General features: G+C 64.7%; 55 protein-coding genes, 1 pseudogene and 1 riboswitch (2 of these 57 cut by a window edge). Of the genes and pseudogenes, 29 read left to right on the forward strand and 27 right to left on the reverse strand.

Features of this window, described 5'->3' with window-relative positions:
- Positions 1-302, forward strand: partial view of an NAD(P)/FAD-dependent oxidoreductase gene (locus E3T39_RS05720; RefSeq protein WP_134513749.1) — the 3' end only. Its footprint begins 928 nt before the window's first position; only the last 302 of its 1,230 coding nucleotides appear in the window; the start codon falls outside the window, past its left edge; its stop codon occupies positions 300-302.
- Between the two features lie 103 nt (positions 303-405).
- Here E3T39_RS05720 and E3T39_RS05725 read toward each other — a convergent pair whose 3' ends face one another.
- The 7 genes from E3T39_RS05725 to E3T39_RS05755 all read right to left on the reverse strand — a co-directional run bounded on the left by E3T39_RS05725 (position 406) and on the right by E3T39_RS05755 (position 10,030).
- Complete coding sequence (locus E3T39_RS05725) at positions 406-1,827, reverse strand: dicarboxylate/amino acid:cation symporter (RefSeq protein WP_134513750.1); 1,422 nt, start codon at positions 1,825-1,827, stop codon at positions 406-408.
- A 135-nt stretch (positions 1,828-1,962) separates the two neighbouring features.
- Positions 1,963-2,316 carry a DUF488 domain-containing protein gene (locus E3T39_RS05730; RefSeq protein WP_134513751.1) on the reverse strand — a complete coding sequence of 118 codons (354 nt, stop codon included), beginning with the start codon at positions 2,314-2,316 and terminating at the stop codon, positions 1,963-1,965.
- A gap of 9 nt (positions 2,317-2,325) precedes the next feature.
- Entirely contained in the window at positions 2,326-3,084 is a 759-nt protein-coding gene (gene narI, locus E3T39_RS05735) for a respiratory nitrate reductase subunit gamma (RefSeq protein WP_134513752.1), read from the reverse strand.
- On the reverse strand, positions 3,081-3,806 hold the full coding sequence (gene narJ, locus E3T39_RS05740; protein ID WP_241979536.1) for a nitrate reductase molybdenum cofactor assembly chaperone: 726 nt from the start codon (positions 3,804-3,806) through the stop codon (positions 3,081-3,083). Before narJ ends, narI begins: the two co-directional genes overlap by 4 nt.
- Positions 3,803-5,470: a nitrate reductase subunit beta gene (gene narH / locus E3T39_RS05745; RefSeq protein WP_134513753.1), complete on the reverse strand. Its 1,668-nt coding sequence runs from the start codon at positions 5,468-5,470 to the stop codon at positions 3,803-3,805. Before narH ends, narJ begins: the two co-directional genes overlap by 4 nt.
- Entirely contained in the window at positions 5,470-9,252 is a 3,783-nt protein-coding gene (locus E3T39_RS05750; protein ID WP_134513754.1) for a nitrate reductase subunit alpha, read from the reverse strand. Before E3T39_RS05750 ends, narH begins: the two co-directional genes overlap by 1 nt.
- Before the next feature lie 94 nt (positions 9,253-9,346).
- On the reverse strand, positions 9,347-10,030 hold the full coding sequence (locus E3T39_RS05755) for a helix-turn-helix transcriptional regulator (protein ID WP_134513755.1): 684 nt from the start codon (positions 10,028-10,030) through the stop codon (positions 9,347-9,349).
- A gap of 152 nt (positions 10,031-10,182) precedes the next feature.
- Between E3T39_RS05755 and pdhA the strand changes: the two genes are divergently transcribed.
- The 4 genes from pdhA (at position 10,183) to E3T39_RS05775 (ending at position 14,286) form a co-directional block, all read left to right on the forward strand.
- Positions 10,183-11,259 carry a pyruvate dehydrogenase (acetyl-transferring) E1 component subunit alpha gene (gene pdhA / locus E3T39_RS05760; RefSeq protein WP_134513756.1) on the forward strand — a complete coding sequence of 359 codons (1,077 nt, stop codon included), beginning with the start codon at positions 10,183-10,185 and terminating at the stop codon, positions 11,257-11,259.
- On the forward strand, positions 11,259-12,290 hold the full coding sequence (locus E3T39_RS05765) for an alpha-ketoacid dehydrogenase subunit beta (protein ID WP_134513757.1): 1,032 nt from the start codon (positions 11,259-11,261) through the stop codon (positions 12,288-12,290). The genes pdhA and E3T39_RS05765 overlap by 1 nt, the downstream gene beginning before the upstream one ends.
- 9 nt (positions 12,291-12,299) lie before the next feature.
- The gene (locus E3T39_RS05770; RefSeq protein WP_134513758.1) at positions 12,300-13,547 is read left to right on the forward strand and encodes a dihydrolipoamide acetyltransferase family protein; all 1,248 of its coding nucleotides are present in this window, start codon (positions 12,300-12,302) and stop codon (positions 13,545-13,547) included.
- 61 nt (positions 13,548-13,608) lie between these two features.
- Entirely contained in the window at positions 13,609-14,286 is a 678-nt protein-coding gene (locus E3T39_RS05775; protein ID WP_134513759.1) for a helix-turn-helix transcriptional regulator, read from the forward strand.
- On the opposite strand, the gene E3T39_RS05780 is transcribed toward E3T39_RS05775, so the two are convergent.
- From E3T39_RS05780 to E3T39_RS05790, 3 genes are read right to left on the reverse strand one after another with little or no spacing between them, the layout of a single operon-like run.
- Positions 14,283-14,510 (reverse strand): putative acetyltransferase, encoded by a 228-nt coding sequence (locus E3T39_RS05780; protein WP_134513760.1) that lies wholly within the window; start codon positions 14,508-14,510, stop codon positions 14,283-14,285. The genes E3T39_RS05775 and E3T39_RS05780 overlap by 4 nt on opposite strands.
- A complete protein-coding gene (locus tag E3T39_RS05785; RefSeq protein ID WP_241979537.1) occupies positions 14,507-15,205 on the reverse strand; it encodes a potassium channel family protein in 699 nt (232 codons plus the stop codon). Before E3T39_RS05785 ends, E3T39_RS05780 begins: the two co-directional genes overlap by 4 nt.
- Positions 15,198-16,610, reverse strand: a complete 1,413-nt coding sequence (locus E3T39_RS05790) for a TrkH family potassium uptake protein (RefSeq protein WP_134513762.1) — start codon at positions 16,608-16,610, stop codon at positions 15,198-15,200. The genes E3T39_RS05785 and E3T39_RS05790 overlap by 8 nt, the downstream gene beginning before the upstream one ends.
- A gap of 158 nt (positions 16,611-16,768) precedes the next feature.
- Between E3T39_RS05790 and E3T39_RS05795 the strand changes: the two genes are divergently transcribed.
- A complete protein-coding gene (locus tag E3T39_RS05795) occupies positions 16,769-17,326 on the forward strand; it encodes a hypothetical protein (protein WP_134513763.1) in 558 nt (185 codons plus the stop codon).
- A 45-nt stretch (positions 17,327-17,371) separates the two neighbouring features.
- Here E3T39_RS05795 and E3T39_RS05800 read toward each other — a convergent pair whose 3' ends face one another.
- The 4 genes from E3T39_RS05800 to E3T39_RS05815 all read right to left on the reverse strand — a co-directional run bounded on the left by E3T39_RS05800 (position 17,372) and on the right by E3T39_RS05815 (position 22,205).
- Complete coding sequence (locus E3T39_RS05800; protein ID WP_134513764.1) at positions 17,372-18,757, reverse strand: NAD(P)/FAD-dependent oxidoreductase; 1,386 nt, start codon at positions 18,755-18,757, stop codon at positions 17,372-17,374.
- Entirely contained in the window at positions 18,754-19,458 is a 705-nt protein-coding gene (locus tag E3T39_RS05805; protein WP_241979538.1) for a phosphatase PAP2 family protein, read from the reverse strand. Before E3T39_RS05805 ends, E3T39_RS05800 begins: the two co-directional genes overlap by 4 nt.
- A gap of 177 nt (positions 19,459-19,635) precedes the next feature.
- A complete protein-coding gene (locus tag E3T39_RS05810; protein ID WP_241979539.1) occupies positions 19,636-20,913 on the reverse strand; it encodes a multidrug effflux MFS transporter in 1,278 nt (425 codons plus the stop codon).
- A gap of 23 nt (positions 20,914-20,936) precedes the next feature.
- Positions 20,937-22,205 carry an ROK family transcriptional regulator gene (locus E3T39_RS05815; protein WP_134513984.1) on the reverse strand — a complete coding sequence of 423 codons (1,269 nt, stop codon included), beginning with the start codon at positions 22,203-22,205 and terminating at the stop codon, positions 20,937-20,939.
- A gap of 145 nt (positions 22,206-22,350) precedes the next feature.
- Here E3T39_RS05815 and E3T39_RS05820 point away from each other — a divergent pair, with 145 nt between their 5' ends.
- Both E3T39_RS05820 and E3T39_RS05825 read left to right on the forward strand, forming a co-directional pair.
- Entirely contained in the window at positions 22,351-23,355 is a 1,005-nt protein-coding gene (locus E3T39_RS05820) for an aldo/keto reductase family protein (protein ID WP_134513765.1), read from the forward strand.
- 36 nt (positions 23,356-23,391) lie between these two features.
- Positions 23,392-24,237, forward strand: a complete 846-nt coding sequence (locus tag E3T39_RS05825; RefSeq protein ID WP_134513766.1) for an NAD-dependent epimerase/dehydratase family protein — start codon at positions 23,392-23,394, stop codon at positions 24,235-24,237.
- A 92-nt stretch (positions 24,238-24,329) separates the two neighbouring features.
- Here the strand turns inward: E3T39_RS05825 and E3T39_RS05830 are convergent, their stop codons facing one another.
- A complete protein-coding gene (locus tag E3T39_RS05830; RefSeq protein WP_134513767.1) occupies positions 24,330-25,595 on the reverse strand; it encodes an FAD-binding protein in 1,266 nt (421 codons plus the stop codon).
- 147 nt (positions 25,596-25,742) lie between these two features.
- Here E3T39_RS05830 and xylA point away from each other — a divergent pair, with 147 nt between their 5' ends.
- A complete protein-coding gene (xylA, locus tag E3T39_RS05835) occupies positions 25,743-26,948 on the forward strand; it encodes a xylose isomerase (RefSeq protein WP_134513768.1) in 1,206 nt (401 codons plus the stop codon).
- A 201-nt stretch (positions 26,949-27,149) separates the two neighbouring features.
- Here xylA and E3T39_RS05840 read toward each other — a convergent pair whose 3' ends face one another.
- Complete coding sequence (locus tag E3T39_RS05840; RefSeq protein ID WP_338145262.1) at positions 27,150-28,154, reverse strand: ROK family protein; 1,005 nt, start codon at positions 28,152-28,154, stop codon at positions 27,150-27,152.
- A gap of 289 nt (positions 28,155-28,443) precedes the next feature.
- Between E3T39_RS05840 and E3T39_RS05845 the strand changes: the two genes are divergently transcribed.
- From E3T39_RS05845 to E3T39_RS05900, 12 genes and pseudogenes are all read left to right on the forward strand, one after another.
- A complete protein-coding gene (locus E3T39_RS05845; protein ID WP_241979560.1) occupies positions 28,444-29,280 on the forward strand; it encodes a sugar phosphate isomerase/epimerase family protein in 837 nt (278 codons plus the stop codon).
- Between the two features lie 38 nt (positions 29,281-29,318).
- The gene (locus E3T39_RS05850; RefSeq protein WP_134513771.1) at positions 29,319-30,479 is read left to right on the forward strand and encodes a substrate-binding domain-containing protein; all 1,161 of its coding nucleotides are present in this window, start codon (positions 29,319-29,321) and stop codon (positions 30,477-30,479) included.
- Between the two features lie 108 nt (positions 30,480-30,587).
- Complete coding sequence (locus E3T39_RS05855; RefSeq protein ID WP_134513772.1) at positions 30,588-31,778, forward strand: levoglucosan dehydrogenase; 1,191 nt, start codon at positions 30,588-30,590, stop codon at positions 31,776-31,778.
- A gap of 28 nt (positions 31,779-31,806) precedes the next feature.
- Entirely contained in the window at positions 31,807-33,291 is a 1,485-nt protein-coding gene (locus tag E3T39_RS05860; protein ID WP_134513773.1) for a sugar ABC transporter ATP-binding protein, read from the forward strand.
- Complete coding sequence (locus tag E3T39_RS05865; RefSeq protein WP_134513774.1) at positions 33,288-34,259, forward strand: ABC transporter permease; 972 nt, start codon at positions 33,288-33,290, stop codon at positions 34,257-34,259. Before E3T39_RS05860 ends, E3T39_RS05865 begins: the two co-directional genes overlap by 4 nt.
- Entirely contained in the window at positions 34,259-35,368 is a 1,110-nt protein-coding gene (locus tag E3T39_RS05870; protein ID WP_134513775.1) for a Gfo/Idh/MocA family protein, read from the forward strand. Before E3T39_RS05865 ends, E3T39_RS05870 begins: the two co-directional genes overlap by 1 nt.
- A complete protein-coding gene (locus tag E3T39_RS05875; protein WP_134513776.1) occupies positions 35,365-36,378 on the forward strand; it encodes a sugar phosphate isomerase/epimerase family protein in 1,014 nt (337 codons plus the stop codon). Before E3T39_RS05870 ends, E3T39_RS05875 begins: the two co-directional genes overlap by 4 nt.
- A complete protein-coding gene (locus tag E3T39_RS05880; protein ID WP_166784050.1) occupies positions 36,378-36,701 on the forward strand; it encodes a putative quinol monooxygenase in 324 nt (107 codons plus the stop codon). The genes E3T39_RS05875 and E3T39_RS05880 overlap by 1 nt, the downstream gene beginning before the upstream one ends.
- Before the next feature lie 206 nt (positions 36,702-36,907).
- Positions 36,908-37,792, forward strand: coding sequence for an alpha/beta fold hydrolase (locus E3T39_RS05885; protein ID WP_134513778.1), 885 nt, complete (start codon positions 36,908-36,910; stop codon positions 37,790-37,792).
- Between the two features lie 58 nt (positions 37,793-37,850).
- On the forward strand, positions 37,851-38,981 hold the full coding sequence (locus E3T39_RS05890) for an agarase (protein WP_134513779.1): 1,131 nt from the start codon (positions 37,851-37,853) through the stop codon (positions 38,979-38,981).
- An 84-nt stretch (positions 38,982-39,065) separates the two neighbouring features.
- Positions 39,066-39,206: pseudogene (locus tag E3T39_RS05895) on the forward strand (sugar phosphate isomerase/epimerase); the annotation flags it as partial.
- Between the two features lie 163 nt (positions 39,207-39,369).
- Positions 39,370-40,251 (forward strand): DsbA family protein, encoded by an 882-nt coding sequence (locus E3T39_RS05900; protein ID WP_166784051.1) that lies wholly within the window; start codon positions 39,370-39,372, stop codon positions 40,249-40,251.
- Positions 40,252-40,350: 99 nt separating this feature from the next.
- Here E3T39_RS05900 and crcB read toward each other — a convergent pair whose 3' ends face one another.
- From crcB to E3T39_RS05915, 3 genes are all read right to left on the reverse strand, one after another.
- The gene (gene crcB / locus E3T39_RS05905; protein WP_134513781.1) at positions 40,351-40,731 is read right to left on the reverse strand and encodes a fluoride efflux transporter CrcB; all 381 of its coding nucleotides are present in this window, start codon (positions 40,729-40,731) and stop codon (positions 40,351-40,353) included.
- A complete protein-coding gene (locus tag E3T39_RS05910) occupies positions 40,728-41,207 on the reverse strand; it encodes a CrcB family protein (RefSeq protein ID WP_134513782.1) in 480 nt (159 codons plus the stop codon). Before E3T39_RS05910 ends, crcB begins: the two co-directional genes overlap by 4 nt.
- A 17-nt stretch (positions 41,208-41,224) precedes the next feature.
- A riboswitch (Fluoride riboswitch) is annotated at positions 41,225-41,294 on the reverse strand.
- A gap of 96 nt (positions 41,295-41,390) precedes the next feature.
- A complete protein-coding gene (locus E3T39_RS05915) occupies positions 41,391-41,771 on the reverse strand; it encodes an ArsR/SmtB family transcription factor (protein WP_134513783.1) in 381 nt (126 codons plus the stop codon).
- Positions 41,772-41,929: 158 nt separating this feature from the next.
- On the opposite strand from E3T39_RS05915, the gene arsB reads away from it, so the two are divergent.
- Both arsB and E3T39_RS05925 read left to right on the forward strand, forming a co-directional pair.
- The gene (gene arsB, locus E3T39_RS05920) at positions 41,930-42,997 is read left to right on the forward strand and encodes an ACR3 family arsenite efflux transporter (RefSeq protein WP_134513985.1); all 1,068 of its coding nucleotides are present in this window, start codon (positions 41,930-41,932) and stop codon (positions 42,995-42,997) included.
- A 16-nt stretch (positions 42,998-43,013) separates the two neighbouring features.
- Positions 43,014-43,412 (forward strand): arsenate reductase ArsC, encoded by a 399-nt coding sequence (locus E3T39_RS05925; protein WP_134513784.1) that lies wholly within the window; start codon positions 43,014-43,016, stop codon positions 43,410-43,412.
- Positions 43,413-43,524: 112 nt separating this feature from the next.
- On the opposite strand, the gene E3T39_RS05930 is transcribed toward E3T39_RS05925, so the two are convergent.
- The 5 genes from E3T39_RS05930 to E3T39_RS05950 all read right to left on the reverse strand — a co-directional run bounded on the left by E3T39_RS05930 (position 43,525) and on the right by E3T39_RS05950 (position 48,363).
- Entirely contained in the window at positions 43,525-43,791 is a 267-nt protein-coding gene (locus E3T39_RS05930) for a metal-sensitive transcriptional regulator (RefSeq protein WP_134513785.1), read from the reverse strand.
- A gap of 1 nt (position 43,792) precedes the next feature.
- The gene (locus E3T39_RS05935) at positions 43,793-44,095 is read right to left on the reverse strand and encodes a rhodanese-like domain-containing protein (RefSeq protein WP_134513786.1); all 303 of its coding nucleotides are present in this window, start codon (positions 44,093-44,095) and stop codon (positions 43,793-43,795) included.
- A complete protein-coding gene (locus E3T39_RS05940; RefSeq protein ID WP_134513787.1) occupies positions 44,092-45,744 on the reverse strand; it encodes an FAD-dependent oxidoreductase in 1,653 nt (550 codons plus the stop codon). The genes E3T39_RS05935 and E3T39_RS05940 overlap by 4 nt, the downstream gene beginning before the upstream one ends.
- Before the next feature lie 166 nt (positions 45,745-45,910).
- A complete protein-coding gene (locus E3T39_RS05945; protein ID WP_134513788.1) occupies positions 45,911-48,139 on the reverse strand; it encodes a heavy metal translocating P-type ATPase in 2,229 nt (742 codons plus the stop codon).
- Positions 48,139-48,363 (reverse strand): heavy-metal-associated domain-containing protein, encoded by a 225-nt coding sequence (locus E3T39_RS05950; protein WP_134513789.1) that lies wholly within the window; start codon positions 48,361-48,363, stop codon positions 48,139-48,141. Before E3T39_RS05950 ends, E3T39_RS05945 begins: the two co-directional genes overlap by 1 nt.
- 136 nt (positions 48,364-48,499) lie before the next feature.
- Here E3T39_RS05950 and E3T39_RS05955 point away from each other — a divergent pair, with 136 nt between their 5' ends.
- Both E3T39_RS05955 and E3T39_RS05960 read left to right on the forward strand, forming a co-directional pair.
- Positions 48,500-48,808 (forward strand): metal-sensitive transcriptional regulator, encoded by a 309-nt coding sequence (locus E3T39_RS05955; protein ID WP_134513790.1) that lies wholly within the window; start codon positions 48,500-48,502, stop codon positions 48,806-48,808.
- 93 nt (positions 48,809-48,901) lie between these two features.
- Positions 48,902-49,588 carry a response regulator gene (locus E3T39_RS05960; protein ID WP_134513791.1) on the forward strand — a complete coding sequence of 229 codons (687 nt, stop codon included), beginning with the start codon at positions 48,902-48,904 and terminating at the stop codon, positions 49,586-49,588.
- Here the strand turns inward: E3T39_RS05960 and E3T39_RS05965 are convergent.
- Both E3T39_RS05965 and E3T39_RS05970 read right to left on the reverse strand, forming a co-directional pair.
- A complete protein-coding gene (locus tag E3T39_RS05965) occupies positions 49,488-51,254 on the reverse strand; it encodes a GAF domain-containing sensor histidine kinase (protein WP_134513792.1) in 1,767 nt (588 codons plus the stop codon). The two genes, E3T39_RS05960 and E3T39_RS05965, sit on opposite strands and share 101 nt — an antisense overlap.
- A gap of 61 nt (positions 51,255-51,315) precedes the next feature.
- On the reverse strand, positions 51,316-52,170 hold the full coding sequence (locus E3T39_RS05970; RefSeq protein WP_134513793.1) for a universal stress protein: 855 nt from the start codon (positions 52,168-52,170) through the stop codon (positions 51,316-51,318).
- Positions 52,171-52,440: 270 nt separating this feature from the next.
- Between E3T39_RS05970 and E3T39_RS05975 the strand changes: the two genes are divergently transcribed.
- The 4 genes from E3T39_RS05975 (at position 52,441) to E3T39_RS05990 (ending at position 56,171) form a co-directional block, all read left to right on the forward strand.
- Positions 52,441-53,496 carry a zinc-dependent alcohol dehydrogenase family protein gene (locus tag E3T39_RS05975; protein WP_134513794.1) on the forward strand — a complete coding sequence of 352 codons (1,056 nt, stop codon included), beginning with the start codon at positions 52,441-52,443 and terminating at the stop codon, positions 53,494-53,496.
- 23 nt (positions 53,497-53,519) lie between these two features.
- A complete protein-coding gene (locus E3T39_RS05980; protein WP_134513795.1) occupies positions 53,520-54,053 on the forward strand; it encodes a flavodoxin family protein in 534 nt (177 codons plus the stop codon).
- Between the two features lie 130 nt (positions 54,054-54,183).
- A complete protein-coding gene (locus E3T39_RS05985) occupies positions 54,184-55,047 on the forward strand; it encodes a universal stress protein (protein ID WP_134513796.1) in 864 nt (287 codons plus the stop codon).
- A 173-nt stretch (positions 55,048-55,220) separates the two neighbouring features.
- Positions 55,221-56,171, forward strand: coding sequence for a hypothetical protein (locus E3T39_RS05990; protein ID WP_134513797.1), 951 nt, complete (start codon positions 55,221-55,223; stop codon positions 56,169-56,171).
- On the opposite strand, the gene E3T39_RS05995 is transcribed toward E3T39_RS05990, so the two are convergent.
- Positions 56,168-56,593, reverse strand: partial view of an NUDIX hydrolase gene (locus E3T39_RS05995; protein ID WP_134513798.1) — the 3' portion only. The gene runs 357 nt beyond the window's last position; 426 of the gene's 783 nt are visible here — the last part of the coding sequence; the start codon falls outside the window, past its right edge; it ends in the stop codon at positions 56,168-56,170. The two genes, E3T39_RS05990 and E3T39_RS05995, sit on opposite strands and share 4 nt — an antisense overlap.

The following is a 56,593-nucleotide window of genomic DNA, read 5'->3' on the forward strand; positions in this document are numbered from 1 at the left end:
AGGCGATGCTTGGCCAGAACGTCTCCTTCGACGCCATCCCGTACTTCTACACCGACCAGTTCGACCTCGGCATGGAGTATTCCGGCTTCGGCCCGCTCACTCGCGGCGCCGATCTGGTCTACCGCGGCGACCCCGCGAGCGGCGAGTTCATCGTTTTCTGGCAGAACGCCGGCCGCGTGGTCGCCGGCATGAACGTCAATGTCTGGGACGTCAACGACGCCGTGCAGGCGCTCATTCGTCGGGCCGAGCCGATCGATCCGGCCCGACTCGCCGACGAATCGATCCCCCTCGACCAGGTCTAGCGGCCCTAGCGGATGCCCTTTCGTCTCGCGCGAAGGGGCGCAAATCGATCTTAGAAGGCTGTTCTTTGATCGATTTGCGCCCCGTCAGTCCAGCCCGGGCGAGCTAGACCCGAGAGTCAGCCAGCTCAGTCGGCGTCGATTCGATGGAGACGTCCGAATCGTCCGTAAAGGGCTGCGAGGTTCGCGGGGCGTTGTACAGCGTCTCGTCGAGGATGCCCTGGCGCTTGGCCACGATCGTGGGCACGAGGGCCTGACCCGCCACGTTCACGGCGGTGCGACCCATGTCGATGAGCGGATCGATGGCCAGCAGAAGGCCAACCCCGGCCAGCGGCAGGCCCAGTGTTGACAGGGTCAGCGTCAGCATGACGACGGCGCCCGTGGTGCCGGCCGTGGCTGCCGAACCGAGTACGGATACCAGAACGATAAGGAGGTACTGGGTGAGGTCCAGCTGAATTCCGAAGAACTGTGCCACAAAGATGGCGGCGACGGCGGGGTAGATAGCCGCGCAACCGTCCATCTTGGTCGTCGCTCCCAGGGGAACAGCGAAGGATGCATAGCCGCGCGGTACGCCCATGCTGCGCTCGGTGACGCGCTGCGTCAACGGAAGGGTGCCGATGGATGAGCGCGACACGAAGCCCAGCTGAACGGCCGGCCAGACACCCGAGTAGTACTGCTTGACGGAGAGACCGTGAGACTTGATCAGCACCGGGTAGACCACGAACAGTACCAGGATCAGGCCAATGTAGATGGTGACGGCGAACTTGCCCAGCGACCCCATGGTGTCCCAGCCGTAAACCGCTACCGCGTTTCCGATCAGGCCGATCGTACCGAGCGGCGCGACGCGAATAATCCACCACAGCACCTTTTGGATGACCGCGAGAGCCGAGGCGTTGAGGTTCAGGAATGGCTCAGCCGCTTTGCCGACCTTCAACGCGGCAATGCCCACCACGATGGCGATGACGAGAATCTGCAACACGTTGAAGCTGACGCTGGTACTCGCGACGCCATCAACGACGGAGGTGTTGGCGCCGAGTCCGAGGAAGTTCTTCGGGAAGAGCCCGGTCAGAAATGCCCACCAGTCCCCGGTCTTGCCGGAGTATTCGGCATTCTCGGTGATGCCCGTTCCTGCTCCCGGTCGCACCAGCACGCCCAGCCCGATGCCGATCAAAACGGCAATCAACGCGGTGATGGCAAACCAGAGAAGCGTGTTCCAGGCCAGCTTTGCCGCGTTCGACACTTCCCGCAGGTTGGCGATGGAGCTGACCACGGCCGTAAAGATAAGCGGTACGACGGCCGCCTGCAGCAGCGAGACGTAGCTCGACCCGATAATTTTCAGGGTCGCACCGAGACCGTTGGGATTCGCTTCGGTACTGCCGGTGTATTTGGCCACGAGCCCGAGGCCCAGACCGATGATGAGCGCGGCGATGATCTGAACGCCGAACGAGCGCACCCATTTGGGAAATCTGCTGCCGCGGGTACTGACGGGAATTACTGAAGTCACTGGTTCGACACTTTCTATTGTCATTCGTGAGTCACGCCGACGCCCCCTGACCCGCGCGGCGGGAGCCCCTTGAGACTCCACCGCCGCGTGCAGGCGCCTCTAGCCCCAAGGCTGAAAGCGGGCACAGTATTCCTTCGAGCGGAATGTGACCTCGTGCGTCTACTTCTCCTGCAGATATTCGGCGAGCACGCGCGCATGGTTCACCCATGGGTCCTTAGCCCCGTAGATCAAGGTCGTCACGCCGGCCGCGGCGAGCGCGCGAAGCTGCACGACGGCCGCCTTGGTCTCGGTATTGCCGTCGAGTTCGGCGCGGTAGCGCACGGCGAACTCGTCCATGCGCTTCGGGTCGTGCTTCCACCAGGTGCGGAGCTCGAGCGACGGAGCGACCTCCTTCAGCCACTCATCGAGCTCGGCGCTCTCCTTGGAGACACCGCGCGGCCAGAGTCGATCAACCAGCACCCGGCATCCATCGGAAGCGGATGCCGCCTCATACGCCCTCTTGATCTGCACCATGAAAAAAGACTACTTTCTGGAGCGCTCCAGCGGGCGCTCACTTTTCTCCCAGCCCCGGCGTGGCGCTCGCGAACCGGCGCCACGAGGATCGTCGCGGGAACGGTACACGACGTAGGGGCGCACGAGGTAACCGAGCGGTGCCGAGAACACGTGCACCAGCCGGGTGAAGGGCCACAGCAGAAACAGAGCGGTCGCCGTGAGCACGTGCAGTTGAAAGAAGAACGGCACATCGCTCATGAGCGACGGGTCGGGCTGAAGGCTGTACAGCGAACGGATCCAGGGTGAGATCGACCCTCGGTAGTCGTAGCCGCCACCGAAGATTTGGTACAGCACGGTGGCCGTCGTGCCAAAGGTGATCGTGCTGGCCAGGAACACGTACATGACCTTGTCCATCACCGTCGTGACCAGCAACACCCGTTTGGTCAGGCGGCGGCGGTAAATCAGAATGGCGAGCCCTGCGACGGTGAGCACGGCTGCGAAACTGCCGAGCCACGTGGCACCGAGGTGGTACATGTGCTCGGTCACGCCGAAGAATTCCAGCCAGGGCTTGGGAATGAACAGGCCGACGACATGCCCGCCGATCACCATGAGGATGCCGTAGTGGAACATGGGCGAGCCCCAGCGCAGCAGCCGGTTCTCGTAGGTTTGGCTCGACCGCGACGTCCAGCCGAACTGGTCGTAGCGGTAGCGCAGCAGGTGGCCCACCACGAACACACCCGTCGCGGCGTAGGGAAAGGCGACCCAGAGCAGGTAGTCCCAGGCGGTCATCGGCGTACTTCCTCATTCGCATGCGCGGAAAACGGCTTCAGATTGCCGAGGTAGGTCATGCCGACCGTCTCGGTCGGCGGCCCCTCATTGACGAGGTTGAGGTAGCGTTCGCGGGTCTCGTCGTCGATCATGGGCAACGACAGGCACACCGCCTCAACGAGGTGGGCGTAGGGACTGTCGAACTTCTCAAGCGCCGAGCGCAAAACCTCGATGCCGTCGCGGTGCGCGGCGAGCAGTTCCTGCGCGATCGGAGAGTCGGACAACGCCGAGAACTCGAGCACCATCGGCAGGTAGTCGGGCAGTTCGTCGGCGTCCACCTGCCAGCCCGCGGCCCGGTACGCCTCGACGAACCGCACGAGCGCCATGCCGCGGCGGCGGGTGTCGCCGGCCGCGTAGTAGGTGAGGTATGGGCAGCACTTGCGTTTCAGGTCGAAGGTCGCGGTGAAGTGCGTTTCGAGCTGCTGCTGGCTGAGCGGGTTGACCGCGGTGAAAAACGCCTGGAAGCTGCGGCGCAGCTCGCCGGGCAGATCCGCAACGGATGCCTCCACCAGCGCAAACTGCGCCCGCCGCTCCGGCGTGGGGTAGTCAAGCAGAATCGACGCCGCCATGTGCGCGATCACTCCTTGCTCGGGCGTCAGCGGAACGGCCGCAATCGCTCGTGGGGCCACCTTGGGCGCCCGAAAGCCGAAGTTCATCCGTGCGCCGAGCGTGCCGACACTCATGCAGGGCTCCCGGCATCCGCTATCGGCGGGAACATGCCCTGGGGCGCTCCGTTACCGTTCCAGTTGAGCAGGTTGACCCGGCCAGGGGTGGTCGGGGCGGTCGCACTCGGGCGCCCGGTCATCGTGTTGTAGTTGTCGACCGTGGCGCCGAGCGGCATGCCGACGGTGTTGCCGTATGGGCCACTGTGCCCGGCAGAGCCGGGCCCGCCCATTCCGGGGCCGCCGTCGGTGTCGAGCGAGCAGCCGAGCTCTTCGAGCTCCCGTGCGGTTTCGACGTGGGCCTTGGGAATGACGTAGCGGTCTTCGTACTTGGCGATTGCCAGCAGCCGGTACATGGCCTGGATGGTTTCGCCGGTCATGCCGACCGCGTTCGGGATGCGTTCGTCTGGTTCGTTGCCGAGGTTGATGTCACGCATGTAGGCGCGCATCGCGGCGAGCTTGCGCAGGGACAGCTCGACCGGAACGACGTCGCCGGCGGAGAACAGTCCGGCGAGGTATTCCACCGGGATGCGCAGCTTGTCGATCGCGGCGAACAGGGTGCGGGCGTCTTCCCCGTCGCTACCCGAGTTGCTGACGACGTCGACCACCGGGGAGAGCGGGGGGATGTACCAGACCATCGGCATGGTGCGGTATTCCGGGTGCAGCGGCAGTGCGATCTCGTACTCGGAGATGAGCTTGTAGATGGGGCTGTTCTGGGCGGCTTCGATCCAGTCGTCGGCCATGCCATCTGCCTTGGCGGCGGCGATGACCTCGGGATCGAACGGGTCGAGAAAGCAGGCGCGCTGGGCGTCGAGGAGGTCCTGATCATTTTCGATCGAGGCCGCGGCGAGCACCGCGTCGGCGTCGTACAGCATGAGGCCCAGGTAGCGCAGGCGTCCGACGCAGGTTTCGGAGCAGATGGTGGGCTTGCCCTGTTCGATCAATGGGTAGCAGAGCGTGCACTTTTCGGCCTTGCCCGTTTTGTGGTTGAAGTACACCTTCTTATAGGGGCAGGCGGAGACGCACATGCGCCAGCCGCGGCATCCGTCTTCGTCCACGAGCACGATGCCGTCTTCTTCACGCTTGTACATGGCGCCGGAGGGGCAGGCCGCGACGCAGGCGGGGTTGAGGCAGTGCTCGCAGATGCGCGGCAGGTAGAACATGAAGGTCTCTTCGAACTCCATCTTCACGTGCTCGCTCATCGTGGCGAGAATCGGGTCCTGCGCGGCGGTTTCCTGCGAGCCGCCGAGGTTGTCGTCCCAGTTGCCCGACCATTTAATGTCCATGTCCTGGCCGGTCAGGAGCGACTTCGGGCGTGCGACCGGGCTTTGCGTGCCGGCCGGGGCGGTGGTGAGCATGTCGTAGTCGTAGGTCCACGGCTCGTAATAGTCGTCGATTTGCGGCAGGTTCGGGTTGTTGAAGATCTGCGAGAGCTTCTTCAGCCGCCCGCCGGCCTTGAGCTGCAGCCGTCCGCGCTTGTTGCGTACCCAGCCGCCCTTCCACTTTTCCTGGTTTTCGTATTCGCGCGGGTAGCCGATGCCGGGCCGCGTCTCCACGTTGTTGAACCAGGCGTATTCCACGCCGGTGCGGTTGGTCCACACCTGCTTGCAGGTGACGGAGCAGGTGTGACACCCGATGCACTTGTCGAGGTTCATAATCATCGACATCTGGGCCATAACACGCATTAGTAGTCCACTTTCTGGCTGCGACGACGAATCACGGTGACCTCGTCGCGTTGGTTCCCGGTCGGGCCGAGGTAGTTGAAGGCGAAGGACAGCTGGGCGTAGCCGCCGATCAGGTGACTGGGTTTGAGCAGGATGCGGGTCAGCGAGTTGTTGGTGCCGCCGCGCATACCGCTGGTTTCGGCGACCGGCACGTTGATGGTGCGGTCCTTCGCGTGGTACATGTACACGGTGCCTTCCGGCATGCGGTGCGAGACGATCGCGCGCGCCACGACGACGCCGTTGCGGTTGTAGGACTCGATCCACTCGTTGTCGCGCACGCCGATCTTGTCGGCGTCCTGAGGGCTCATCCAGATGGTCGGCCCGCCACGGGAGAGCGAGAGCATGAGCAGGTTGTCCTGGTATTCGGAGTGGATCGACCACTTCGAGTGCGGGGTCAGGTAGCGCACGGCGACCTCGGCATGACCGGCAGAGCCCGTCGCCCCGGTCGCGGTCGTGGCGCCGACGATCGAGTCGTCGAACAGTCGGTGCATGTCCAGCGGCGGCCGGAAGATGGGCAGCTGCTCGCCGAGTTCGATCATCCAGTCGTGGTCGAGGTAGAAGTGCTGACGGCCGGTGAGGGTGTGCCAGGGCTTCAGGTGCTCGACGTTGATGGTGAAGGCGCTGTAGCGGCGACCACCGTGCTCTGATCCCGACCACTCCGGGGAGGTGAGCACCGGAACCGGCGCCCCCTGCACATCCGGGTAGCTGAATCGTCGGCCCTCGTTGTCGCTGGCGAGCTGGGCCAGCTTCACGCCGGTACGTTCCTCCAGCTGCCGGAAACCCTGGGTGCCGAGACGGCCGTTGGTGGTGCCCGAGAGGGCAAGCACCATTTCGCAGGCGTGGATCGCCGTCGACAGGCGCGGGCGGCCAGCGGCCGGCCCACTGGGTACCAGTCCGTTCTTCTTGCCGAGGTAGGCCACCTCCACGTCGGGGTTGAATTTCACACCCTTGGTGACCATGCCGAGCTTGGCGGTGAGCGGCCCGAGTGCGCCGAGCTGCGCGGCGAAGGCCGGGTAGTCGCGTTCGACGACAACGAGCTTGGGCATGGTGACCCCTGGGATGAGCGGCTGATCGTTCAACACGGTGCCGTGCGGGGTGGCCATTCCGTCGGGGGTGTCGTGTTGCAGCGGCGCGGCGACGAGGTCCTTACGCTTACCGAGGTGCGTCACCGACATCTCTGAGATCTTCGCGGCAAGCACGTGAAAGATGTCGAAGTCGGTCTTGGACTGCCACGGCGGCGCAATCGCCGGGTTGAACGAGTGAATAAACGGATGCATGTCCGTCGTCGAGAGATCGTTCTTCTCGTACCAGGTCGCCGGCGGCAGGACAACGTCGCTGTAGATGGTCGTCGAAGTCATGCGGAAGTCGCTCGTGACCATCAGGTCGAGCTTGCCCTCCGGGGCGCTCTCATGCCATTTCATGGTCTTTGGGCGGCGAGCCGGCATCGATTCGACGGCGCGCACAGCGGACGACGCCCCGAGCAGGTGCTTGAGAAAATACTCGTTGCCCTTGCCGGAGGAGCCGAGCACGTTGGCCCGCCACACCACGAGCACGCGCGGAAAGTTCTCGGGGGCGTCGGGGTCTTCGCAGGAGAACTCGAGCGAGCCGTCCCTCAGCGAATCGACGACGTACTCGGCTGGCTCCTGGCCGGCCGCGTGAGCATCGTCGACGAGGTCGAGCGAGTTGCGGTTGAAGGTGGGGTAGCTCGGCATCCAGCCGCGCTTGGCCGATTCGACCATGGTGTCCGCGGTGGTGCGTCCCTTGAATATCCCGGTACCGAGCGGGCTGGCGAGGGTGTCTGCACTGAGTCCGTCATAGCGCCACTGGTCGGTGGCGAGGTAGAAGAAGCCGGTGCCGATCATCTGGCGCGGCGGCCGCACCCAGTCCAGGCCGAACGCATACTGGCCGTAGCCGGTGAGTGGGCGCACCTTTTCCTGGCCGACATAGTGGGCCCAGCCACCGCCGTTGACGCCCTGGCAGCCGGTCATGGTGGTGAGCGCGAGAAACGCGCGGTAGATGGTGTCGGAGTGGAACCAGTGGTTGGTGCCCGCGCCCATCAGAATCATCGAGCGGCCCTGCGAGTCCTCGGCGTTCTGCGCGAATTCACGACCGATGCGCGCGGCGGCCTGCCACGGCACCGAGGTGATCTCTTCCTGCCAGGCCGGGGTGCCGGGCGTGGACGCGTCGTCGTAGCCGGTGGGCCACTCGCCCGGAAGTCCGTCGCGGCCAACGCCGTACTGCGCGAGCAGCAGGTCGAACACGGTCGTAACGAGCACACCGGCGACCTCGCGCACCGGCACGCCACGGCGCACGATGCCGGCGGCGCCGGCGTGCTGTTCACCGGGGCTGTCAGCGCCCGGCGTGCCGTCGAAGCGGGGCAGGTCGATCGCGACAGAGCGACCGTCGTAGTCGGGGGCATCCGCTATGGAGAGCAGCGGATCGCGGCCCTCGAGGTCGAGGTTCCACTTGCCCTTGTCGGCCTCGCTGAACCGGTGACCGATCGAACCGTTCGGCACGAAAGCCTCGCCGTTCTCGTCGAGCATGACGGTTTTGAAGGCGGCGCTCGACACGGATGCGTCGGTGCCGGGCAGCGCGTCGGCCGTCAGGAACTTGCCGGGAACCCAGGCGTCCTGGCGCGGGGTGAGCGCGATCAGGTAGGAGGAGTCGCTGAACTTCTTCATGTACTCGACGAAACGCGGGGTGCGGCGGTCGACCAGGAATTCCTTGAGCACGACGTGCCCCATGGCAAGCGCGAGGGCGCCGTCGGTGCCGGGGTGTGCGGCGAGCCACTCGTCGGCGAACTTGGAGTTGTCGGCGTAGTCGGGCGAGACCGTGATGACTTTCTGGCCGCGGTAGCGAGCTTCCACCATGAAGTGAGCATCGGGGGTGCGGGTGACGGGAACGTTCGAGCCCCACATGATGAGGTAGCTCGAGTTCCACCAGTCGGCCGATTCGGGTACGTCGGTCTGGTCACCGAACACCTGTGGGCTCGCCACTGGCAGGTCGGCGTACCAGTCGTAGAACGAGAGCATGGTGCCGCCGAGCAGCGAGATGAAGCGGTTGCCGACGCCCTGCGACACGATCGACATGGCCGGAATCGGGCTGAAGCCGACGACCCGGTCTGGGCCGTACTTCTTGATGGTGTGCACGTGGGCGGCGGCGACGATTTCAGCGGCCTCATCCCAACTGGCACGCACCAGTCCGCCCTGGCCGCGGGCACTCTTGTACTGGCGGGCGGTCTCGGGGTTACCGGTGATCTCGGCCCAGGCCAGCACGGGGTCGCCGAGGCGGGCCTTCGCCTCGCGGTAGAGGTTCAGCAGCACACCGCGCACGTAGGGGTAGCGCACCCGGGTGGGCGAGTAGGTGTACCAGCTGAAGGCGGCGCCGCGGGGGCAGCCGCGCGGTTCGTATTCGGGGCTGTCCGGGCCGACGCTGGGGTAGTCGGTCTGCTGGGTTTCCCAGGTGATGATGCCGTCCTTGACGTAGACCTTCCACGAGCAGCTGCCGGTGCAGTTCACGCCGTGGGTGCTGCGCACCTCTTTGTCGTGGGTCCAGCGGTCACGGTAGAACGAGTCGGCCGCGCGGCCGCCGTTCTTGAAGACGCTGCGCAGGTCTTCGCTGGTTTCACCGCGGCGCAGAAAGCGGCCGAGCTTGATCAGCGAGTCGGCGACCGGGCCGTCGGTGCCGGGCCTGGTCGCGGCGCTGGTTGAAACGCTGGTGCTGGTGTTTGTGCGCTTTTTCACGGCTGTCCCTTACCTGCCGGGGAATGCCGCTGCGGCACTCACCCTCGAAATAAGCTTTGCCGCTGGGCAAAAGGGCTACAACCGCGAAATACCGTTAATAATGTTTTGCCCGGTCTGTGGTGGTTTCGGTCGGCACCTCGTCGGCCGTAGCTGACATGGCCACCACGTCGATCACGCACAGATGCGGGGCGTCGATGAGGTTCAGACCCACGGCTCGGAGCGGGCCGTTTGCCTGCTCGAGCACTCCCTGAATCAAGCGATAGTGCACGCCACAGACCTCGGGGTGTTCCTTGACCATCTCGGAGTACGGGCAGTCGTGCAGGTTGAGTTGTTCGCGGTTCGCGGCGATGCTCGCGTCGAAGCCGGCCTGGTCGAGGTGGTCGTCGAGCGCATCGAGCTGTCGTTGCGCAGCCGGGCCGGAGCAACCAACCAACCTCTGGCCGGCGGGCAGCAGCGGCAGCATCCGTCGCAGCTGGTCGGCACGCTCCTGCGCCGCCTCGATCTTGCGGCTGCGAATCGACCCCAGCTCGGTGCTGGCTCCGTCCGCTGCGCTGTACAGCATTTTGGGACGACCCTTGCTGTCGCGCGCCTCGGGCGCGCAGGTGACGAAACCTTCGTTGATCAGGCGGTCGAGGTGTTCGCGGGCGGTGTTGTGGTGCAGGCCAGCGGCTTCGGCGAGGTCGTTCACGGTCATCGTGCCGCGGCTTTGCAACTGGTAGAGCAGGTTCATGCGGCTCAGACTGGCGAGCGTTTTGTAACTCGGGGGTTGGGCGGCCATGACTCCATTATGGGCGCTCCTGGTGGGCAACAGCAGAATCGTTCAGTTTTTTTCTTTCTCCCCGCAGATCCTTCCGCTGCACGGCGAGAAAAGAAAATATTCAGCACACGGTATTAGTCTTGACAAACGAAGCACGCAGGAAGTGGGATCACATGGCGGCCAAAGCCCGCACGCGACCGGAGTCAACAGTCGAGTCCACGGGCGGTGAACCCGCCGACACCCTGCGTGACTATTACGAACGGATGTCGTTGGTACGAGCCTTCGAGCTGCGCTCCAGCGAGATGTACGCCCGGGCCAAGATCGGCGGCTACTGTCACCTGAACCTCGGCGAAGAAGCCACGGTGGTCGGCCTGATGGCCGCCATCGAGGCCCGTGATTATCTGTTCACCGGCTACCGCGACCACGGCTATGCGCTGCTGCGCGGGCTGTCGCCCGAGCGGGTCATGGCCGAACTGTTCGGCAAAGTCACCGGCGTTTCGGGCGGACGCGGCGGCTCGATGCACCTGTTCGACTCCGAAACGCGCCTGTTCGGCGGCTACGGCATCGTCGGCGGGCAGATTCCCCCGGCGACCGGCGCCGCGCTCGCTTTGAAAAATCAGGAAGCGGCCGGCCCCGACGCTGCGGCCGTGATGTGCCTGCTCGGTGACGGCACCACCAACATCGGCGCGTTCCACGAATCGCTCAACCTGGCCGGGCTGTGGAAACTCCCGATCGTCTACGTGATCGTCAACAACGGCCTCGGCATGGGAACAACGGTAGAGAAAGCATCCGCTGAACCGGAACTGTACAAGCGCGCTGCGTCGTACCGCATGCCCGGCGTGCGGGTCGACGGCGATGACGTTCTTGCCGTGCGCGACGCCGCCCGCGATGCACTCCGGCAGGCCCGCGAGTCACGCCAGCCGGTGCTGCTCGAGGTCATGTGCTATCGGTTGCGCGGCCACTCCGTGGTCGACCCGGCCCGCTACCGCTCGAGCGAAGACACGACCATCGCCCAGCAGTCCGACCCGGTACCGAGCTTTCGCGCCAAGCTGATCACCGCCGGCGTGCTCAGCGAAACGGATGCCGCCGCCATCGACGAGGCCGCCGACGTGCGGGTCTCCGAGGCGGTCGTTTTCGCCGACGAGAGCCCAGAGCCCGACGTTGACGACCTGTTCAAATATGTATACGCGACCGCGGTGGCAAATATGCCAGCCGCTTTGCCCGGAGAACCCGTTATGGACGCACTGTGATGACTGAAATCGTGAGCACCGAAGTAGCCACCACCCGCACGATCACCTACCGCCAGGCGCTCAACGAAACCCTGCGCGCGGAGCTTGAGCACGACGACAAGGTCTTCCTCATCGGTGAAGAGATCGGCATCTTCGAGGGGTCATACAAGATCACCGCCGGACTGCTTGAAGACTTCGGACCCGACCGGGTGCTCGACGCGCCGATCGCCGAAGAGGGTTTCGTGGGCGCAGCCCTCGGGGCCGCGATGGTCGGCATGCGCCCGGTGGTCGAGATCATGACCATCAACTTCAGCCTCATCGCGATCGACCAGATCGTGAACCACGCGGCCAAGATGCGGTCGATGTTTGCCGGCCAGGTTTCCATTCCACTGGTCATTCGCATGCCCGGTGGTGGTGGGCAGCAGCTTGCCGCGACCCACTCGCAGAACCTCGAGGTCTGGTACGCGCACATTCCCGGACTCAAGGTTGTCGCCCCGTCCACCCCGGCCGACGCCAAGGCGCTCCTCACCGCTGCCATTCGCGACGACGACCCGGTGATCTTCTTAGAGAACCTCTCGCTCTATAGCGCCAAGGGCGAAGTGCCGGACGGCGAGCAGATTGCCGAGATCGGCAAGGCCGCGGTCGTCAAGACCGGCACTGACCTCACCATCGTGAGCTACTCGCGCGGCACCACGACCGCGCTCGAAGTGGCTCGCCAGCTCGAAGCCGAGGGCCTGTCGATCGAGGTCGTCGACCTCCGCAGCCTACGACCGCTCGACCGCGACACCATCTGCGCCTCGGTGAAAAAGACCGGCCATGCCGTCGTTTTCGAAGACGACTGGCTCAGCTACGGCATCGGCGCCGAGATCTCGGCGACCATCGGCGAGGGGGTCTTCGACTTTCTCGACGCCCCGGTGCGTCGCGTCGCCGCCGCCGAAGTGCCGCTCCCCTACGCAAAATCGCTCGAGAAGGCCGCTCTGCCCAGCGCCGCCGACCTCGCCAAGGTCGTGCGCGAGGTACTCAATATTTCATCTACCCCGAACGACAACTAGGAGCCGGCCATGCCCGACGTCATTATGCCCCGTCTCTCCGACACCATGGAGGAGGGCGAACTCAGCCGCTGGATGAAGCAGGTCGGCGACGAGATTCACAAGGGCGACGTGCTCGCCGAGATCGAAACCGACAAGGCCACGATGGACCTCGAAGCCTTCGACAACGGCATTCTCGAGGAGCTGCTCGTCGTCGCCGGGGCGCTGGTACCGATCGGTGCGCCGGTCGCGCGCATCGGTGACGGCAGCAACATCGTCGCTGCGGGCGCAGCTCCTGCTGCCCCAATCGCTGCCCCTGCGGCTGTGGTTGTCGCAGCAGCACCCGCAGCCACTCCCCCGACGGATGCCCCCACTCCGGCCACGCCCACGGCAACCCAGACCGGCGAACTGCGCACCTCGCCGCTGGCCCGCAAAATCGGCCGCGAGCACGGTATCGACCTGCACGCCATCACGGGCACCGGGCCGCAGGGCCGCATCACCCGCACCGACGTCGACCGGGCGATCGTAGCCCAGGAGGCCACAGCATCCGCTGCCTCGACGGCGCCTCTGGCCGCAGCGCCGGCCGCCGTTTCGACCGACTCCGTCTCCGTGCCGGTCAGCCGCATTCGCGCCGTCACGGCTCGCCGCCTCACCGAGAGCCAGGCCGTTCCGCACTTCTTCCTCACCAGCGTCGTCAACGTTGAACGCCTCGTCGCTTTCCGCGCCGACGTCAACGAGTCGCTCGCGGCGCTCGGCACCAAGGTCAGCCTGAACGACCTGTTCGTGCGCGCCAGCGCTGTCGTGCTGCGCGCGCACCCCGAAGTCAACGCGTCCTGGGGCGACGGCGTCATCCTGCGCCACAACCACGTCAACGTCGGCGTGGCCGTCGCGACCGACGACGGACTGCTCGTTCCCGTCGTCACCGATGCCGACCAGAAGTCGCTCGGCGCCATTGCCACCGAAACCCGCGCCCTGGCCGGCCTCGCCCGCACCGGCAGCCTGTCCCTGGCCCAGATGTCGGGGGGAACGTTCACCATCAGCAACCTCGGCATGTTCGGCATCGACTCCTTTACCGCCGTGTTGAACCCGCCGGAGGCCGGAATCCTGGCAATCGGCGCGGCGAGCGACGTTCCCGCAGTGCGTGACGGTGTTCTCGTGACGGTGCCAACGGTGAAGATCACCCTGACCGTCGACCACCGCGTACTCGACGGTGCCGTCGCGGCCGCGTTCCTGCGCGATCTCACCGCCCTGCTCGAAGAGCCGATGCGTATCGTTCTGTAGCCTGCGGTCCGGCGGGATTAAAAGCACGCGACTGCTCACAAATCCGGGCTAGTCTCGTAGGGTGAACTCCGAAGAACGCACTCCCGCCTGGCATGCCGCGCTGGCATCGCCGATCCGGCGCGGTGTGCTCGAGTTTCTGGTCGCCTCCAGCGAACCGCTCGATGCGGCCGCCGTCGCCGACCGGATGAAGCTGCACGTCACCACCGCGCGGTTTCACCTCGACCAGCTCCTGGCCGCCAGGCTCATCGAACGAGAACCCGAACGGTCCGGTCAGCGGGGCCGCCCGCGCATCCGCTTCACCGCCGTTGTCGCAGCACGCCCTGACACGCGCGACCAGCTCAGCCACGCGCTCGCGAGCATGCTCGCCGAGGACGACGACGGCGGCCGGGCCCGGGCTATTCGGGCCGGCGAGAAGTGGTCGGAGGCCTTCACCGGCGGCCTCGCAGCATCAACCGGAGCGGGCGCCGCCCCACTGGTCGAACTACTCGACCAGCTCGAATTCGCCCCCCAACTCGATGAGGCCAAGCAATCGATCGCGCTCACGGCCTGCCCGTTTCGCGAGGCTGCCCGCGAGAACCCGGGCGTGGTATGCGCCGTGCACCTCGGGCTCATCCAGCGGGTGGCGCGCACGCTCGGCCACGACGACAGCGCGGTCGAGCTGCGCCCCTTCGTCGGCCCGCACCTCTGTGTCGTCGACCTCGGCAGCGACTGGAACGCTGTTCCGGTTGAGCCGAGTTAGGCCCGCCGCGGCCGCGGCGCGGGCGCAGGCGGCACTTCCTTCGCTGCCACCACGTCCTCCATCGCGAGCGTGACCAGGCCGTGCCTGGTCTCCACCGAAATGGATGCCGCGCTGCGGCCCCGCAGAAAGCCCAGCGCGTCCGTGTACCCACCCGGAATGCTGGTGCGCACGACGACCCGAATGCCGAGCGGGGCATCCGCGAGAAAAACGAAGGGGGAACTCATCGCATCAGACTGTATTCTTCGACCCGCGCAGATTCTCCGGCGATGAGAATGATGTCGCCGTCTTCGATCACGGTGTCGAGCGAGGTGTAGCTCCAACCGGCGCCGGGGCGATGAAACGCGGTGACGGTAATGCCGTAGCGCGCACGCACCTTGGCCTGGCCGAGCGGTACGCCGATGAGCGCCCGCGGCGGTGCCGTCTTGACCAGCGCAAAGTTCTCGCCGATCTCGATATAGTCCTGCATGGCGCCGCGCACCAGGTGAGCAACCCGCTTCCCCATATCTTTCTCCGGGTAGATGACGTGGTTGACGCCGAGCTGGGTGAGAATCTCGCCGTGCGGGTCGCTGACCGCTTTGGCCCAGATATTCGCAATGCCCAGTTTGAGCAGCAGCGAAGCGGTGAGAATATTCGCCTGGATATCGCCGCCGATCGCCACGACCACACTCGAGAAGTCGGGCACCGAGAGCTCCCGCAGTGTCGCCTCCTTGGTGGAGTCAGCACGCACCACGTGGGTGAGTAGCCGGTTGTGCATCTGCACCACTTCCTCGTCCCCGTCGATGCCGAGCACCTCGGTGCCACTCTTCATGAGTTCGAGGGCGAGCGCGCTTCCAAACCGGCCTAGGCCAATGACGACAACCGATTCAGCTTCGGCGAGGCGGGCGGGGTCACGGTGCCCGAACAACGAATATTTAGCCAATGATCGGCCTTTCCTTGGGAAGTTCATAGGTAGCGTGGCGCTCACGCAGGGCGATGGCCGATGCGAAAGTGATCGGGCCGAGACGGCCGATGAACATGAGCAGAATCAGGATGACCTGCCCTTCCCAGGGCAGCCCCGCCGTGATCCCGGTCGACAGTCCCACCGTCGCAAAAGCAGAGATCGCCTCGAACAGCAGGGCATCCATCGAGATATCCGTCATGAGCATGAGCGCCGCCGTCGCCCCGATGATGACGCCGACCGCGAGAAGCGCGATTGTGATTGCCTCACGGTGCACCGCCCGGGAAAGCCGCTTGCCGAAGACATTGACGGCGACCTGGCCGCGCACCTCGGTCCAGAGAATGAAGAACAAGACGGCGAACGTCGTGATTTTGATACCGCCGGCGGTTCCGGCGGGGCCGCCACCGATCAGCATCAGAACGTCCATCCCGAGCAGGGTGGCGGAATCGAGCTGGCCGATATCGACGCTGTTGAAACCGGCGGTCCGGGTCTGCACCGATTGGAAGAAACCGGCAAGTAGTTTGCCCTGCCAGTCCAGCGGGCCAAGCGTATTCGGATTCGACCACTCAACGGCGGTGATATACGCCGTACCGAGAACAAGCAGCACGAACGTGCCGGCCACCACGATGCGGGTATTCATGGTCCAGGTGCGAATCGACCAGGCGCGCTGTAACCAGTGCCGAGGATACCGCCCCTGCCGCCGCAGCTGCCGCCGCAGCTGCACGATGACCGGAAAGCCGAGGCCACCGAGAATGACCGCGGCGGCAATCGGCAGGCAGATCCAGGCATCCGTGGCATACCCCATGAGATTGTCACTGAACAGGGCGAAGCCGGCATTGTTGAAGCTCGATACCGAATGGAACACCCCCAGCCAGATGGACCGGCCGACGGGCTCGCCATAGCCGAGCATAAAGCGCAGCGCGAGCAGCAACGCCACGGTGACCTCAATCGCGAGCGAGATGCGCACGACGCCGAACACCAGCCCCTTCACGTCTGCGAGACCGACGCTCTTGGTTTCGGCGGCGGCCGTGATGCGCGAACGCAGGGAGAGCTTGCGGGCGATCGCGAGCCCGACGACCGAGGCGAAAGACATGATGCCGAACCCGCCTATTTGAATCAACAGCAAAATCACGACCTGGCCAAACGGTGTCCAGTACACCGCTGTATCGACGACGGTCAGACCGGTGACGCACACCGCGCTCGTCGCCGTGAACAGGGCCTCCAGAAACGATGCACCGCCCGGCCCGACCCTGGCGTTCGGCAGGATCAGCAACGCCGTGCCGCCGAGAATGGTCAGGGCGAAGCCGGAAACGACAACCTGCGCCGGATGCAGCCGGTACCGCTTCGTTGTGTTGCCGCGTTCGCGGATGATGGCCCGTGAGTGCACGGAGCCAACTCTACGCCGGGCGCGCTCCCCGCGGGTTACTTTGATTCGGCGACCACAAAATGATACTCGCTTCAGACCGATTCGTCTACCCCCGTTGAGCAGCAGCGGGATACCGGTCGATGTGCGGGATACTCAGTCTGAGGGGTGAAACGAAACACATGATGCGCGAGGGGTTTGAGCCGGCAGTCCGGCATGTTTTGCGACCGCGGCGCAAGCTGGTCGCCCGGTCGATTATCGCTGCGCTGTCGTTGCTGGGTCCCGTTCTGATCGTGCTGTATTGGCTCACTATCCCCCGCGACACCTGGATCTTTGTCGCCGCCGTTCAGCTCGGCCTGACCATTCTCGGCGTGATGGCTGGGCTTGGAGCCCGCAAAGTGTGCGTGACCGTCACGGCTGGGCGCTTGGAAAGCCGAAACCTGCTGGGACGCGTGACCACCTTTGGCACGGCTGAAATTGCCAGCGTTGTGCTGGTCGATCTGTATCAGAGCGGGCTGGTCGATACCCTCCCTCACTTGTATCTGCTCGACTCCGCCGGCGACGTGCTGCTCCGCCTGCGTGGCCAGGTCTGGCCCCGCTCCGGTCTGGAGAACATCATCGACACTCTCGGGGTGGCCGTGGTTCGACCACCCGACCCGCTCACCGTGGCCGAGCTAGGGCGACTCCGCCCGCGGCTGGTGCACCGCTGGACTCGACACGCCGCTCGTCTGGGAATCTAATACCCCCGCAGGTCTCCGCTGCGAGTTCCCGGCCCGTTTGGCCGTCTAATGCCCCCGGCCCGACACGACGTCGGCCACCCGCGCGAGCGGTGACGTGGTGCGACGCCCGGCAAGCTCGGCTCGATCGGCCAGCGAATAGGCGCGGTAGAGGGCGGTGACGGCGAGCCAACGCAACGGCTCGGGTTCCCAGGCGCGTACCCGGTGGTTGACCCACGGCAGACCTATGAGACCGCTGTCTCGACCGAGGATCAGATCGGTCAACGTGCGTCCGGCGAGGTTGGTGGTGGCGACGCCGGTGCCCACGTAGCCGCCGGCCCAGGCCAGTCCCGTCTGCGGGTCGAGACCCACTGTCGCAGCCCAGTCTCGAGGCACGCCGAGCACGCCAGACCAGGCATGGTCGATGCGTGCTTCGGCCGTCGCCGGAAAGAATCGCACCAGAATGTCGCGCAGGGCGTCGATGGTGGCCTGCGGGGTCTGGCCGTCGGCATCCGTTTGGGAACCAAACCGGTACGGCACGCCGCGACCGCCGATCGCGATGCGGTCGTCGCTCGTGCGTTGCGCGTATATGTAGGCGTGTGCCATATCGCCGAGGGTTTCCCGGCCCGACCAGCCGATGGTCTCCCACACGGATGCCGCGAGCGGCTCCGTCGCGATCAGCGACGAGTTCATGGGCAGCCACGTTCGGTGCAGCCCCTTGAGGCCGGCCGTGAACCCCTCTGTTGCGCGCACGACAAACGAAGCGTCGACGGTTCCGGCTTTGGTCACTGCCCGATGCGGCGCGATCTCACTCACCGGGGTGTTTTCGTAGATCTCCACGCCGAGGGACACGACCGTGCGGGCCAGTCCGGCGACGAGTGCTGCCGGATTGATGCGGGCGCAGTGCGGATGCCACATTCCGCCGGTGGTGCCCGCCACGTTGATGCGGTTCTGCGCCGCGGTTTTCGAGAGCAATTCAACGTCGGTGTGCGCCCAGGTCTGCTCGGCGCGGGCAGTCTGCTCCAGCCGGTGCTGTTGCGCCGGGTCGTAGGCCACCGTGAACTCGCCGCCCTTGACGATTCCAGCGTCAATGCCCTCGAGGGTCGCAACCCGGATGACCTCATCGACCGTGTCGTTCATGGCGGCTTGAAACTGTTCGGCGGCGGGGCGACCGTGGCTTTTCACGTATTGCTCGCGGCCGCCGGTGACCGAGTTGGTCAGCCAGCCGCCGTTCCGGCCGGAGGCGCCGAAGCCGGCAAAGCGCGCCTCCAATACGATGATCCGCAGCTGCGGTGCCGCCTTCTTGAGGTAGTAGGCCGTCCACAGTCCGGTGAAACCGGCGCCGACAATGACAACATCGGCTCGGATTGATCCGGGCAGGGGCGCGCGCGGAGCTGGCTGACCGAGCTGGTCCCACCAGAACGAGACCTTTCCGTTCTGCCGGGCTTTCGTCACGGCCTGGCTTCTTTCTGTCTCTGGCGTTCGAGTCGACGCCGGGCGGCAAGTTCACGTTCGCCATCGAGTTTGGCGGCGACCGGAGCCCACAGCACGATGGCGACACCCGCGCCGAGCAATAACCCGCCGATGGTGTCGGTGAGCCAGTGCGCCCCCAAATAGGTGCGGCTGAGCAGCATCACAATCGTGTACGCCGCGCCGGCGAGCGCAACCCAGAGCCGCGGAAAGATGATGGCGAGGCACACCGCCATGGTGGCTGCATTGGCGACATGGCCAGAAGGAAACGACCCGAAATCGGACATGACCAGCATGTCTTCAGGGCGGGCCCGTCCAAAGACCTGCTTCAGCAGCTGCACGAAGCCCGCACTCAGCACCGTGGCCACGAGGTAGTACCCCGCCGCCCACGGCCGTTTGATCAGCACGATCATGAGGGTGATGACGAGCGGCACGACCAGAACGCCGAACAGGCCACCGCCGAGCGCGTTCATGAACAGCGACGGAATTTCCCAGATCGGCGAGCGATGCTCGATGATCTCGCCCATCCACTCGGTGTCAACCTCGAGAGCGACGCCGTTGGCCCGCACGACCACAACGAGGCCGAGCAGCGCGGCCATTGCCATGGCGGAGATCCCACTGATGACGGGCCAGCGACGGGAAATGCGGCGAGCTTTGGGGTCTGCGGCGCGTTCCGGGTTAGTCATCCCGCCATCGTAGAGGAGCGGCCTGCAATCGGGTCCCGGCGTGCCGCCGCCACCGCCATCCGCTCCCCCCACTTTGGACGGGGCCCGGGCCCCGTCCCTGGGCCCAGTTTATAAACTGGGCCCAAGGCCACACCATGGGCCCGGGCGGCGAAAACCTCGAAGAGCGAGCGCCTCGGCCTAGCGGTCGAGCGCCGGAACGGTGCGCGGGCGCACGATCAGCCAGAGCGAAAGAATCGAGATCACAGCGGTGACGCCCATGACGGATGCCATCGGTATCGCCGTTCCCACTCCTAGCAGTCCCACAATCGGCGAGATCAGACCGGCCACACCGAAGTTAGCTGCGCCAAGCAATGACGCCGCGGTTCCGGCCTCGTGGCCGTGGGCGTTGAGGGCGATGACCTGAACGCTCGGCAGGGTGAAGCCGCAGGCCGCGATGAAGAACCAGAGCGGCACCAAGGTGCCCCACAGCCCAATGCCAGCCAGGTCGAGCAGCACAATCGCACCAGCGGTGATCAACAGCACAACCGTGGAGACGGAAATAATCCACTGCGGCCCAATATTGAAGCGGTGCATCAGGCGGGAGCTCAGCTGCACCCCGCTGACCACACCGAGGGAGTTGACGGCGAACAGCAGACCATACTCCTGCGGGCTGAACGCGTACACGTCCTGGAACAGAAATGGTGAGGCCGACAGATACGAGAACAACCCGGTGAAGGTCATCGCCCCGATGATCGCGACGCCCACGAAGGTGCGGTCGCTCAGGACCGCTTTATAGCGTTGGCCGAGGGTGCTGTGGCCCTTCGCGTGGCGTTCGCTTTCGGGCAGGGTTTCAACGATCCAGAAAGCGACGGCCAGAATCACGATGACGCCGTAGGCCGCGAGTACCCAGAAGATGCCGCGCCAGTTCATGACGAGCAGCAGCTGCGAGCCGATCACCGGCGCCAGAACGGGCGCGAGGCCACTGACCAGCGCGAGGCGGGAGAGCATCTTGACCAGCGGCTTGCCGCCAAACAGGTCCCGCACCATGGCCATGGCAACGACCGCGCCGGCGGCGGCGCCGAAGCCCTGCAGCACGCGGAAGATGGCGAGTACAACGATGTCGTTGGACAGGGCCGCACCGACGCAGGCGAGAATGTGCACACCGGTAGCGAGCATGAGCGGCAGCCGGCGGCCGACCTTGTCGCTCCAGGGCCCCACGACCAGCTGGCCGAAACCAAAACCAATCATGGTTCCGGTCAGGGTGAGCTGAATGACCGACGGCAACACGTCGAATTCGCTTTCCAAGGTTGGAAAGGCCGGCAAATAGAGGTCGATGGTAAACGGACCGAGAGCCGTGAGCGCCCCGAGAATGAGAATGTAGACGATGCGCTGGCGCCGAGTTAGTTTGTCCCCGGGGTGCGCGGCGGTCGAGGCGAGTTGCGCGGCGCTAACCACGGGGATACTGGCAGTAATCACGAAAACGGATGTCCTTGGCTGGTCTAAAGAGGCTGGGCGGCGGCGGGCGGCGCGATTTCGGGCGACACGGCCGCGGTGGCACTTCCGGCCGCCCTTACGGTAAGCGGGGATAGACCCGAACTATTCCCACTTTCGGACTGTGGATCGAGAAGCAGCGTTTCGAAGGCGAGTTCGGCCGCACCGATCAGGAGCAGATTAGAGCCGAGAAGCGCGGGGGCGATCTGCACCTCGTCGAACGCAGTCCCCAGCGCCAGTGCGGCCACCGCGCGCGTCAGCCGCCCCGGGTCGACCGCATAGAGCGCGGCGAGGAAGCCGCCGAGCACGATGAGTTCTGGGTTGAGGATGTTGACGGCGCCGGCCAGAGCCACGGCCAAAAAGTCGAGCTGCCGGTTCACTTCGGCGCGCACGGCGGGCGCGGTGGAGGCGAGCAGTGCACGTTCGAGAGCGTCGGCATCCGTTTCACCGGCGCGCAGGCCGAGCACGTCCAGGAGCGCGCCACGGGTTACCTCGGCTTCGAGAGTGCCGGCGATACCGGCCGAGTCGGTGTGGCAGCCCGCGCTGACCCGGGTGTGCCCAAATTCCCCCGCGAAGCCCGCCCGTCCGCCGGCCGCGACTCCCCCGACGACGAGGCCACCACCGATGCCGCTCGAGCCGCCGTTGAGGTAGATAAGATCGGTCATTCCCCGCCCCGCACCGAAATAGCGTTCCGCCGTGACGCCAAGGCTCGCGTCGTTGGCGGCCACGACGGGCAGACCGGTGACCGCGGCGAGCATCGTGCAAAGAGGTTCGTCGACCCAGCCGAGATGTGGAGCGTTGCGAACCAGACCGTCGTGGGCGCGCACCAGGCCCGGCACGGCTACACCCAGTCCGACTATGGAATAGTCACCGAGGTCGAGCCGCAGGTCAGCAATGATGCCCGCCGTGATAGCGACCGCCTCGGCGGCCGTCGGCGTGGTGGGCGTTGCGAAGCGGATGTTCCGGTGCACGACGCCGCTGAGGGCGACGACACCCACGGTGATCGCGTCGATTTCAGGATTCACCGCAATGGCCACGACGCGGTCGCTTGCCGCCACGATCGGGCTCGGTCGCCCGGCGAGCTTCGTGGGGTCGGGAGTGCGTTCCTCGACCAGGCCGCGCTCGACCAGCTCCGCGACCAGAGCGCCGATCGTCGACCGGTTCAGGCCGGTCAGGCGGGTGAGCTGGGCGCGCGACGCTGCGCCACCGCGGTGCACGAGGCGCAGGATGATCGACAGGTTGTGCTTGCGCACATCATCATGGTTATTGCCTTGCATGGCGTCCACTGCTCTCGGCTTCCCGCTCGCTTTTTTCGGTCAGAAGTCAGGTTACTGCGCCGGACGAGCCCGCCGGGTGATACGTTGCCAATGTCAACAAATCACCAAGGGCGCTGACAGACACGGGGCGCCAGACAGGGACGTCATGGAGTTTCGATACCTCGGCAACAGCGGATTGAAAGTTTCGGAAATAACCTACGGCAACTGGCTCACCCACGGGTCCCAGATCGAGAATGACACCGCAACGGCCTGCGTGCGCGCGGCCCTGGACGCGGGAATCAGCTCGTTCGATACCGCAGACGTCTACGCCAATACCGTCGCCGAACAGGTATTAGGCGACGCCCTGCGCGGTGAACGCCGCCAGTCCCTCGAAATCTTCACCAAGGTCTTCGGCCCGACCGGCCCCAAGGGACACAACGACACCGGCCTCTCCCGTAAGCACATCCTCGAGTCGATCGACGGCTCGCTCACTCGGCTGCAAACGGAGTACGTCGACCTCTACCAGGCGCATCGTTACGACGTGGAGACCCCGCTGGAGGAGACGATGCAGGCCTTCGCCGACGTCGTGCGCCAGGGCAAGGCCCTCTATATCGGGGTGAGCGAGTGGAACGCCGAACAGCTACGCGCCGGCCACGCCCTCGCCACCGACCTCGGCATTCAGCTGATCTCCAACCAGCCGCAGTACTCGATGCTCTGGCGCGTGATTGAATCCGAGGTCGTTCCGGCCGCCGAGGAGCTCGGCGTCTCGCAGATCGTCTGGTCCCCCGTGGCGCAGGGCGTTCTCACCGGCAAGTACCTGCCGGGACAGGCGCCCCTGAAAGGCAGCCGGGCAACGGATGCTCAGGGCGGCGCCAACATGATCAAGCGTTGGATGAGCGAGCCGGTGCTCACCGGCGTGCAGAAATTGCGCCCGATCGCCGACGAGCTCGGCCTGACTATGGCGCAGCTCGCGCTCGCCTGGGTGCTGGCCAATAAGAACGTCGCATCCGCCATCATGGGAGCGTCCAGGCCCGAGCAGGTCGCCGACAACGTGAAGGCCGCCGGTGTGCACCTCGACGCCGACGTGCTCACCAGAATCGATGCCGCCGTGCGCGACCTGGCCGAGTTCGACCCGCGCAAGACCACCTCGCCAGAGCAGCGCGAGGCGTAAGCCAGCGGCATCCGCTTTGAGAATCAAGGAGTATTCATGAGAATCGCCGTCACCGGAGGCAGTGGCAAGCTCGGGCGCAGCGTTGTTGCGCGCCTGACGAACGAGGGCCACGCCGTCACCAACCTCGACCGCGCGGGATCTCGCGGTGATGGCTTCACCACGATCGACCTGACCGATTATGGCCAGGTTATCGACGTGATGTTCGGCATCGACGACCGCACAGACGGATTCGACGCGCTGGTGCATCTGGGGGCCATCCCGGCCCCCGGCCTTCTGCCCGATGTGGCCACGTTCCACAACAACATGCTCGCGACCTTCAACGTCTTCCAGGCAGCCCGCCGGGCCGGAATCAAGAGGATCGTCTATGCCTCGAGTGAGACGACCCTCGGTCTGCCATTCGACATCGACCCGCCTTACATTCCCGTCGACGAGGAATACCCGGCCCGGCCGGAGAGCACCTATTCGCTCGTGAAGCACCTCGAGGAGCAGATGGCCATCCAGCTGGTGCGCTGGGATCCGCTTTTGAGCATCACGGCGCTGCGCTTCTCCAACGTGATGGACGAGGACGACTACGCGGCATTCCCCGCGTTCAACGACGACGCCACCCTGCGCAAGTGGAACCTGTGGGGCTACATCGACGGTCGTGACGGCGCCCAGGCCGTGCTGCGGGCGCTCGAACAGGCCCACCCGGGTTTCGAGACGTTCATCATCGCAGCCGCCGACACGGTGATGAGCCGGTCGAGCGCGAGCCTGGCCGCCGAGGTCTTTCCGAACGTGAAAGTCGTTAAGGCGGTCGGCGAACACGAGACCCTGTTATCGATCGACAAGGCGAAGCGGATGCTCGGCTTCGCCCCAGAGCACAGCTGGCGCGACCACGTGTAGTTCTCCACTGCTGGTAGTCGACGTGGGCCCTCGCCCCTGCCGTCGGCATCCGCTCGCTGCTGCGACAACGGATGCCGCGGCCGGCGTGAGCGTCAGGTGCGTGCGCGTCCGAACACCGTTCGCTCCAGAAAGTCGTTACGAAACTTGCCAGCCGGGTCGAGCCGATCAACAAGGGCTCGAAAATCGTCGAGTCGGGGGAAGCTGGCAGCAAGCGTCTTTGCATCGGTCTGAAAGAGCTTGCCCCAATGCGGCCGTACCGCGAAGGGGGCCAGCGCCGCTTCGACCGCCGGCAGCAGCGCCTCAACGGCGGCCTGCTCGGGCTTCCAGGTGAAGTGGAGCGCCACGCCGGCCCGTTCGAAGTTCGGGCTGAGCCAGAGGTCGTCGGCTGCGATGCTGCGAACCTCGCCGACCAGCAGCAGCGGCGCGATCCGGGCTGAGAGAGTGCGCATCGCCTCGATTGCCGCGACGGCATGCTCGCGCGGCACGTGGTATTCGCTTTGCAACTCGTCGCCGTTGCTCGGGGTGAAGGCCAGGCGAAAGTGTGCGAGTCGCTCAGACCACGGGCCGGAGACGCCGAACTGCTCCGTACAGTTGACCGCTGAAATACCGGGCAGCGGATGCCGCCCCAAAGTCGCCGCCGTTCCCCCGAAGAACTCGGATTCCCCCGCATAGTCCCCGCCCCGGCTCTTCACCCAGGCCTGATCCACGTTTTCGCCGAGCCAGTTCGTGAACAGGCTCACGCTGTAGGCACTGCCCATCACGGCGTCGAAATGCTGCAGCACTTCGCCCCACGGCAGGTTTTCATAGACAAACTGGCGCACGGCGAAGGTCGGCTGAATGTCAAGGGTGACCCGCGTGACGATGCCAAGCGCACCGAGCGCCACGACCATGCCGGCGAAATCAGGAGTCGTCTCCCGACTGACCCGCAGCAGATCCCCGGACCCCGTGACGATCTCGAGGGCGCGCACCGCGGTCGCGAGGCTGCCGTTGCGGTCGCCAGAGCCGTGCGTGCCGGTCGCGATAGCACCGGCCACGCTGATGTGCGGCAGCGACGCGAGGTTGTGCAGGGCGTAGCCCTGCCGCTGCAGCTCGACGGCGAGCGTGCCATAGGTTGCGCCGCCAGACACTTCGACGCTCAGCGCGCCCGGGTCGATGACAATGGCATCGTCGACCAGGTCGAGTGCGACCAGCGTGCCAGGGGAATCCGCGATCGCATTGAAGGAGTGACGCGAACCGAGAGCGCGCACCTGGGGGGCCGCGGCGACGAGTTGCTGCACCTCGTCGACGGTTGTCGGGTGTGCGATGGGCGCCGAATAGCGATAGTTGCCGGCCCAATTGCGTTCACTGGTCTGGTTCATTCGGGCCGCCTCACGAAATGATGTTTCCAACAACATACCAAGACGAGCAGTACCGCGTACCGATCACCTTCCATGCATTGCGCCAGCGATCAGTATATGTTTGAGTAATCAACAAATCATCGACGAAGCTGAAACGGAAGTAGTGATATGACCCTGAGTGACGTGAGCCTGACCCCCACCCGCGACGACAAGTTCTCCTTCGGCCTCTGGACCGTTGGCTATAACGGCAGCGACCCGTTTGGTGGTCCTACCCGCCCCAAGCTCGACGTCGTCGATGCCGTGACCAACCTGGCCGAACTCGGCGCCTACGGCCTGACGTTCCACGACGACGACCTGTTCGACTTCGGTTCAACGGATGCCGCCCGCCAGTCCCAAATCGACCGTCTCAAGCAGGCGCTCGCCGACACCGGCCTGGTCGTGCCGATGGTCACCACCAACCTGTTCAGCGCCCCGGTTTTCAAGGACGGCGGTTTCACCTCGAACGACCGGGCCGTGCGCCGGTTCGCCCTCCGCAAGGTGCTGCGCAACATCGACCTCGCTGCCGAGCTGGGCGCGAAGACGTTCGTCATGTGGGGCGGCCGTGAGGGCGCCGAGTATGACGCGGCCAAGGACATCCGTTCGGCGCTCGAGCGCTACCGCGAGGCCGTGAACCTGCTCGGTGACTACGTCACCGACAAGGGCTACGACATCCGCTTTGCCATCGAGCCCAAGCCCAACGAACCGCGCGGCGATATTCTGCTGCCGACCGTGGGCCACGCGATGGCCTTCATTGAAACCCTCGAGCGCCCCGAAATGGTCGGAGTGAACCCCGAGGTCGGACACGAGCAGATGGCCGGGCTCAACTTCGCCGCCGGCATCGCACAGGCGTTGTACCAGGGCAAGCTGTTCCACATCGACCTCAACGGCCAGCGCGGCATCAAGTATGACCAGGACCTGGTCTTCGGCCACGGCGACCTGCAGAATGCCTTTGCGCTCGTCGACCTGCTCGAAAACGGCGGCCCGAGCGGCGGCCAGGCCTACACCGGACCGCGCCACTTCGACTACAAGCCCAGCCGCACCGAAGACGTCGCCGGCGTCTGGACCTCGGCTGCAGCCAACATGCGCACCTACCTGCTGCTCAAGCAGCGGGCCGCGGCGTTCCGCGCCGACCCCGAGGTGCAGGCCGCCCTCGCCGCGTCGAAGGTGCCTGACCTGTCGAACAACACGCTCGCATCCGGCGAAAGCTACGACGACCTGTTGGCCGACCGCGGCTCCTACGAAGACTTCGACACCGACGCTTACTTCGGTGGCAAGGGCTTTGGCTTCGTGCACCTGCAGCAGCTCGCCCTCGAGCACCTGCTCGGCGCCCGCTAGCCCTGTATCACTCCGCATAACTCACACTTGGCCCCGCGAGCGGATACTCCGGGGCCAAGTGTCGCAATTTGCGATGCGTGCGGCACCCAAGCCTCGTGGCCGCGCCCGATATCGGTGCGCGCTACGCCCGTTTGCAGACGGTTATGACTTTGGAGGCAGGCATCACCAGCGACACCGCCTGGCCTATGTATCCAACTGCATTCAGTCGAGCTGCTCGATCAGCTCATCCACGGCGGCCGCGCACAGGCGCTCGTCGAGCACCATGAGCCCGGCTCCTCGGATGCCCGCATCGGAACCGCCCCGGGCTGGCACGATATTAAGGTGCTGATTGGCTAGGGGAATCGATCGCCGATACACCACTTCGCGAATGCCCGCGATGATCTCTTGCACGTTGATACCCAGCTGTCCACCAATGACAACGACAGATGGGTTCAGGACGCTCACGCACATAGCGGTGACCTCACCGATGGCTCGCCCGGCCTCGCGCGCAGCGGCAATCGCTGTAAGGTCACCCATTCTGATGCGATTGGTGACGTCACCAGGCTCAATGTTCACGGCGCCATCGCGACTTAGATACGCCGCTATCGCCGGGGCGCTGGCCGTCGCCTCGAGGTCACGGTCGTTTGCGGTACCGGGCACCTGCACATGCCCGATGTCGCCTGCGGAGCCACGGGAGCCGCGCTGCAGCACTCCGCCCAGGATGATTCCCGCGCCGATTCCCGTGGACACCTTAATGAAGAGCAAGTCATCGACTGCGGGCCACTGGGTAGCTCGCTCGCCAAGGGCGAGCAGGTTCACATCGTTGTCGACCAGAACCGTGGCGGTCAGTCGCCGGCGCACAAAGGCGGGAATGTCGAAGCCGTCCCAGCCCGGCATAATCGGGGGACGGATGGGGCGGCCGGTCGAATGCTCTACGGGTCCGGGCACTCCCACACCAATCCCCAGCAGATCTCGCTGCTGCCGGCCGCTGGCGGCGAGTAGGCGCTCCGCCGTGTCGACGGCCCAAGTGAGAATCTCAGTCGGGCCCTTGGCGATATCAATTACCCGGCTTTCCTGAAGAAGCACGTCGCCGGAAAGGTTGAGCACACCCACGGTGCCGTGGGTCGCTCCAAGGTCGATTCCTATACAGACCCTCGAGGCTTGATCGAACATCAGGCGCGCGGCGGGGCGGCCGCCGGACGCCGCCGCAGTGCCTGTCGGGGTCACCAAGCCGATCGCTGTGAGCGCAGCCAGCCGGTTTACCACGCTGGTTCTCGCCAACCCTGTCTCGTCGACAAGCTCGGATCGCGTTCGCGGCCGTCCGTCACGGAGCAGTTGGAAGAGGTCGCCGGCACCGGATGAAAACATCTCTCGTATCCCAAATCGTGAAAAGGCCAATGAGTAAAAAGAACTCTACCGGACCGAATGACTGCCTAAAAAGGCTATCTATTGACATCGAGATGTCATAAGTGTTACTTTCAATCCAGCAAGGACAAACTACAAGGAGGTAGAAGTGATGAAGTTCGCCTACGAAGCCAACGCATGGGGCGGTGTAGTGGGTACGCCCGGTGCAGTGACTGATCTCGGATCGGGTTTCTATGTAACGCCCGGAGACGTGCATCACACCATCGAGGCGATCGCTGCCGCCGGCTACACCGGAATCGAGTTGTTCGACGGCAACCTCCTCCCCTTCGAGGAATCGATCGACAGCTTCGTATCTGCCGTACAGGCCAACGGCCTTGAAATCGCTGGGGTCTACACCGGCGGACACTTCATCTATTCCGATGCCCAAGAGGACGAACTCGCCCGCTTTGATCGGTCCATTCGGTTAGCCGCATTGGCGGGTGCTCGCCACTACGTAATCGGCGGCGGCGCTGTGCGTTCCACCGGCCGTCGAGCACAGGACTACGAGACGGCCGGCGCCTTCCTCGACACCGTCGCCGAACGGGCACAGGCAGCTGGCCTCATTCCCAGCTACCACCCGCACCTTGGAAGCATTGCCCAAGCGCCGGATCACATTGATGCCCTTTTCGCCGCCACCTCAATCGGTCTCTGTGCCGACGTCGCACACATCGCCGCAGGCGGTGGCGATCCCGTAGCCGTCATCCGAAAATACGCCGATCGTCTGGCATACGTACACCTGAAAGACCTCGATCACGAGACCAACGCTTTCCTTCCTCTCGGCGCTGGCGACCTGGACCTGAATGCCATCATCGCTGAGGTCGTCGACGCGGGGTATCACGACTGGATCACCGTCGAACTCGACGGATACGAGGGTGACGAAGATGACGCCGCCAAGAGAAGTCTCACATTCCTGCAAAATGTAACGTTTACCGACCCAGCACGACCCTGAACACAACCACGATATTTCCGAGCAAAGGAGCATGGAGAATGAAAGTTACGTCAACGCTTATCGCCGTAGTGGCAGCCGCGGGTTTATTTGCATTGACGGGGTGCACCCCGTCCGCGCAAACCACTGCAACCGAAATTGCACCCGAGGTCACCGCTCAGATAGATGCGGCCCTCGCGAACATCACCGGCAAGGTTTTTAGTACCGGTCCGAACGGCGAAAAGCCCGCCGGCGTCGGCGCCACAACAGTGACCGACGAACAGGCCACCGAGATCGCGAGCATGGGCCTAACCGCCGCGATCGTCATGCACTACGGCGGAAATGACTGGGCGAACGCCCAAATCGCCGGCCTCAACGCGGAGTTCGACCGCCTCGGCATCGAAGTCATCGCGACCACGGATGCTAACTTCAACCCGGCCACTCAAGTGGCCAACATCGAGACGGTTCTGGCTCAGGACCCCGATATCATCGTTTCCATTCCCACCGATCCTGTGGCAACGGCTAGCGCCTACCGCAAGGCCAGTGAACAGGGCGTCAAACTGGTCTTTATGGACAATGTGCCTGAGGGCTTCGTTGCCGGTCAGGATTATGTCTCGATGGTGTCGGCGGACAACTACGGTAACGGGGTCACCTCGGCATACCTCCTCGCCCGCGCCCTCGGTGGTGAAGGAACAATCGGTGTGATCTATCACGAAGCCGACTTCTTCGTCACACAGCAGCGATACGCTGGCTTCACTAAAACGATCGCCGACGAGTTTCCCGATATTGAAATCATTCAGGAGCAAGGAATCGCCGGGCCAGACTTCGCCGGCGATGCCCAAGGTGTGGCCAATGCCATGCTCACTAAAAACCCCGACCTCGACGGTATCTGGGCTGTGTGGGACGTACCCGCGGAGGGCGTGATGGCCGCTGCCCGAGAGACCGGGCGCACCGATATCAAGATCGCCACCGAAGACCTCGGCACGAACGTCGCCATCGCTCTGGCCAAGAATCAGATGATCGTTGGCCTCGGAGCCCAGCTTCCCTATGACCAGGGAACCGCCGAAGCCGACCTCGCCGCGCTCAGCATGCTCGGCCTGGAGGTTCCGGCCTACGTCGCCCTAAGCTCGCTGCCCGTCGACCACAAGAACGTGCTCGAGGCTTGGGAGACCGTTTACCACTCGGCTCCGCCCGCTGCCATCAAGGATGCCTACGTCGACTAATAGTCGATGAGCGACTCGCGGGGCGGCCGGAAACGGTCGTCCCCCGAGAATTTTGAAAATTGAAGATCCACAGAACTGTCGAGCCCCGGTGGCTCACGAAAGGTAGTCATGCAAGAGATTAATATCGCCATGATTGGTGGCGGATTTATGGGTAAAGCTCATTCCCTGGCCTACGCGGCGATGCCCATGTTCTTCTGGCCGTCTCCGGCGCGACCAATCAAGAAGATCATCGTCGATGTGACCGACGATCTGGCGCGCACTGCCGCCGAGCGATACTCGTGGGACGGTTATTCGTCATCGTGGCGCGACGTTGTCAACGATCCCGGGATCGATGTCATCGATATCGCCACCCCGAATAACCTGCACGCCGAGATCGCGATCGCCGCGGCCGAGGCCGGCAAACACATCATTTGTGAGAAGCCTCTGGCGCCGACGGCCAGCGAAGCCCGCGGCATGTACGCGGCGGCCCAGAAAGCCGGCGTGGTAACAGCGGTTGCCTTCAACTACCGCCGCACCCCGGCTGTTGCGCTCGCCAAGAAGTACATCGACGAGGGCGCTATCGGCACCATTCTGAACTTTCGCGGTACCTATTTGCAGGATTGGAGCGCCGATCCGAACTCGCCGCTCAGCTGGCGTTTCCAGAAAGACATCGCCGGCTCGGGCGCCGTGGGCGACATCGGCTCGCACGTGGTCGACCTGGCCCGCTATCTGGTCGGCGAGATTTCCGAAGTCACCTCCCTGGTCTCGAACTTCATCCCCGATCGTCCGCTCCAGTCCGGTGGTTTTGACGCCCTCGGCGGATCCTCTACGTCTGACGGCCCGCGTGGCGCGGTCGATGTCGACGACGAGGCGATGTCGTTGATCAAGTTCCGCAATGGCGCAGTCGGCTCCCTTGAGGCAACGCGCAATGCCTGGGGTCGCAACAACTACATCACCTTCGAAATCCATGGCACCGAAGGCTCCATTTTCTTCAATTACGAGAACCGTGACGAGCTCCAGGTAGCGTTCAAGAATGACCGCGCCGATCGTCGAGGCTTTCGCACGGTATATACCGGCCCGAACACGCCGTACGGTGAGTCGCTCTGGCCTATCCCGGCGCTGGGTATCGGCTACAGCGAGACGAAGATCATCGAAGCCCACGACTTCCTCAAGGCAGTCGCTGAAGGCGGAACTGTCGAACCTAACTTCGCCGACGGCTACCAAGCCGCGCTGGTCGACGATGCCATACTTAAATCCGGCCGAACCGGTGAGTGGGTGCGGGTTCCGGATGTGACCGACCCGAACGCCACCGATGACTGAGGCTGGTGGCGGCTCTCCAGCGGTAAGAATGCGGGGCATCGTCAAGAGCTTCGGCCCGGTCGAGGTCCTGAAATCCGTCGACATGGACATTGTCGCCGGTGAGGTGCACGCTCTTGCCGGAGAGAATGGCGCGGGCAAGTCGACCCTGATGAAGGTTCTGCAGGGCGTTCATCCGATTACCTCTGGCACCATCGAGGTCGCGGGCCAGCCGGTCGCCATTCGAACCACCGCCGATGCCGAACGGGCCGGCATCGGCATGGTCTTTCAGGAATTCAGCCTCATCCCCTCGATGACGGTGGCGCAGAATATCTTTCTCAATCGGGAGCTTCGCGGTAAATCGGGACTGGTTGACGACCGTGCTGCGGAAAAAGCCGCGCGCGAGATCTTTGATGGCCTGGGTGTCACGATCGATCCCAAGGCGCGGGTGGAGACGCTCGGCACCGCGTACTGGCAGTTGGTCGAGATTGCTAAGGCTTTGGCCAAGAACGCCAGCGTGCTGGTGATGGACGAACCCACGGCCAGCCTCGCCAAGCACGAGGTCGAGAACCTCTTCGAACTGATTGACAAGCTTAAGAGCCGCGGCATCGCCATCGTCTATATCTCTCATCGAATGGACGAGATCCGCCGCGTCGCCGACCGCATCACGGTTCTGCGGGACGGCCGCGTCGTGCTCGCAGCCGAGGTCGCGCAACTGACCGCGGCTGAGATCATCGAAGCGATCATCGGACGGAGGCTCGCCTCTGACCTGGTGTATCGCGACCGGCAGCTGTTGGCCGATGCTCCGATTCTGCTGGAAGCCACCAATATTGGGAGCGGCCGCGTACTCAAATCAGTCAGCCTCACGATTCGGGCCGGAGAGATCGTCGGTCTCGCCGGGCTAATGGGCAGCGGACGCACCGAGTTCGCCCGCGTGGTCGCCGGCATGGACCGTCCCACCCGGGGGACGCTGAGTATCGATGGCAAACTCGTTCGCTTTAGTACCCCTCTCGCTGCTCAGCAGGCGGGTATCGCACTAATTCCCGAGGACCGTCGCGATCAGGGGCTGGTGCTTGACCACTCCGTCTCCGACAATCTCACTCTTCCCGTGCTTGACCGCGTGAAGTCAGGTGCCTTCCTCTCCATGACCAAGTTGCGCGAGCTGACCAATCAGCTCGTCACCCGCTTTGGCGTCAAGGTCGCCGACCCCTATGCGCCGGTCAGCCGGCTGTCGGGCGGCAACCAGCAGAAGGTCGTCGTGGCGAAATGGATCAACACACGCCCCCGTTTATTGGTGATGGACGAGCCCACTTCCGGTGTCGACATTGGCACGAAGACGGAGATCCTCGACATCGTGCGTGAATTCGCCTCGGAGGGCAATGCTGTGCTGTTCATTTCATCCGAATTACCAGAACTCCTCGCGGTCGCCGACCGCATCATCGTCTTCCGCGAAGGACGCTCCGACCGCGCACTCAACCGCGACGACGTCGCGAGCGAGGAACAGCTTCAACTCATAATCCAAGGAGAGGCAGCATGAGCAGCCCCACAACGGCCACTAGGCCATCCCTCATCTCCCGAGCTGTAACTCGATTTGACTGGCGTAGCAACGTCATCTACATCGCCTTCGTGGTCGTGTTTATTCTGTTCGCCATCTTCCTCAGCAGCGACGGATTCCTCTCCACCAACAACATGCTGAACATAGTGCGGCAGACGGCAACAATTTCGATCATGGCTGTCGCGATGACCTTCGTGATCGCCACGGCCGAAATCGACCTCAGCGTCGGCTCGATCGCTGGCCTCGCCTCCGTCGTCACTGCCATGGCAACGACCCAATGGGGTCTCGTTCCCGGCATACTCGCCGGGTTGCTCTCCGGGGCCGCTATCGGGGCGATTAACGGTGGACTCGTAGCCCTACTGAAGGTCCCGTCCTTCCTCGTCACGCTGGGTATGCTCGGCCTCGCAGCGGGGCTCGCGCAGTGGATTACCGCCTCGGCACCCCAGCCCATCGGCAACACTGTGTATGTGCAGATATTCGGCGGTGGCGACTTCGGTCCAATTCCCGGGCTCCTCGTCTGGACGGTCGTGGCCGTCGCGATCGGATGGATCGCGATGAACCGGACGAGTTTCGGACGCCGTGTGTTGGCGACCGGCGGAAATCCCACCGCGGCCGCCTACACCGGCATTCGCACAGCACGGATTAAATTCACCGTGCTACTGCTCTCCGGTATCGCCGCCGCTATTGCCGGGATGCTCTACGCGGGCCGGCTCGAGTCAGGCCGGTTCCAGTGGGGCCAGGGTGACGAACTCACAGTCATCGCCGCGGTAATTCTCGGCGGTACAAGCCTCTTCGGAGGCCGGGGGGCGATCATCGGTACGCTCGTCGGCTCACTGTTCATGGGCCTCATTAACAACGGTCTCATCCTCGCCGGGCTCGACGTCGCCCAGCAGTCGGTCGTGCGTGGCGCGATCATCATCGCAGCGGTCGCTCTGTCGAGGAAGAAGTGATGACCAGGCCGCTCCGGAGCGGCATAATAGGAACCGGTTTTATGGGACGTGTGCACACACACGCTGTGCGTTCAGTAGGCGGCGTCGTCGTCGCCTACGCCGGCCGTGATGCCGACCGAACCCGACTAGCCGCTGACGAAGAGAACGTACCGTTGGCTCTCACGCCAGAAGAGTTGATCGCCCATCCGGATATCGATCTGGTGCACATTTGCACTCCAAACGCGCAGCACGTTCCACTAGCCCTGGCCGCAATTGCCGCGGGCAAGCACGTTGTATGCGAGAAACCACTAGCCCTCACCGCCGACGATGCCCTACTGCTCCAGCGCGCCGCCGATGATGCGGGAGTCGTAAACGCCGTGCCCTTCGTCTACCGCTTCTATCCGACGGTTCGCGAAGCAAAGGCCCGAATCGCCGATTCGGGCGAACGCATCTGGCTTGCGCATGGCCACTACCTGCAGGACTGGCTCTCGGAGCAGTCGAGCTACAACTGGCGGGTGACGGACGCGGGATCCCGTGCCTTCGCCGACATAGGTGTGCACTGGTGCGACCTCTTCGAATTCACTACCGGTCATCGCATAGACAAATTGCTCGCGCAGAGCTCTCGACTCCATGACACTCGTCTCTCGGACGCGGGCGAGGTCCCTGTCTCCACAGAAGACGGTGTGACCATGATGTTCCATACAGATCGCGGTGCCACAGGCTCCGTCGTGATCTCCCAGGCCAGCCCCGGGCGCAAGAACCAGCTGTGGATGTCGCTCGATGGTGAACACCACTCGTATGCCTTCGACCAGGAAAATCCAAACGGTCTGTGGATCGGGTCGACTTCAGGAATCTCAATCATTCCGAAGGGCCTTGACGCGGTGAACCACGCTGCCACCGCGCCCTACGTCACCGTACCGTCCGGACATCCGCAGGGCTACCAAGATTGCTTTGGACTATTCATGCGGGATGTGCATTCTGTAATCAAGGGCAAGGCCGTCAATGGCCTTCCCACCTTTGCTGATGGTGTGCGCGCAGCCCAACTGACGGACGCGGTAATCGAGTCTTCGAAATCGGGCCACTGGGTCGACGTAGTACCAACTCGTCAGCCGACCTCGAGGGCCGCATGAGCCACCTGACGCACCCCGTCACGTTATTCACGGGCCAATGGGCAGACCTCCCCTTCGAGGAGGTGGCACGGCTCGCGGCCTCGTGGGGCTATGACGGTCTCGAGATCGCCGCGTCGGGCGACCACCTAGACCTAAAGCGCGCCGATGAGGATGCCGCGTACCTCGCATCCCGCCTTGAAATTCTAGACCGGTACGGCTTGAAGGTCTTTGCCATCTCGAACCATCTCGCCGGGCAGGCTGTCTGCGACGCACCCATCGACTTTAGGCATCAGGCGATCCTGCGCCCGTACGTGTGGGGAGATGGTGAGGCTGAGGGCGTGCGGCAACGGGCGGCCGACGATATGAAACGTGCTGCGCGCGTTGCCCGAAAGCTCGGCGTCGACACCGTAGTGGGATTCACCGGTTCGTCGGTCTGGCCGTACGTCGCAATGTTTCCGCCGGTGCCAGCGTCGGTCATTGAGGCCGGCTACGACGATTTCGCCGCGCGTTGGAATCCAATCCTCGATGTCTTCGACGATGAGGGGGTTCGATTCGCGCACGAGGTGCATCCCGGCGAGATTGCCTACGATTATTGGACGAGCGTGCGCACTCTTGAGGCGATCGGTCATCGCACGGCGTTCGGCTTCAACTGGGATCCGAGCCACATGATGTGGCAAAACATCGATCCGGTCGGATTCATCTGGGACTTCCGAGACCGCATTTACCACGTGGACTGCAAGGACACCCGCCTGCGCCCCGCCAACGGCCGGGCCGGTGTTCTAGGTTCCCACCTGGCCTGGGGCGACCCACGACGCGGCTGGGATTTCGTATCGACTGGACACGGCGATGTGCCATGGGAAGACGCATTCCGAGCTCTGGAGTCGATCGGCTACGGCGGACCCATCTCGATCGAGTGGGAGGATGCGGGAATGGACCGGCTCCACGGTGCGGCCGAGGCGATCACATTCGTTCGCTCCAAGCTATGGACACGACCGACCGACTCCTTTGACGCGGCGTTCACAAACCAATGATGACGCAACCGGAGTCGGCGTTCGTTGTCTACGCCCAAATTCGGGTGAGCGAAGCGAAGCGCGAAAGGTTTCTCACAGATATCCTAAATCTCGCTGAGCGCTCCCTCGCCGACGAGACAGACTGTTTGCAGTACGACGTGATCGAACTCGATCGCGCGACCCAACTCTTTGGGGTCTACGAGGTTTACCGCACTCCAGCTGCTTACGGCTTACACCAGGCCTCACTTCACTTCCACGCGTGGAAGGTCGTGGCAGAGGTCGTCATAGAGGAAGGAGGCCTCGACGTCCAAACCGGTCGGCGAGTGCCCTCAATCGTCTGCTGAGCGAACTCGGCCGAGTCACCCACTTGACTGACACCCGTATTTTCCCGATCAGGTCAATTGCGAAGGCGCTCGTTCACCATCGATATTCGCCAAGCACGGCACCCGATTGCAGTGGTTAATCCGTCGGATCCTGTCACACGTACGGGTCTCGACGTAATTCGTGGTTCGACTCGAACTGAAAAAAGCGAGAAAAAGGAATATAGATCATGGATATTATTCAGGACCATAACGGTGTCCCAGCAACGCACGGACGAGCCCTCGTCAATGGCGTCCGGCTGCACTACGTCGTCGCCGGGCAGGGCGAGCCGCTGTTTCTGCTGCACGGCGTACCCAAGACGTCATACCATTGGCGTCGCGTAATTCCCCTTCTGACGCCCTACTACACCGTCATCGCGCCAGACCTGCGCGGTCTCGGTGACTCGGAACATCCCAAAAACGGTTTCGACATGAAGAACATGGCTGAGGACATCGCGCAGTTGGCCACCCACCTTGGATACGACACGTTCAACCTGGTTGGCGAGGACTGGGGGGCATCAACTGCCTACCAAGTTGCCTCTCAGTATCCGGACCGAGTCAAGAAGCTCGTCTTCCAGGAGATGATCCTGCCAGGGTTCGGCCTCGAAGACTACTCATTCCTGACCCGCAAGAATGTCAGCACCTATGTCTGGCTGTGGCACATCAACTTCTATAGCGTGCCGGACTTTCCCGAGTTCCTCATCACCGGCAAGGAGAGGGAATACTTCAATTACTTCATCAAGCACGAGGCACACAACCCCCAGGCGATCACGCCCGATGCGCTCGACGAATATGTACGGTGCTACTCCTCGCCCGGTGGGCTCCGCAGCATGTTGGAGATTTACCGCGCGACACTCGACGACGCGGACCAGAACCACGAATCCGCCAAAACCAAACTGAAGATGCCCGTCCTCGCTGTCGGGAGTGAGTACTTCATCGGTGAGGACAACGAACGCCAGATGCGCCAGGTGGCAGAGGACGTGCGGGCCGTCATCCTCCCATGGGGCCACCAACTCGCAGAGGAAGATCCAGAGGCATTGGCTGCTGCGTACCTGGATTTCTTCGGGAGATTATGATCGCTGCCATATCGCTGAGCAAAAAACGATAATGACGTCGGAAAGGACAAATCAGATTATGGCCGTACCAGAAAGCCCAGGAACTCGCTTCTTCACCGTTGCGCAGAGCTCAACCGGATCATGGAGCTTCATTGATCCCGAGGGAAAGCCGTTCGTGTCCCTCGGTGTGAACCATATCGACGACTCTGATTTGCGATATCCCCACAATGTCGACGTGTGGAATGAAAGATATGGATCTCGGCAGAAATGGGAACAGGGCGTTGTCGCAGACTTGCAGTCGCTGAACTTCAACACCATCGGTTGGACAAGTCAGTACATCAGCGGGGGGTGGGGCGAGGCGCTCGACTGGTTCGGTGACCCCGTCGATCTTGGCCACTCGCATCCGTGGCCCGATCGCGACCTGCTCGAGGCGGGTATGCCCTATGTCGTGCAGCTCCGGGTGCAGGAAATCGAAGACTGGAATGGCCACCCCGCATACCGCGACGTGTACGGCGAAGACTTCGCCAAGTATGCGGACTGGCTCGCGCGACGAATGACTTCGGATCACAAAGACAGCTCAAACCTCATCGGATACTTCCTTGTCGACATCCCCGGGTGGCTCCCCCACGCGGCGGGACAGTTCTGGCCAGGCTTCGACGGCCTGTCCACGCAGGAGCACGACGCCAAGTTGTACGACGTGGCACAGCAGTATTACAAGACAATCACCGAGGCCATTCGTCGCTATGACCCAAACCACTTGAACTTGGGCGACCGCTATAACGGCAACAAGGGCATCCCCGAAGCGGTGCTCCGCGCGATGACCGATTATGTTGACGTTCTTTCCGTGCAGTATTTCACTGGAAAATCCCCGGAGGAATACGCGACGATGATCGGTGATCTCCGCAATTGGCAGCAGCTCACTGGCAAGCCCGTCCTGATCGCCGATATCGGCAATTGGGTGTCTACTGCGATGAATCCACACCGTACCAGCGACATGGAAACGCACGAGGAGCGCGGCCAGGACTATGCGAATGGTCTGGCAACGATCATGCAGGAGCCTTGGATCATCGGCTGGCATTGGTGTGGCTACATCGAAAATCTGGGTCGCGGCTGGGGAATCAAGGATCCCCAGGACAATTTCTACACGGATATGACAGACCCTATGCGCGCAGCCAACGCCGCCGCACAGACCACCATCGCCGATCGCTAAATCGAAACTTGGAGCACAGCACCAGAAACAGACAGATGACTCTTTGCAGGAAGAGTGCAGTCGGGTTGGGCGCGCCGTTGGGACGACGGCCCGATTTCGGTGGAGTGGGAGGATGCGGGAATGGATCGCCTGATCGGAGCACCGGAGGCGCTCGCCTTCCTGCGCTCGCTGGTCTTTGACGCTCCGACTGCCGCGTTCGATGCTGCCTTCAGCACGCGCCGCTGACAACCCGAATCCGCTAGTCAACTCTCGACGACCATGCGCCGTTCTCTGCCCGCAGGCGGGTCTGCTCCCAGCCAGTCTGAACCGCAGCGTTAAGCAGGGCCGCTAACGTCGTAGACATCGGCTGTTTCGGCAGCACAGCGACGAACGAATGGTGAACTCCCGCATGAGCACTTCCGGCCAGGCCCGACCGCCCAAAAAAGACCGCCGCGAGGAAGCCCGCGAAACCGCGCGCCTCATGCGTGCCGAGCAAGCGAAGCGGGATAAACGCCGTCGCCTCTTCCTGCGCGGCGGCATCGGTATCGGCCTGCTCGCCGTGGTCGCCATCGTGACCCTCGTCGTCGTGAACAACGTCAGTGCACCCGCGGCGCCAGGACCGGCCAACATGGCCAGTGACGGCATCCTACTCGGCAGCGACGGCACCACGGTCTCCGCTGCCACGTCGGCCGCTCTCGAAGCGGATGCCGACCCCATCGCGACCGACCAGAGCGCGCTCGCCGACACGGCCAACATCGTGATGTACGTCGACTACCTCTGCCCCATTTGCGGCGATTTCGAGGCCACCAACGGCGAACAGATCACGAGCTGGGTCACCGCCGGCAACGCCACGGTTGAGATCCACCCGATCTCCATTCTCGACCGGCTGTCGTCGGGCACGAAGTACGCCACGCGTGCCGCCAACGCCGCCGCCTGTGTGGCTGACTTCGACCCCAATAAATTCCTCGACTTCAACACGGCTATGTTCGCGGAACAGCCGGCCGAGAACACGACCGGCCTCTCGGATGCCGAGCTGACCGCACTCGTGGATGGGGCAGGAGCAACCTCCCCCGAGGTTGCCAGTTGCATCGCCGATCAGACCTACTCCGGCTGGGTCGAAGCGTCGACGCAGCGCGCGCTCGATGGGCCCATCCCCAACTCCGACATTGAACAAGTCAAGGGAACCCCCACCGTGCTGGTGAACGGCGTGAAGTACACCGGTTCCAACTCCGACGCCGCCGCGTTCGAGGCGTTCGTTACCGCACAGATGACCGCTGCGCCCGGCGAGTAGCCCGCCGGCTTCTTCACGGCGCCGCGGGAGTTGCGCCGCTGCGCGGGAGGCGAAACTCCCGCGCACTGGCGCAGGTCCAGCGCCACGGGCGCGCGGGTGCTAGCCGAGCGTGAGCCCGGCCCAGAGACCAAACGCGGCCGCGATAACGGATGCCGCCAGCATGCCGATTCCGTTGGCCAGCGCGGCCAGATACCGGTGCGCCTGGGCCAGCCGCACGGTCTCGAAACTGGCCGTGCTGAACGTCGTGTACCCGCCGAGCAGGCCGACGCCGAGCACGAGGCTCCACTCCGGCGCGAGCAGGTGGTTCATGGCGAGGCCGGTGATAAGACCGAGCAGCAGCGAGCCGCTCACATTGATGACCGTGGTGCCGTACGGAAACGCGTCACCGAGACGGGCCCGCACGAGGCCGTCCAGAAATAGGCGGGCGGACGCGCCCAGTCCGCCAGCCGCAGCGACGGCCAAGAACAGGAGCGGGGTCATCCGTTCTCCTCCCCTTGAGCGGATGCGCCGCCACCGTTCGCGCGCCGGTGCAGCGCCGCGCCCAGCGCGACTCCGAGCCAGGTAGCGAGGCCGCCGAGTAGTACCGTGCCCAGCGCATAGCCAATGGTCGCTCCAATGGCGCCGCCGTGAAGGAGCAGTGCGCTGTCCGTGGCGAGGGCGCTGTAGGTCGTGAATCCGCCGAGCAGGCCGGTACCGAGCAGCAGGCGCGCGGTGCGGCGGCCGCCGGCGTCGGGTCCGCGGCGCACGAGCGCTTCGAGCAGCAGCCCGAGCAGCAGGGCTCCAAGCACGTTGATGCCGACGGTAGCCAGCGGCAGGTCGGCGCCCGCAGCAAGATCGACCGGCGGCAGCAGCAGCCCGAGCGCTTGGCGGAGGGCTGTGCCCACGGTTCCGCCGAGAAAGACGAGGCCAAGGTAGCGCCAGCTCAGGTGTACGGCTCGTGGCGTGTTCGTGGCGATGGTTCACCTACCTGTTGCACTCAGCAGGAACCATTAGCGCGGGCAGTTTGAGCGGATGCTCGGGCGGGATCCATCGCCGTGGCCAGAATACACGCCCCATCGGTGGACTTCTCGAAGACAAGCGGTCACGAATGATCGAGCAGGACGAACGGATGCTGCCGCCCGAGCAGACCAGACTCTGCGTCAGACCGCGGCGAGCACTCCGGCGACGGATTCGAGAGAGCCGGGAACCATGCTGTAGTACGACCAGGTTCCCCGCTTGACCCGAGTGAGAAACCCCGCGTCGACGAGAACCTTGAGATGGTGGGAGATGGTCGGCTGGCTCAACGTGAGCTGGTCGGTCAGGTCGCAGACGCAGGCCTCGGCGTCGGCGTGGGCGGCCACGATCGAGATGATGCGCAGCCGCGCCGGGTCGGCGAGCGCCTTGAGTGAGCGGGCCAGGGAGTCCGCGCGTTCGGGGGCGATGGCCGCGCGCGCCGACGGAGAGGAGCAGGCGGCATCCGCTTGGCCATAGGCGACTCCGCGGGAAATGTCGGTCAGGGGCAGGGTCTGGGTAAACGTCATCTGAACACATCCTCCTTGGATTGACATTGGTCGATGCAATGTCCTAGCGTTAGCATCGACAACGATCAATGTTACCGCGGTTCGCCGTAACACACGCTGTCACAATTTTCTGGAGATTTGTGAGCAGCACAGCTATAGCACCCACCCGGCTCGGCGCGATGGACCGGCTGCTGCCGGTCTGGATTCTCGCCGCGATGGGCCTCGGCCTGCTGCTGGCCGTGTTCGTTCCGGCAGTCGGCGACGTACTCCACGCGTTCACCATCGGGTCGATCAGCGTGCCGATCGCCATCGGACTGCTCGTCATGATGTACCCGGTGCTGGCCAAGGTGCGCTACACGGATGCCCGTGCCGTCGCCACCGACAAGCGCCTGCTGGTCTCATCCCTGCTGCTGAACTGGCTGGTCGGGCCCGCGCTCATGTTTGCCCTGGCCTGGATTTTTCTGCCCGATCTTCCGGAATACCGCACCGGCCTCATCATCGTTGGCCTCGCCCGCTGCATCGCCATGGTGCTGATCTGGAACGACCTGGCCTGCGGTGACCGCGAAGCCGCCGCCTTCCTCGTTGCCGTGAACTCGGTCTTTCAGGTCGTCGCGTTCGGCGCCCTCGGCTGGTTCTACCTGCAAATACTGCCGGGCTGGCTCGGCCTGCCGACCACGAGCGCCGAGTTCTCGATCTGGGCGATCACGGCGAGCGTGTTGGTGTTCCTCGGCATCCCACTGCTGGCCGGTTATCTGTCCCGTCGCCTCGGCGAGGCTCGCCGAGGCCGCGACTGGTACGAGTCCAAGTTTTTGCCCAGGGTCGGCCCGTTCGCCCTCTGGGGCCTCCTGTTCACGATCGTGATGCTGTTCGCCCTGCAGGGTCAGCAGGTCATCGACCACCCCGGCGACGTGGCACGCATCGCGCTGCCAATGCTGGTCTACTTTGCGGTGATGTTCCTGGTCGGGTTCCTGACCGGACGCCTGTTGCGCATGACCTACGAGCGCACCACGACGCTCGCCTTCACCGCCGCCGGCAACAACTTCGAGCTCGCCATCGCCGTCGCTATCGGAACTTTCGGCGCGCTCAGCGGCCAGGCCCTGGCCGGTATCGTCGGTCCGCTCATCGAGGTTCCGGCCCTCGTCGCCCTCGTCTACGTCGCGCTCTGGCTGAAACCGCGACTTTTCCCCGAACGGATGCCGGTGGCCGACTCGGCGCCGGCCGCAGCATCCGCTCGTACCCACGTCTAAACGAAAGAAGACCCCAATGAAACCCTCCGTACTGTTCGTCTGCGTGCACAACGCCGGCCGCTCACAGATGGCCGCCGGCTATCTCACCGCACTCGCGCAGGGACGAGTCGACGTGTTCTCGGCCGGCTCTGAACCGAAGGACCAGATCAACCCGGTGGCGATCGCCGCGATGGCCGAGGAAGGCATCGACATCGCCGGCAACGTGCCGAAGATTCTCACGACCGAGGCCGTCAAGCAGTCCGACGTCGTGATCACCATGGGCTGCGGCGATGCCTGCCCGATCTTCCCCGGCAAGCGCTACGAGGACTGGCTGCTGGACGACCCGGCCGGCCAGGGCATCGAAAGCGTGCGCCCCATTCGTGATGAGATCAAGGCACGCGTCGAGGCGCTCCTCGCCGAAATTCTGCCGGCCTGAGCCCCGCTCTTTCGGACGGGGCCCGGGCCCCGTCCACGGGCCCAGTTTATAAACTGGGCCCGCGGCCATAAGGTGGGCCCGGCGAGCGGATGCCCCGGCCGTGCCGCCCCCGCTACGCGAGCGTCAGGAACAATTTTTCGAGCTCGGCTACCGTGAGCGAGTTCTCGTCGTCGGGGTTCGCGATGCAGTCGCGCATCGCGGTCGACACGATGACGAATCCGGCCTTGTCAAGCGCACTCGACACCGCGGCGAGCTGGGTGACGACGTCGCGGCAATTGCCGCCGCCCTCGACCGCAGCGATGACGGCGGTCAGCTGCCCCTGCGCCCGGCGCAACCGGTTGAGGATCTTTTTCTGTTCGGTCGCCCGAACGTCGTCCATCTCAGGCCCCCTGCTCGGTCGGAAGCCCGGCCTGCTGCCAGGCCGTCGTTCCGCCGGCAATGTTGACGGCATCGTGGCCGTGGGCCGCGAGATACTCGGTCACCTGCGCGCTGCGACCGCCGAGGGCGCAGATGACGTGCACCGGAACATCCGCTGGAATCTCGCCGATTCGCCCGACAACCTCGCCCATCGGAATGTGAATCACGCCGGGGACGTGGGCGGCTTCGTACTCCCCGGGTTCGCGTACGTCGATGACGACGGGTTCAACGAGCGCGGACAGTTCGGTGACGGTGATTTCTTTCATGCGAGGGCTCTTTCCAAAATGGGTGAGGTGACAGTTCCGGCGAGCCAGGTTCGGTAGCCGCCGTCGAGGTTGCGCACGTCGAATCCGTGCTGGGTGAGAATGCGGGCCGCGGTGTGGCCGCGCTGGCCGACCTGGCAGTGCACGATCAGCGGTACCTTCGGCAGGTCATCGAGCCGTTCGCGCAGGTCCTCGAGCGACACATTGAGCGCGCCGGGAATGCTGCCAGCGGCAAATTCCCCGGCCGAGCGCACGTCAACGAGCACGGCGCCAGCAGCGCGGGCCTCCGCCAGCTCGTGCCACTGCAGGGTCATGCTGGTGCCCTGGGCCAGGTTCGAAGCCACATAGCCGAGCTGGTTGATCGGGTCTTTCGCCGAGGCATACTGCGGCGCATAGGCGAGTTCCAGACGCGTTAAAGCGGATGCGCTCAGCCCCGCCGCCATCGCAACCGCGATCACATCGATGCGCTTGTCCACTCCCTCACCGCCCACGATCTGGGCGCCGAGAATTGCATCTGTCGAGGCGTCGATGAGCAGCTTGATGGACATACCCTCCGCGCCGGGAAAATACCCCGCATGGTTGGCGGGGTGCGTGTGCGCGATCCGGTGGGCGCGCGAGGCCGCGACGAGTCGCTTCTCGTTCCAGCCGACCGTGGCCACGGTCAGGCCGAAGATCCCGACAATTCCGGCGCCGACGGCCGGGGCGGCCTGCTCGGGGGTGCCGGCGATACTGTCGGCGACCGAGCGTCCGTGGCGATTCGCGAGGCCGGCCATGGTGACGAGCGTGCCGGAGCCGCTGACGGCATCCGTTTTCTCGACGCCGTCGCCGACCGCGAAGATGAGCGGGTCGCTCGTGGCCTGCGTGCCGTCGACCCAGATGCCGCCGCTCTCGCCGATGCGGAGGCCAGCCCGCTCGGCGAGGGTCACGTCGGGGCGCACTCCGCTCGCGTCGATCACGAGGTCGGCGGACACTGTGGTTCCGTCGCTGAGCTCAACGCTGTTCCCGGAACCCCCGGTGACAGTGGTGTTCAGCCGCACATCGACGCCGCGTTCACGCAGCCGATCGAGCACGGGCGCAGCCATTTCGGGGTCGAGCGGAGTGAAGATCTGCGGCCCGCGCTGCACGAGCGTGACCTGCACGCCGCGGAGCACAAGGTTCTCGATGGCTTCGAGGCCGATGAATCCGCCGCCGATCACCACGGCGGATGCCGCGTCGGCCTGCGCCAGCACCGCGGTGATGTGGTCGACGTCGTCGACGGTGCGCAGGGTGTGGGTGGGAATGGTGCTGTCGCTTGTCCCGGAACGGGCCGAGGCGCCAGCGGCGAGCACGAGGCGGTCGTAGTGCTCGACGCTCTCTTCATCGGTGAGCACATTGCGCACCGAGACGGTCTGGGCCGCACGGTCGATTTCTACGACCTCGGTGTCGATGCGCACGTCGAGCGCGAAGCGGGCCTCGAGGGATTCAGGGGTCTGCAGCAGCAGTTCATCGCGATTACGGATGACTCCCCCCACGAAATACGGCAGGCCACAGTTCGCGAACGATACGTAGTGGCCACGCTCGAACACGATGATCTCGGCGCTCTCGTCGAGCCGGCGCAACCTGGTAGCCGCCGACATTCCGCCCGCAACTCCGCCTACGATGATGATTTTCATGTGTACCTCCGCACCAAAGATACCCCATGGGGTATCTGCGCACAAGGCCGCGCGGCACGGCATCCGCTCGCCGGGCCCACCTTATGAACGTGGGCCCAGTCTATAAACTGGGCCCACGGTCGGGGCCAGGGCCCCGTCCGCAAAACAAGACACACGCTGCCAGCGCTTAGGCGGTCGGCAGCGCCCGGAACCCGCGCAGGCGCAGGCTGTTGGTCACCACGAAGACCGACGACAGGGCCATCGCAGCGCCGGCGATCAGCGGATTGAGCAACCCGGCCATCGCGAGCGGAATCGCCGCGACGTTGTAGGCGAAGGCCCAGAACAAGTTGGCTTTGATCGTCGAGAGGGTGCGGCGCGACAAGCGGATGGCGTCCGCTGCGGCCAGCAGATCGCTGCGCATGAGGGTGAGGTCGCTCGCCTCAATGGCGACGTCGGTGCCAGACCCCATTGCAATGCCGAGGTCAGCTGTGGCTAGGGCGACGGCATCGTTCACGCCGTCGCCGACCATCGCGACCACGTGCCCTTTCGCCTGCAAGTCACGAATCACCCGCGCCTTATCGGCGGGCAGCACCCCGGCGGTCACGTCGGTGATGCCGACCTCGGCAGCGACACTCTGCGCGACGGCAGCATTGTCACCGGTCACCAGCAAGGGGGTCAGCCCGAGCGCGCGAAACCGGGCAACCGCAGCGACGCTCGTGGGCTTTAGAGTGTCGGCGACGGTGATCACGCCGCGCACCTGACCGTCCCACGCCACCATGACGGCGGTCTTGCCGAGCCCCTCGGCGGTGCCCATCACGGCCTGCATCTCGGTCGGCACGGTCAGCCCCCACCGATCGATTAGCCACACGGGCCGCCCGACCAGAATCTGCCGGCCGTCAACCGTGGCCTGCACCCCGAGCCCCTGGTCCGACAGGAACGCTGAAGACGAGGGCACCGCGCCCAGTCGCGAACGAGCGCCCGCCGTAATCGCCCGCGCAATCGGATGCTCCGACCCACTTTCCGCAGCCCCCGCCAGCCGCAGCAGCTCGTCTTCAGAACCAGGCTCGTGCGCCACGGCGCCCGCCAGCATCATGCGCCCAGTGGTGACGGTGCCGGTCTTGTCGAGAACGATCGTGTCGACGCGGCGCGTGGACTCGAGAACCTGCGGCCCCTTGATCAGAATGCCCAGCTGCGCGCCGCGCCCGGTGCCCACGAGCAGAGCGGTCGGCGTGGCGAGCCCGAGCGCGCACGGGCAGGCGATAATGAGCGTCGCCACGGCCGCGGTGAATGCCATCGCCGGCCCGGCGCCGACCAGCAGCCAGCCGGCCAGCGTGGCCAGGGCGAGCCCGATCACGATCGGCACGAAGATGCCGGAAACCCGGTCGGCCAGGCGCTGCACCTCGGCCTTGCCGGTCTGCGCCTGCTCGACCAGCCGGCCGATCTGGGCCAGCTCGGTATTGGCGCCGACCTGCGTCGCCCGCACTACGAGCCGTCCGCCGGAGTTCAGCGTGGCACCCACAACACTGTCGCCTGGCCCAACCTCCAGTGGCACCGATTCGCCAGTGAGCAGGCTCGCATCGATAGCACTCGAGCCGTCGACGATCACCCCGTCGGTCGCAACCTTCTCCCCCGGCCGCACGACAAATTGGTCACCAACCACGAGCAGGGCGGTGCTGATGCGGCTCTCCACGCCGTCTCGCAACAGCGTGGTCTCCTTCGCGCCGAGTTCAAGCAGTGCCGTGAGTGCCGCGCCGGAGTTGCGCTTGGCTCGTGCTTCCGCGTAGCGACCGGCCAGAATAAACACGGTGACAGCGGATGCGACCTCGAGATAGATCTCATCGGCGCCACTACCCGGAGTGGCCGAGAAGGTGAAGCTCATGGTCATTCCGGCCATCCCGGCCATGCCAAAGAACAGGGCGTAGAGCGACCATCCGAGGGCGGCGAGCACGCCGACGCTGACCAGGGTGTCCATGGTTGCAGCGCCGTGGCGGGCGTTCACCCAGGCGGCGCGGTGGAACGGCCAGGCGCCCCAGATGGCGACCGGAGCCGCCAGGGTGAGGGCCAGCCACTGCCAGTTCGGGAACTGCAGCACGGGAATCATCGACAGGGCGGCAACCGGCAGGGTCAGCGCGGCCGAGATCAGCAGGCGCTGGCGCAGGGACGCTACCTCGAGGGAGCCGGCATCCTGAACGACAACAGCGGCCGGCAACGCGGCCGTGTAGCCGGTGGCTTCAATGGTCTTGATGGCGTCGTCAACGCTCGTACCCGCGGGCACGAAAACGCTCGCCTTCTCGGTGGCGTAGTTGACCGTGGCGGCCACCCCTGGCATCCGGTTGAGCTTCTTCTCAATGCGGGAAGCGCACGAGGTGCAGGTCATGCCCCCAACGAGCAGGTCAACCTGTTGGCCGGCGGTCATCAGGCAGCGGCTACCAGCTGGTAGCCCGCCTCCTCAACGGCCGCGGCGACCAGGGTTCGGTCCAGTTCCGACGTGCTCGTAACGGTGACCTGCGAGGTGCCCCCCTTGACGAGTTCCACGGTGACGCTCTCGGCGCCAGCAATGAGTTCGATCTCTTCGGTCACGCTCGCGACGCAGTGGCCGCAGGTCATTCCGTCAACGCCGTACGCGGTCGTTATGCTCATGGTCGTTCCTCACTGTCTCGTATCCTCGAACGGGGTACTCATTCGAGCATACCCCTTGGGGGTACCGTTTCCCCTACTATACCCCGAGGGGGTACACTCGACTATGGGGTTCACGAGCAACGCAGAGGATAGTGTCATGAGCGATTCCGAGAGCCACGACGGCCCGCACGGCTACATCTCGAACAAAGACGCCTATCTCAAGCGACTTCGCCGCATCGAGGGCCAGGCTCGCGGCCTGCAGGGCATGGTCACCGACGACAAGTACTGCATCGACATTCTCACCCAGATTTCAGCCATGACGAGCGCCCTCGAATCGGTCGCTCTGGGCCTGCTCGATGATCACCTCAACCACTGTGTATTGCACGCGGCCATGGCCGGTGGCACCGAAGCCGAGGCCAAGCTGAAGGAGGCCTCGGCGGCCATTGCGCGGTTGGTGCGTTCTTAGAGGACCGGACCTTTGGCCCTATTCGCCGGGCCCAGCCACACGCAAGACTGTTAATACGTATCGAGCCAGCGTGCCCATTCGGGAAGGACTACCATGAACCTGCCGCACAGCGCGCCCCAGACGACGGCCGAGGCAACGCCCACCGCTCCCATCCGCGTGTTCATTCTCGACGACCACGAGCTGGTGCGGCGCGGCTTGCGTGAACTGCTCGAGGGTGAGGGTTTCGACGTCGTCGCCGACTCCGGCCTGGCCGCGGAAGCCACCGTCCTGATCCCGGAGCTGCGCCCCGACGTGGCCATTCTCGACGCCCGCCTTCCCGACGGCACCGGAATCGAGGTCTGTCGCGACGTGCGCTCGGTCAATCCGGCATTGCAGTGCCTCATTCTCACGAGCTACGACGACGAGCAGGCGTTGCGCGGCGCGGTGCTGGCAGGCGCGGCGGGCTACGTGCTGAAAGAGATCCGCAGCACCGACCTGCTGGGCAAGATCCGCCGCGCCGCCGCCGGTGAATCCCTATTTGACCCAGCGGTCAAGGCTGGCATCATCGCGGGCCTGGCCGATCCACAAGACGCCCGCCTCGCGTCGCTCACAGCGCAGGAGCGCAAGGTGCTCGACCTGATCGGTGAGGGCTTGACCAACCGTGAGATCGGTCAAACCATGTTTCTGGCCGAAAAGACCGTCAAGAACTACGTGTCTTCGATGCTGGCGAAACTGGATTTTCAGCGCCGAACCCAGGCTGCCGTGTACGTTGCGAAACGTGGAGACGAACACCAACGGTAACCTCCGGAACCGGTGCCGACCAGCGCAGCCGCGTTCCCTCGCCCACAACGCTGCGCACCGAGAACTTTCCGCCGAGAAGCATCGCACGCTCCTTGAGATTGTCCAGGCCGCTGCGGTGGGTCAACTTACTGAAACCGCAGCCGTTATCGGCGATGACCAACTTGATACGATCATTCTGAGCGTCAACCGAAATGTCGATCGTGCTCGCCTGGGAATGCCGCGCCGCGTTGCTGAGCCCCTCCGAGATCACGGCGAGCAGACTGCTGCTGAGGTCATCGGCGAGCGGAACATCGATCGGCCCCGACAAGCGGATGCGCGGCGCAAACGGCAGGCTCGCCGCCCCCTCCTTAATCACGGCCAGAATACGACTGCTCAGCGTGCCGGTGTCCTGCGCCATCCCGCGCAGCGAATAAATCGTGTCGCGCAGCTCCCGAATAGTGTCATCGAGCTCGTTCGTGACCGCGTTGATGCGCTCCAGCGCGATCGGATCATTGGTGAACCGCCGCAGGCTCTGCATGCTGAGCCCGGCGGCGAATAGCCGCTGAATGACCAAATCGTGCAGGTCGCGGGCAATACGGTCACGGTCGCCGAGCACTGCCTGCTCCTCGCGCATGCGGTGCACAGAGGCCAGTTCGAGGGCGAGTGACACCTGGGTACCGAAGACCGCGCTCATCTCCACATCGGTGAGGCTGTATCCAGCGGATGCCGGTGCCCGCGACAGCAGAATCACGCCCTGCCCATCCCCGGCTGGCCCCAGAGCAGCAATGAGCGTGGACCCCAGGCGCGACCACGCCGCGGCCGAGCCGCGCGCAGCATCCGCATTCTGCAGGGGCGGCTTGACGAGCATGGCGGACCGTCCGGTGGCCTGCAGCTCGCTCAGCACGCCGACCTGCAACAGCACGGTCGTGCCGACCAGCGCTGACGCGGCAGCACCGGTCTCCGCCGTGCCAGCTGCAGCTGCAGCTGCGCAGTACAGGCTGTCGCCAGAGGGAAACCCGATCACGGCCAGGTCGGCGCCGGACGCCACGAGTGCCCGCTGAACAACCAGGTCGAGGCCGTTGTCTTCGCCGTCAACGGGTCGCAGCAGGTCACGGCCCATCGCAGCGACCGCCTCAAGCCAGCGGGAGCGGGCGCGGGACTCATCGTAGAGGCGCGCGTTCTCGATCGTGACGCCGGCGGCCGCGGCGAGCGCGACGGCCAGGGTCTGGTCTTCGTCGGTGAAGTCCCCGCCACCCTCCTTCTCGGTGAGATACAGGTTGCCGAAGACTGTGTCGCGCACCCGCACCGGAACACCGAGGAACGATTTCATCGGCGGGTGATGGGCGGGAAAGCCGAAGGAGTCTGGGTGGTCGTGCAGGTCATGCAGACGAATGGGGTGCGGTTCCCGAATGAGCAACCCGAGCACGCCGTGCCCGACCGGAAGAGCCCCGATCTGCCGAACGGTCTCCTCGTCGAAGCCGACCGTGATGAAGTGACTCAGGGCCTGGCCAGTGCCGATTACGCCGAGGGCGCCGTACCGCGCCTGCACGAGCTCGCAGGCCGCGGTGATGACGCGTTCCAGCACGGCCTCCAGACTGAGGTCTTCGGCCACCGAAACGACGGCGTCGAGCAGACCTCGCATGCGGTCCTGGGTGAGGGCGAGTTCGGCGGCGGTCTGATCGGTCATAGTCGCCCCGCCCTCATGCCATCTGGTGCTCTAACCTTGGCACGATTTCGTGGCAGTGGAGCTACTTATGGGTGGTTCTGGTGACAATTGTCGGGCAGGTGATGTGCAGCAGCACCTCGTGGCTGACCGACCCCATCAGCAAGCGCTGCAGCGAGCCCCGGCCCCGGCTTCCAATGACGAGCAACTGGGCCTTTTTGGCGGCCGCGACGAGTGCCCTGGCCGGCGACTCGTCGGTTTCGAGAACCTGATGCACCACCAGGTCAGGGTATTGAGTCGTCAGACCCGCCACGGACTCGGCGAGCACCACACGTTCCTCCTCCATGCGCTCGGTCACGGCGTCGGCTGGAATGCTGCGCAATACCCGGCGATTCGGCAGGTGCACCGCGTACAGGGCATAGAGTTCCTGACCGGTACGGTCGGCCTCGGCGGCTGCGAACGCCACGGCGGCGACCGAATCAGCGGAGCCGTCGACGCCGACGTAGACGCCGGTTCGCTCGGTTTCGGGCAGCGCGGGGATGACGGCGACCGGAGAGGTCGACAGTGCCGCGACCTGCAGGCTCACGCTGCCGAACAATTCACCTTCGAACCGACCCTTGCGATCGGTGCCGACGACGATGAGGGCTGCGTCTTTCGACAGCTCGCTGAGCACGCGCGGCGCACTGCCCGTGCGCAGCTCGGTGTGGGTGGTGACCGCGGGCGCGAGGGTCTTGGCGCGGGCGCCGGCATCGGCGAGCAGCTTCTTTTCGGCGTCGAGAATGTTGTCGTAGTAGCCGTAACCGTCGGCCAGCCAGGTTTCATACACGGTGTGCATGAGCGTCACCGGACTTTTGACATTGTTAGCCCGGGCCATAGCCCAGGCGAGGGCGGTTTCGCCGGCGGCCGAGTCATCGATGCCAACCACAATCATCCGGTTCATTGCTCTACCTCGTTCTTGATCGCAAGTCGCAGGCCGCAGGTCGCAGCAGTGAAGTCCTCCGCCACGAAGTAGGAGCTGATGCCCCATCGCCTCACGCCTATTCTGTCAGCCGTTCGTGCCAACACATAGGGCCGGAAGTCCCCAATAGCTGACCAATCTGCGGCCTCGGCGGGGCGGGACTTTCGGCCCTAGTTGCCGGCGACCGTTCGGTCATACCGTGGCTCTGACGGGATTTTTGCCCGTCCGCAATCCAAGAATCAAGGAGAACCCGTGAAGGCACTCGTATATGGTGGCCCCGGCCAGAAGAGCTGGACCGACGTTCCTGACCCGACGCTGCACAGCCCGACCGATGCCATCGTGCGCGTGGAGACGACCACGATCTGCGGCACCGACCTGCACATTCTCAAGGGCGACGTTCCGGCTGTGACCGTCGGGCGTATCCTCGGCCATGAGGGCGTTGGCACTATCACCGAGGTCGGTTCAGCGGTCAGTAACCTGAAAGTCGGCGACCGCGTCATCATCTCCTGCATCAAGAGCTGCGGACACTGCAGTAATTGCAGCAGCGGCCTCTACTCGCACTGCCTCGGCGACGAGGGCGCCTCCGGCATCGGCTGGGTCTTCGGCCACCTGATCGACGGTACCCAGGCCGAGTTCGTGCGCGTGCCCTACGCGGACAACTCCCTGCACAAGCTGCCGGAGGGCGTCAGCGACGACCAGGGCGTCATGCTCAGCGACATACTGCCGACCGGTTTTGAAATCGGCGTTCAGTACGGCCGGGTCAAGCCCGGCGATGTCGTCGCCGTCATCGGCGCCGGGCCGGTCGGCCTGGCCGCCATTGCCACCGCCGGCCTTTACGGCGCAGCGAGCATCATCGCCATCGACCTCGACGAGAACCGTCTCGAGCAGGCCCGCTCCTTTGGCGCGACCGACACCGTCGTCTCCGGTGCCGCCGATTGGAAAGACCAGGTACTCGCACTAACCGACGGCGCCGGGGTCGACGTCGCGATCGAGGCCGTCGGCATTCCGGCGACCTTCACCATGGCCACCGAGATCGTGCGCCCGGGCGGCAACATCGCCAACGTCGGCGTGCACGGCAAGCCGGTCGACCTGCACCTCGAAAACCTCTGGATTCAAAACATCAACATCAGCATGGGCCTGGTCAACGCCAACACCACGAAGATGTTGCTCAAGCTCGTCGCGAGCAAGAAGCTGCCGGCCGAGAAACTGGCCACTCACCACTTCAATTTCGACCAGTTCCTCGAGGCCTACGACACTTTCGGCCGCGCCGCCGAAACAAAGGCACTCAAGGTCGTCATCACCCGCTAACAACGTTTTCCCTGGAGGTTTCTATGCGCGCCCTGATCGTCTACGAATCGATGTACGGCAACACCCGTCTCGTCGCGGAAGCGATCGGGCGCGGCCTGGCCCCGGCCGAGGTGATTCTGGTGCCCGCCGCCCAGGCCGCCGGGGTGGACCTCACACAGGTCGACCTGCTCGTGGTCGGCGGCCCCACCCACGTGCACGGCATGAGCCGGCCCAGCACCCGCCAGGGCGCCATCGACGCCGCCGTCACGCCCCAGCGCACCCTGCACCTCGAAGCGGATGCCGCCGGCAGCGGCGTGCGCGAATGGCTCGAGTCCCTCCGCGGGCTGGCCTGCCACGCCGCGGCATTCGACACCCGCCAGGAGGGTCCGATTCTGCTGACCGGACACGCCGCCAAGAGCATCGACAAGCACCTGCTCGAGGCGGGGGCCGATCGTGTTGCCGCTGGTGAGAGTTTTCTGGTGACCAAGAATACCGCCCTGATGCCGGGCGAGGTTCGCCGCGCCGAGGCGTGGGGCGCCATGCTGCGGCAGCGCACGCAAGCTGCGGCATCCGTTTGAGTCATCAGGCGTGATGTGACTTAAGGCCCTACTCGAGGGCGCCGGCGATGGCTAACGTGAAGAACACTCGTTGGTGACGCTCGCACGACATTCCCGCTCGTGGCCCACCGCCGGAGAAGGGATTGAGCTCATGACGCACACGCTCACACGGAGCCAGACGGTGGTTGCCTGGGACGGGTCAGACCCCGCTCGGGCGGCCCTGGATTGGTCACTCGCCCGCTGCAACGACGGCGAACTCACCCTGGTGCGCATCCTCGACCGCACCGTGTCGTCGGCGGACTACTTCACCGAGGAGTCCACCACCGTGCGCGCCCGCGAGACGCTCAAGGACGACGCCGACCGGGTGAGCGCAAAATACCCGGACCTCTCCGTGCACGCCGATCTGCGCTCCGGGGACCCGATCACCGAACTGCGCGCGTTGAGCGGATGCGACACCATCGTTGTGGTCGGAACGCACCGTCGCCGCGGGTCGACCCTGCGCTACGAATGGTCGATGGGCGCCCGACTGGCCGGTTCGGCTCGGGGACCGATCGCGATTATCCCGGAGAGCGACAACAAACATCACGCGGGTGTCGTGGTCGGCGTCGACGGATCTGCGGCCGCGAACGCCGCCGTGGACTTCGCCGCACTGGAGGCCGACCGCACCGGCCAGGAACTGCACGCGATCCACGCGTGGCAGGAGCCGCTCGTCTGGCGCGACACGACCGAACCCGACGCTCGGTTTCTGCAGACGCTGGAGAACTCCCACAGGCGCATCCTCGATGAATCACTGCTCACCGTGGCCCGCCGTTATCCGGCGCTGTCGATTCGTGCCTCGCTCGTGCGCGGCGCGCCGCAATCGGCGCTGCTCGACGCTGCCCGTGGGGCCGCGCTGCTCGTCGTCGGCGACCACGGGCAGAAGGGCATCTCGAAGCTACTGCTCGGCTCGGTGAGCCACTCGATTGTGCTGAACATCCAGTCGCCCATGGTGGTCATCCCCGCCCCGACCGCCTGACCGGACTCCTCTCGCAGGTCGCCCTGCGCGGGGCCAACGCCCGTGCGCATCCGTTTCCCTCGAACCGGCTGGTGAGTTCGCGGCACTCGTGAAGGACGCGGGCACCCCGAGGAACGCGTGCCCGCTTCCCTAACGCGTGCCGCGACGCGACCCACCGCGGTTAGGGTTTTGGTATGAGCCTTTTCGCGCAGACCCGTCGTTACGTGCGCAATCTGGCGACCGGGATGGCCCTCATCGGGCTCGCGGCCACGCTGGTCGCGCTGCCGGCGGCGCCGGTCGCCGCCGCACCGCTGTCGGCGGCAGCAGCAGCGGGTGACCCGACAACCGACCCGGCACCGATCGACCCGGCTACCTTCGACCCCGGTCTCATCATCAGCGATTTCAACTTCTTCAACCCGGACGCCCTCACCGAGAGCGGCATCCAGGATTTTCTCGAACAGCGCTCCTGCCAGCCGAGCGACGGAGTGCCCTGCCTCTGGGAGTTCCGCGAAACCACGACCAGCCAGCCGGCCAAGGGTGACGGGCACTGCCTGCCCTACACCGGCGCCGAGAACGAAACGGCCGCCCGGATCATCGCGAAGATCGCGGCGGCCTGCACGATCAGCCCCGAGGTCTTGCTGGTATTGCTGCAGAAGGAACAGTCTCTGCTGACCCGACCGAGCGCATCCGGTTATCTGCGCGCCACCGGCTACGGCTGCCCGGACACCGCGGACTGCGACGCCCAATATTTCGGTTTCTTCAACCAGGTCTATAACGCGGCCTGGCAGTTTCGGCAGTACACCCAGGAGCCTGACCGGGCGTTCAAAATAGGCAGTGTTGACGTGGGTTTCAACCCCGACGCCGAATGCGGGGCCTCCGCCGTCGCCGTCAAGAACCAGGCCACCGCCAACCTGTATAACTACACGCCGTACCAGCCCAACGCGGTTGCCGTCGCGAATGCCGGCGACGAGGGCGACGGATGCTCGACCTACGGCAACCTCAATTTCTGGCTGTTCTATAACGACTGGTTCGGGGATTCGACCCTCGAACCGTTCTCGGTGATGTTCGACGACTGCCTCAACTTCGTCGGCGGCCAGGGCTGTGCGCCCGCGTCACTGCTGCCCAGGGTCACCGCTGCCGGCTAGCTCAGGCTGTACACCCACGGCATCCGGCCGATCTCGAGGCGGTGCCGCCCGCCCGCCTGCTCGGCAAGCGCGTCATCGGCGAAGGCGACATCCCCCGCCCAGAACAGCGCCGGCCCCCGCTCGCTCGCACCGAGCCGGGTTTCGTAGTGCGCCAGAGGGCGCTGCCCGGCACTCGCCACGATGTCGGCCACGGCCCCGTATCCCTGCAGGCCGTGCAGGGTCACCCAGGTCGGCGCCACGAGGGTCATCAAAGCGGATGCGTGCCGCTCCAGCGCCTCCGCCGGCCGTAGCCAGGCGTAGTCGATGACCTCATCCTCGGCGAGCACGATGGTGCCGGGCGGTGCCGTGGTGAGGTAGAACCAGGTGCGCAGTCGCTTGGGGACGCTGCGCGGCGGCACCCACACCGCCGTCGCGACGAGAGC

The sequence above is a fragment of the Cryobacterium suzukii genome (assembly GCF_004403185.1).
In the GTDB taxonomy this organism is placed as follows: Bacteria; Actinomycetota; Actinomycetes; order Actinomycetales; family Microbacteriaceae; genus Cryobacterium; species Cryobacterium suzukii.

Bases quoted from the DNA above. Each gene is read 5' to 3' on its own strand.
- E3T39_RS05725 (WP_134513750.1), bottom strand. From the start codon at position 1,827: ATGACAATAGAAAGTGTCGAACCAGTGACTTCAGTAATTCCCGTCAGT.
- E3T39_RS05730 (WP_134513751.1), bottom strand. From the start codon at position 2,316: ATGGTGCAGATCAAGAGGGCGTATGAGGCGGCATCCGCTTCCGATGGA.
- narI (WP_134513752.1), bottom strand. From the start codon at position 3,084: ATGACCGCCTGGGACTACCTGCTCTGGGTCGCCTTTCCCTACGCCGCG.
- narJ (WP_241979536.1), bottom strand. From the start codon at position 3,806: ATGAGTGTCGGCACGCTCGGCGCACGGATGAACTTCGGCTTTCGGGCG.
- narH (WP_134513753.1), bottom strand. From the start codon at position 5,470: ATGCGTGTTATGGCCCAGATGTCGATGATTATGAACCTCGACAAGTGC.
- E3T39_RS05755 (WP_134513755.1), bottom strand. From the start codon at position 10,030: ATGGCCGCCCAACCCCCGAGTTACAAAACGCTCGCCAGTCTGAGCCGC.
- pdhA (WP_134513756.1), top strand. From the start codon at position 10,183: ATGGCGGCCAAAGCCCGCACGCGACCGGAGTCAACAGTCGAGTCCACG.
- E3T39_RS05765 (WP_134513757.1), top strand. From the start codon at position 11,259: ATGACTGAAATCGTGAGCACCGAAGTAGCCACCACCCGCACGATCACC.
- E3T39_RS05770 (WP_134513758.1), top strand. From the start codon at position 12,300: ATGCCCGACGTCATTATGCCCCGTCTCTCCGACACCATGGAGGAGGGC.
- E3T39_RS05780 (WP_134513760.1), bottom strand. From the start codon at position 14,510: ATGAGTTCCCCCTTCGTTTTTCTCGCGGATGCCCCGCTCGGCATTCGG.
- E3T39_RS05795 (WP_134513763.1), top strand. From the start codon at position 16,769: ATGATGCGCGAGGGGTTTGAGCCGGCAGTCCGGCATGTTTTGCGACCG.
- E3T39_RS05805 (WP_241979538.1), bottom strand. From the start codon at position 19,458: ATGACTAACCCGGAACGCGCCGCAGACCCCAAAGCTCGCCGCATTTCC.
- E3T39_RS05815 (WP_134513984.1), bottom strand. From the start codon at position 22,205: ATGCAAGGCAATAACCATGATGATGTGCGCAAGCACAACCTGTCGATC.
- E3T39_RS05820 (WP_134513765.1), top strand. From the start codon at position 22,351: ATGGAGTTTCGATACCTCGGCAACAGCGGATTGAAAGTTTCGGAAATA.
- E3T39_RS05825 (WP_134513766.1), top strand. From the start codon at position 23,392: ATGAGAATCGCCGTCACCGGAGGCAGTGGCAAGCTCGGGCGCAGCGTT.
- E3T39_RS05830 (WP_134513767.1), bottom strand. From the start codon at position 25,595: ATGAACCAGACCAGTGAACGCAATTGGGCCGGCAACTATCGCTATTCG.
- xylA (WP_134513768.1), top strand. From the start codon at position 25,743: ATGACCCTGAGTGACGTGAGCCTGACCCCCACCCGCGACGACAAGTTC.
- E3T39_RS05845 (WP_241979560.1), top strand. From the start codon at position 28,444: ATGAAGTTCGCCTACGAAGCCAACGCATGGGGCGGTGTAGTGGGTACG.
- E3T39_RS05850 (WP_134513771.1), top strand. From the start codon at position 29,319: ATGAAAGTTACGTCAACGCTTATCGCCGTAGTGGCAGCCGCGGGTTTA.
- E3T39_RS05855 (WP_134513772.1), top strand. From the start codon at position 30,588: ATGCAAGAGATTAATATCGCCATGATTGGTGGCGGATTTATGGGTAAA.
- E3T39_RS05860 (WP_134513773.1), top strand. From the start codon at position 31,807: ATGCGGGGCATCGTCAAGAGCTTCGGCCCGGTCGAGGTCCTGAAATCC.
- E3T39_RS05865 (WP_134513774.1), top strand. From the start codon at position 33,288: ATGAGCAGCCCCACAACGGCCACTAGGCCATCCCTCATCTCCCGAGCT.
- E3T39_RS05870 (WP_134513775.1), top strand. From the start codon at position 34,259: ATGACCAGGCCGCTCCGGAGCGGCATAATAGGAACCGGTTTTATGGGA.
- E3T39_RS05875 (WP_134513776.1), top strand. From the start codon at position 35,365: ATGAGCCACCTGACGCACCCCGTCACGTTATTCACGGGCCAATGGGCA.
- E3T39_RS05880 (WP_166784050.1), top strand. From the start codon at position 36,378: ATGACGCAACCGGAGTCGGCGTTCGTTGTCTACGCCCAAATTCGGGTG.
- E3T39_RS05885 (WP_134513778.1), top strand. From the start codon at position 36,908: ATGGATATTATTCAGGACCATAACGGTGTCCCAGCAACGCACGGACGA.
- E3T39_RS05890 (WP_134513779.1), top strand. From the start codon at position 37,851: ATGGCCGTACCAGAAAGCCCAGGAACTCGCTTCTTCACCGTTGCGCAG.
- E3T39_RS05900 (WP_166784051.1), top strand. From the start codon at position 39,370: ATGAGCACTTCCGGCCAGGCCCGACCGCCCAAAAAAGACCGCCGCGAG.
- crcB (WP_134513781.1), bottom strand. From the start codon at position 40,731: ATGACCCCGCTCCTGTTCTTGGCCGTCGCTGCGGCTGGCGGACTGGGC.
- E3T39_RS05915 (WP_134513783.1), bottom strand. From the start codon at position 41,771: ATGACGTTTACCCAGACCCTGCCCCTGACCGACATTTCCCGCGGAGTC.
- arsB (WP_134513985.1), top strand. From the start codon at position 41,930: ATGGACCGGCTGCTGCCGGTCTGGATTCTCGCCGCGATGGGCCTCGGC.
- E3T39_RS05925 (WP_134513784.1), top strand. From the start codon at position 43,014: ATGAAACCCTCCGTACTGTTCGTCTGCGTGCACAACGCCGGCCGCTCA.
- E3T39_RS05930 (WP_134513785.1), bottom strand. From the start codon at position 43,791: ATGGACGACGTTCGGGCGACCGAACAGAAAAAGATCCTCAACCGGTTG.
- E3T39_RS05935 (WP_134513786.1), bottom strand. From the start codon at position 44,095: ATGAAAGAAATCACCGTCACCGAACTGTCCGCGCTCGTTGAACCCGTC.
- E3T39_RS05940 (WP_134513787.1), bottom strand. From the start codon at position 45,744: ATGAAAATCATCATCGTAGGCGGAGTTGCGGGCGGAATGTCGGCGGCT.
- E3T39_RS05945 (WP_134513788.1), bottom strand. From the start codon at position 48,139: ATGACCGCCGGCCAACAGGTTGACCTGCTCGTTGGGGGCATGACCTGC.
- E3T39_RS05950 (WP_134513789.1), bottom strand. From the start codon at position 48,363: ATGAGCATAACGACCGCGTACGGCGTTGACGGAATGACCTGCGGCCAC.
- E3T39_RS05955 (WP_134513790.1), top strand. From the start codon at position 48,500: ATGAGCGATTCCGAGAGCCACGACGGCCCGCACGGCTACATCTCGAAC.
- E3T39_RS05960 (WP_134513791.1), top strand. From the start codon at position 48,902: ATGAACCTGCCGCACAGCGCGCCCCAGACGACGGCCGAGGCAACGCCC.
- E3T39_RS05965 (WP_134513792.1), bottom strand. From the start codon at position 51,254: ATGACCGATCAGACCGCCGCCGAACTCGCCCTCACCCAGGACCGCATG.
- E3T39_RS05970 (WP_134513793.1), bottom strand. From the start codon at position 52,170: ATGAACCGGATGATTGTGGTTGGCATCGATGACTCGGCCGCCGGCGAA.
- E3T39_RS05980 (WP_134513795.1), top strand. From the start codon at position 53,520: ATGCGCGCCCTGATCGTCTACGAATCGATGTACGGCAACACCCGTCTC.
- E3T39_RS05985 (WP_134513796.1), top strand. From the start codon at position 54,184: ATGACGCACACGCTCACACGGAGCCAGACGGTGGTTGCCTGGGACGGG.
- E3T39_RS05990 (WP_134513797.1), top strand. From the start codon at position 55,221: ATGAGCCTTTTCGCGCAGACCCGTCGTTACGTGCGCAATCTGGCGACC.